The sequence below is a fragment of the Enterococcus sp. C74 genome, assembly GCF_040887125.1.
GTDB lineage: Bacteria > Bacillota > Bacilli > Lactobacillales > Enterococcaceae > Enterococcus_B > Enterococcus_B hirae.
Genome location: NZ_JBFOFA010000010.1, coordinates 1 through 57,671, shown reverse-complemented (window position 1 = coordinate 57,671; position 57,671 = coordinate 1). Strand labels below are relative to the sequence as shown.

Below are 57,671 nucleotides of genomic sequence, written 5' to 3'. Positions count from 1 at the left end.
GGGGATTGATTAAAGGATTATATAATCTCAATACATTGCTAGAAAAAACAATTTATCAGAGTTTTGACTTAAAGGACATATTGAAAGCCGCTGGTGTTAATGAATTGTTTCAGAGCTTAATTAGTAAAGTTTTAGGTCTTTTCTGTGTCGTCACGTTAATCTATTTAGGTTTAAAATTTTTCATGAGTAAGCACCCACCAAAACCAAAAAATATCTTGGTCAATTTATTTATGGCCATGATTTTGATTTTTGGTGGTAGTTCTTTAATCGATGAAGGGTTAAATATCAGTAAAAATTTTTACGAAGATGTGACGGCAGCAAATAAAGCAGATAAAACTGGTTCACCTGCCTTTCAAATTATTCAAAATAATGTGATCGATGTAAGTACATTACTAGCAACTGATCCCAATAAAGTAGAATCCCTACCAACAGACAAAAGAAATGCCTTGACTGCTAAAAATTTTAAAACAGCAAATATTAATTCAGTGATTATTCCTAAGGAAGCCGCTGAGATGGCTGGTAATGATAAAAGTGGGTTATCAGACATACAAAAAGATCGACTAAAGGCATTACAATATCGATTAGAGTTGGATGATAATGGGAAAGAAATCCCTGTGGAGATTAGTGATGAAGGGTTAGCAAAATATGTATACACTTCGGGTTATCGTCGATACATTAGTAAACCAGGAATTATTTTAGCTGGTGAATCTTCTTTGGCGGTGGCCTATTTATTCATATTATTTACGATTGTTACTTGCATTATTGAGCTGGTATTTAAGAAATTCTATTTAGTGATTGCCGCATCAACGGACTTTGAAACAGGACAACGGATGAAAAGTGCGATAGAAGATATTTCTCAGTCCTTCTTATTATTGGCGTTTACGATTTTAGAATTAAGAATCTATACATTGATGCTCTCGGGTATCGGTGATCTGCATGCGGCAGGAAAGATCAACGGATTCTTATATGTTGTTGCTTTAATTGTGTTAACCATTGCATTATTCAAAGGCTCTCAATCTGTTACAAAGATTTTCGGAGTTGATACGAGCCTGAAAAACGGTAGCAATTCTCTTCTTAGCATGTTTGCCTTAGGAAATATTGCGAAAAATGTTGGCAGTGGGGCTAAAAACCTTGCAAGTGCTGGTAAGAGTGGTTTAAGCAATTTAAATGATATTCGTAAAAATGGATTTGGCAATCGAAAAGATGGTACTCCTGATAACGGGGAAGAACAACCAGACGATAAAGCTACAACAGTACCTAATAGTAAAAAGACAGTTTCCGAAATGTTCGGGAAAGCGAAGAATGGTGTTTCTAAAGCCGCAGAAGGTCTTGATTACGTCAATGAACGTGGGTTAAAAGGAACGGCTGAAGATCTTACAGAAAAAGCAAAAGACGCCTTAGAAGAAAAATTAGACGGCACGAGAGCCAAAGAATTGGTTGAAGCTGTGAAGAATCCATCCGAAGCACTAGAAAAACAAAAAGAAAAAGCTTCAGAAGTCAAAGAAGGACTAAAAGATGCGTATGGTGAAGGACAAGTCAATGCAGCAGTGAAGGCAAATACAACAAGTGAAAAAGAAAATCAAGAAGGTGCAGCGATTCCTTCAGCCAAAGATCACCAAGATGAGTTACATTCTAACGAAAATTCGATCGGAGAAAAAGATTCAGAAGAAGGACAACATGGTCAGTTACCAAAAACCGATCCAGAACAATATCGTTATAAATCTAACATTAATTCTGAAAACGAAAAACGCATTTCAGATTTACCAAAACGAAATCAAGAAGTACAAACGGATGATGATTCCATCGATCTGCCAAATGATAATGGAGTCGAAGTTGGAACTGAAAAATCAACGAAAATTGGTTTACCTAAGGCACAAAATTTACCAATGAAAGATAGTCGTTTGAATCAATTCAAAGAGAATGATCAAAGCTTTGTTCACCAATCACCTGCAGGTACTGTTCAAATGAAACCAAGTCGTTTGCCTGAAAATGGAAATCTGACAACTGTTTCTTACAATTTAGCTGAAAGTGGTGAGACAGGGAATGCGTCCGTTCAAAATATTGTGACAAGAGAAGCTGCACCAGAACCTATTCAAAAAGTTCACACAGGTTACAAGCCAGCAAATGTGGCATTTACTACACCAACAAAAATAAATGTAACAAGAGAAACTAAAAACAGGAACAATGAATTGAAAGAACAATTATTGAAGGATATCAAACCATAAAAGGCCTACGAGTTAGGCCTTTTTTCTATGTATGAAAAGGAGAAATCATTTATGGATAAATATATAAACATGAAAAATCCTCCAAGATTTAGTGGGGAATGGAAGTTTTTCGCCTTTTTCTTTTTAGATCTATTAACGCTGGGTGGTTGCTTTTTTTGGGCGAAAATAGTCAATAATCTTGTCCACTTACCACTCTTTTTTGCACTCTTGAATTATGGTTTATGGATTGTGATAGCTTTAGTGATTGTTTGGCGTCCCTATAATAACCCTGGTCAACGACAAATTTTTGCGATTATCGAGTCTATTTTTTTTACGGACAAGAACCATTATCATGCGTTAGATCCTAACCGAAATTATCATGGTACGTATATGGAGGATGAATAAATGCGAGTCAAAGGACAAAATTCAGTGGATAAGAAATCCATTTTTCAGTTTGGAAAACCAGAAGAACGATCGATCTTGGATTTATTTCCTTATAAATCCTGTACAGAAGAAGGAGTCTTAATTACTAGAGAAGATCATTTTCAACGTTATTATCGTGTAGTTTCTACAGACGTGGAGGGATTAAATGAACAAGAGAAACTAGAACGAATGAATCAGTTGACCACCGTCATGCGTACGTATGTGCCAACAATTAAGTTAGTTAGTTTGACCACAGAGACGGATCTAACGGAGCAAATCGTGCAAAAGCGTCAGTTATTAGATAAAAATCGTATGGAACAGTCCTTAGGAAGAAATCTGCAGCGATTAAGAAAATATGAAAAGAAATTAGTAGAGGAAATCCAGGAATTGAAACGAGCAGAACAGGAACGTCCTGATTTAAGCTTCTTTTTCATCATTGAAGGAAAGACAATCAAGGATTTACAAACCAGAAACCGTCAGTTAATGCGATCTAGTGGCATTTTAGGGTTAAAACCACTCTACAAAAAAGAATTGATCAAGATTCTTTATCGAATGAACAATATGAATGATGAGTAGGAATGGAGAAGAGAGAATGAAATATCCGTTGATATGGTTAGAAAAAGATGTTCCGAAGGAAGAGATCACTAGAAAATTTCCTCACACTTTAAGCCTGGATAAGTTGGGAAAAGGGCAATTTTTTAACCAAGTAAAGAATCAAACAAGAAGAGGTGACTGTACATGTTAGAAGCGATTAAAACAGCTTTTTCACCACAAAATGATCAAAAAGTACTTGATCCATTAAAGCAACTAGGAAATCGGGAAATAGAAATTTTAAAATCCAAAGGGTATGATTTAGATTTTTTAAAACAAGTGATGCCACAAGGTGGATTAAATTTCGATGAAGAGTATGTGACCTATGGAAATGGTTATTCCCGATGTGTGACAGTTTATCACTACACAAAAAATCCTACGCTTTTTTGGTTGGCCAATCTCATGAACAATCCTCATACAGTGGCCACACTCGATGTTAGCACAGATGAAAAGCAAAAAGTGATTGATCAAATCAACCGCGCGTTAGATGAATTAAATGATCGATCGGATAATGAACGAAAAGCGACTGACCGAAATAAAAGTGCGGAAGAATACCTGGAACTAGCGGAATATGCCAGAAAATTGACTTCTAATGGGGAAATTTCTAAACAAGTCAAAGTGAGAGTACACGTTTATGGAAATACGATTCAAGAAGTAGACGAACGATCCCAGGAACTGATTGAAAATCTCAAAGGAATGGGTTACCGTGCGGTGACCTATCTGCACAAAACGAAAAGAGACTGGCAATCGATGTTCACTATGTTCGATGAACAAGCTGAATGGTTTGGAAATATCAAAGGGCAATCACTGCCATCGTTAAATATTGGTGGAGGATTCCCGTTCCACCACCAAACGCTAAAAGATCCAGGAGGGACACAATATGGGGAAACCATGACAGGCGGCCCATTTGTCTGGAATGCGACGTATAAAAATAGTGTACGGTTGTCTACTAATACCTTGCTTCTAGGAATGATGGGAGCTGGTAAATCGACCGTTCTTAAAATGATCGCGGAAGCCCATTTAGCTGCAGGAGACTTTATTTGGGGCTTTGAAAAGGGAAAAGACTTTATTCCTTTCTTAAAGGAATATAACGGTATTATGGTGCGTTTAGACGGATCTGACGGAATGATCAATCCTTTAGAAATATTTGCGACACGGACGTATGATGAAGCTTCCAGTTTATATGAAGATGAATCAGTCAAAGATTTAAAGATCAATGAAGCAGCGTCCTATCAAACACATTTAGACAAAGTGGTCTATCAGGTACAGTTAGTGAGCCCTCAGCTAAAAGGAACGATGAAAGCAGAATTTAAGACTTACTTGAATCGTTTTTATGAAGAGTATGGAACAGTGCCACGTGGCTTTACTTCCTCGAATGCACGGTCAAATACTGAGACGCAAGTCACAGGGAAAGATCCAGAAGATTATCCGACGTTCAACGAATTTTTAGCCTTTTTGGGACAATTGGAACTTCCAGGTGCTTCCCAAGAGAAAAAGAATCGAAAAGAAGAAATGGAATCCATTGTGGAATCCTTATGTGAGACGTATGGCATGATCTTTGATGGTCATAGTACGATTCGACATCTTGACCGACAACAGTTGGTCTTTTTTGACATTGACTCCATCACTGGATTGGATCGTGGGGTACAGCAATGTCAAATGTACATGGCTATGACGTTGATTTGGAACCAGGCATTGATTCAAGGAAGAAGACAACGACGTTTAATTAAAGAAAAACAAATGGAAGAACAAGACTTCAAACGCTTCTTGGCAATGATTGATGAGTGCCATAATGCGATTAATCCAGATTTTATTGAAACGGTCAATTATGTCACAAATTTCCAACGAGAAATGCGTAAAGTAGAAGCAATGACTGTTTTAGCGACACAATCCCCACAAGAAATGGTGCCAGAAAATATGTCTTCTGATAACTTCTCGAAACTGAAGAAAGTCTTTGAATTTTCTTCTACGAAGATCTTTATGCGTATGGACGAATCTATTTTACATCATATAGAGGGATTAGTTGGTAAATCAATGACGAACTCAGAACTAGAATCCATTCCTCAACAAAATCAAGGAGATGCTGTGATCAACTTTGGATCAAAAGAAACCATTCGTGTTCATTTTAGTCCGAACAAACGTCAATTAAAATTGTTTGATGGAGGAAAATAATGGAAAACCAAAATGAAAGTTTAATTAAGCAGTATGTTAAGCGTCGTGTAAAGCGGCGCTTATTTTTATGGCTGTTTGGTACTTCTGCAGGTTTGATTACTATTTTGATCACTGTGTTTGTGACCCTATTTCTAATACTTGCCGCGGGTTCTATTGATAATTCTGATTCAAGTAGTGGTGGCGAAGCTTTTACAGGAGAATATTCGGAAGGATTACCCATTTATAAAGAAATCAAAGGAAGAGGACAATTTTCAGATGAAATCGCACAATACGCTGTAGGTGCAGCCGTGAAATATAAATTATTACCAAGTGTAATTCTTTCGCAATACGGTTATGAATCAGCGTTTGGTACATCGGCATCCGCAAGAAATGATCTCAATTATTTTGGGATTACGTGGTTCGATGGCTGTTTATTTCCAAAAGGAACTGCACGAGGAATTGGTGGTATTGAAGGTGGTTGGTACATGAAGTTTCCTAACTCTAAAGCAGCCTTCTCATATTACGGCTTTATGGTAGCCACACAATCAAATTTCAATGCTTGTGTAGGAAATAAAAGCCCTGGCGCAAGCTTGTTGATCTTAGGACGAGGTGGTTACGCCGCTGCAGGAATTACTGAAGATAGTGCGTATTATAAAAATTGTATGTCTATTATTAATAAAAATAAATTAACAGAATATGATGAATTTGCGATCAAACATTGGGGTGAAGGTGGTAATAATAACGGAATAATAACTGGTGAGTGGACGAACCCATTCCCTGGCAGCAGTTTAGATAAAAATTCCTTTAGCGGTGGGCAATTGTTTGGAACGAATCCAGGAGGAGAGTTCCGACCAAATGGTTTCCATGATGGATTAGATTTTGGTTCAGTCGATCATCCAGGAAGTGAAATTCACGCGGTGCATGGAGGAAAAGTCGTGTACGTTGGCAATCCTGGTATTTCAGGGTTAGGGGCATGTGTGATTGTGATTAATTACGACGGGTTGAATATGGTGTATCAAGAATTTGCGAATAGTACAGGAAATTCTCGTGTGAAGGTTGGTGATCAAGTGAAAGTTGGTCAAGTAATCGGGATACGAGATACCGCACACTTGCATTTAGGATTTACGCGAATGGATTGGCGTCAAGCACAAGATCACGCATTCATTGATGATGGTACATGGATCGATCCATTACCATTTTTAAACAGCAGTAAAAAATAATTTAGGAGAAAAAATATGGAAAATAAAACGTTAAAAATCGTCTTAACAGCTGCAATTAGCATTAGTTTAATCGGCAATATCGCGTTGTTTTGGCAGCTGAAAGAGGAACAAGAGATAAATACCTATAAAATTGAAGAAGTGGCTAAAAACGCGTCTGAGAAGCTCAAAAAAAATTCCTCTGAGGCACAGGTGAAGATCGACAAGTTAAATCAAATCATCAATGAGAAAAACCAAGAAATCGATCAGCTGAAGCAACAAGATGGCACAAAAGCGAAAGAGGAAGTAACTGAAGCACAAAGAAAAACGGCAGAAGAGTTCGGTCAATTGGCCATTGATAAATCATTAAGCAGAAATGAATTAACGGAAAAACTAAAAGATGTAGCAACCCAAGAAGTGATCGACAAATTAAGTCCTGCAGCCGATGATCACCAACAGGATGATTACGGAAGTTACTCCTTTACATTAGGTGAAGTACAAACTTACGCTCAAACAAGCAACGAAAACGGTGAACAAAATTTTGTGGTATTTGTTGATTATACAATCGGAAATCCCCAATTCAAAGATGTCAAGCCACAAAAAATAAAAGGTGGGCTGACTGTCACTGAAAAACAAGTCGATGGGCAATGGAAAGTCACAGACTTTAGTTATTTCACTCGATAGGAGGAGAAAAATGAGTAAGAAGAAAAAGCCAAGAGAACGTTTTAGAAGACGAAAAAGTTATCTTCAATGGCTGGGAATCTTTATGATTCTCGGCTTTTTAATCCTTGCTAGTCCGATTTATACGCATCAAAAGGTAGACATACCAGATGAAGTAAGCACGAACGCATTTTTAAACACGAAGGAACTGACGATGGTTTCAAAAGAAAAAGGAGCGAACCAGCAATTAGTTTTTGAATTTGCGATCGACGATGAAGATCAGAGCTTATTAAAAGAACTCGCTAATCTTAATTATCGTGTAGAAGTAAAGACAGCTAAAGGGGATTATCAAGCAATAAAGGCCAAAGTGATCAAAGTTTCTGATGATTATTTTGTAGTGAAGCTATCGCATGTACCAGAAGAATATATCGCCATGCGTTTAACCATTATTCCTGAAAAAATTGATCCAAAGTTGGATATGCAAGAACCTCAAGATCTGATTTTTTATGTTCACGAAGATAAGATCAAAGATCACGTGAAAGATGAAGATTATCAACAACATGCGATCAATTACAAAGTGAAAGGATACAAGAAAGAACAAAAAGCGGCACAAAAACAAATTGAATCCTTCCAAGCAACCATTGATTTGAATGAAGAATTAGTAGAGAAACTAAAAGATCAATTGCCATATCAAGTCGCAGACGATCAGGAAAATACTGAAAATAAGATTAATGGTTACCAGCAAGAAATTGAAACATCGAAAACGCAAATGAAAGATCAAGAAGAGATCATTCAAAAACTTCAAGAAAAAATTGATCGTATGACAAAAGAAAATATTTAGAAGAATAGGTGGAGTAAAAGAAATGAAGCGAGCGAACTTGGTCGGCAAAGGTACTTTCGCTGAGCAGAAAGTATTGATTAAAGCCTATCTCAAAGTTGTAAAAGCTAAAGACATTTGTCAAGAAGTGAATTTATCTAACACAACAATATCTGAGTTGAAGAATGGTAGAAAGAGTTTAGATACCTTAAAATTCAGATCATTTGAAGCTCTATATGTAGCTGCAAAAAAATATTTTACGGCTGACAGAAAATAAAAACAGGAGGATTTTATGTTTTATGAAGTCGAAGCAAGTCTAAGATATTGTATTGGAAAATTGTCGTTAGATGGAAGAAATATCCCACAAAACAAACCATACATTGGATGGAAAAGTGATGCTTTAGAAGTATCTAAGAAGCTTTCTATGGAAGAAGATGAGCTTCAATGAGTTCGATCAATTTGAACCATTTATTTGAAGATATTAGTAATCATTTTCAACAATTTTCAATTGAAGATAATGATGAATTGATGGGATTATTTCAAATAGAAAAAGAATACGACTATTTGACATTTATTTGTTGTGAAGGAAGAATCATTGATCCAAAAGAATCAAAAATCATTTCCCATTTAAAACGATTCAAAAATTATATCAGTAAAAATAAAGAAACTATTTCAGAAATAAAATTTGATGGAACAACAAACTTAGAATATTTAGTAAGAGTCACATATCAAAGAAACCGTCGACTGATTGAAGATGATCAGGGAGTTTTAATATGTGCTGGTGAAGAATACGATAGTCTCAAATTTACTCAGCTAAAATTTGAAAGTATTGGTCGTTCTATTTATTTTGAGTCACGACCATTTTATATCCGATATAATGATTTTCAACATTTGTTTTTACAAGATGAATCAAATGGATTCACCATTTTAGAACAAAGAAAGACGAAACAAATTGCATTATCTTACGAGAGTTCCCTCACGTTCATGGATTGTTCCTGTGAATCAATATTAAAAAAAAATCAATCCGTTTATTAAAGAAATGATGGGAGAAAAGGATTCATTGCCTTTCGCTTGGGCTGAAATTATAAAAGCAAAAAATAAATATGAGTTATTGTGTAAGAAGTACCCAACAAAAAGATTTACTAAAAAAGTAAATAAATATCCTTTACGTTATACGTATGCGTTGATGAAGATAAGAACAAGGGTAACCAGCAAACAGTTTAGAAAAATAGAGGCTGCGATGGAACAAAAAAACAATGATGTTTTTCCCTCAGAAGTATTTAGATTTGTAAAGAAGAACAGCCGTGAATTTGTAAAAGTATTATTAATTAGCTATGTTCAAACGTGTATTTTACCAAGTTTTGCAACAATTATTTTATCTGATTTAATTGACATGAGTTTTTCTTTAAATAAGAAACTCGAATTCAATTTTAAAACAGAACTCGGATTATCAAGACAACATAATCAAATTGTTGAAGAATATAATTTGAAACAAGCTAAAAGATTAAAAACATTCAAATTAAAACAACATGGTAAATATAGGTTGCTTGTCAAACATTTACAAAGTCATCCTCACTTTAAATTGATTAAAACAAGTAAGGAACTCTTTCTAGAAGGATCAACTATGCACCACTGTGTGTATAGCTATTTAGAAAAAATACAAAGAGGTGGTTCAATTATTTGGAAGTACGAACGTCAGAATCATCGTTATACAGTTGAAATAGAGAAAAGAAAATATGGAAATTATGAAGTGGTACAATGCTATGGAAAATACGATTCATTACCAGATGAACAAGAACTTCAGGTAATCAGAAAAATTGTAGAAGCTATTCCTTACAAATGATTTAACAGCAAGTTTTTCTTATTTTTTAAAGAGCATAAGGAAACGTGGGAACACTTTTTAAAAAAAGTGTTCCAATAGGCTGTGCCTATTACGTTTCTCAAAAATAATTGTGGGAACAAAATATTTAAAAATAGGATAGTGAAAGGATAGTGAAGGATAGTAAAAGGATAGAAGTAGGATAGCGAAAAGGATAGGCTCCTTTTCGCTATCCTTTTTAAATTGGAGGAATTAATATGGAAGTAAGAATAAGAAATGTAGATGAGAAAATCGTAAGAGAAATTGATCGAAGATGTGACGAACTAAGTAACCGTACAGGAAATAAATGGAGTCGTAATGATTATTTAAAATTACTAATAGAAAATGATTTTGATCGTCCTTTGATGGAATATAAAAAAGAAAAGTTTGATCAGTTATTAGAAAAGTTTTCAGAAATTCAAAGCTATAACACAAAGATATTAGAAGAATATGTTAGCCAAAATAATCGTATTTTAGAAATCTTGATCGAGCAAAATAGAGGAAGTGAACTTTGATATGACAAAGGTTATAGACAAACACATTTACTTTCACCAAACACATATCGATGTGTTGGATGAAATTATTTTTACTCATGCAGAGGTTAAAAACTATAGTGAAGCTGTTCGCTTTTTATGTATGAACTATGATCCAGAAGTGGAGAAAAAAGTAAATTCCAATCAAGCAAAGTTGAATGGAATGAGTAAAGAAATTTCTATTTTAACCGAAATGGTTTCAGAGTTTGCAGATCTTCATTTGAAAGATACAGGAATACTAATTGGTACAAATTCAACGGTTTACCAAGAAGCAAAAGAACGTGTGGAAGGAAAAATTAAATCCAATCAAACCAAAAAATATTCCCCTCAGTTGAAGAAACCTGTGAATGAATCTGTTCATGCCAGAGTAGATACATTTGATCCAACGAAGATTCTAAAAAGATAAAAGTAGAAGGGGAACATGATGAATAAATCGCCTGCAGTTATTCTCACTTGTCAATTTACTTTGCCCAATAAAAAATCTTTTTCAACATACATTGATTATATGACAAGAGAAAAAGCGCTGGAAGAAAAGGAACGACGTACGTCCGAGGAAGAAAAGGAACTGCGTCTAATCAAGAATGCTTTAGAGGATTTTTATATTCCTGAAGGAGAAACTTTTTCGGAGAGTAAGACGGATAAAGAATTTAGTGAAACGTCGAATGAAGCGCAATCGTTGATGGAACATGGAATCAATTTTGACAAGTTAGAGGAACAAGATTTTACCAAATATCTTTCTTATATGACCCGTCACTATGCGTTAGAACAAAAGAAAGAATTGACGCAAAGTGAACAAAAAGAATACCAATGCTTGAACCAAGCAATAAAAAAATATCAAACAGAGCCACATAAAAAAGCTTCAGGAAACCTTCCTGGAGTTTTTTCTATAGCTTCAGACGAAGTAAAAGGAAGTGATCTGAAGGAAATCAAGAAAATCTTTCAGAGAGGGCAACAAAAAGGCTCAATTATTTATCAAGATGTTGTTTCTCATGATCATTCGTATCTTGAAAAAATAGGATTGTACGATCCCAAAACAGATACTTTAGATGAAGAAGGATTAAAAGCAGCTGGAAGAAAAATGATGGAGACATTATTCGAGAAAGAGCAACTGAATGAAACTGGCTACTGGATGGCAACGATTCACCGTAACACTAAACATATCCATATACATTTTGCAGTTGTTGAAAAAGAAAATACGCGTAAACCTTACACTGAGATTGAAAATGGTGTGAGTTATGTTGTACCGAAAGGAAAGAGAAGACAAGCAACATTAGACGCAATGAAAACCAATTACGTACATGAGTTAGAACGTTTCTCTTATGAAAAGGATCGAATGATTGGTATGGAGAAACGAAATTTATTAACAAGAAAAAGTGATTTGCGTAACACCTTAACAAAAGTGGTAAAAGAGCCAGCACGGTACGATCAACACGCAATGAAATTATTAACTGAAGTATATAAAACCTTACCTGACAAACGTATGGAATGGAATTATGGGGATGAAAATCGAACCAAACTTTCACCATACACAAGAGAGAAACTCGACGAGTTAACCAAATATGTTCTAACAAAAGAACCTGAATATCAAGAATATATACAGATTTCAAAAGCATTGAAAGAAGAAGCAAAAAGTCTTTATGGGGAAAGCAAAAGAGAATCAAAGGATGCAGAGAAAAACGCCCTCTTTGATTTAAAAAAGCGCACAGGAAATGCCATCCTAACAGAGCTGAAGAGACAGGATAGTCAAATAAAACCATTAATAGAAGGTGTCGATCAGATGCAATCTATTTACAATGAACGATCCTTTCGAACGCTTAAACAATTGCCAACGAATGAATACAAATATAGTTACGAAGAATTCATGAAGCGCAGGAAACAATTCCAACAAAGAGTTGTCACGCAGCGGAGTTTACGTCAATTAAATCGAACAATTAATGCCCATGAAGAAAAATACCACGCAAATAAAGCATACGAAGAGCAACAACGAAGAATACAAATGGAACAAGAAAGACAATAGGAGGAATGGAAATGAAACGATATTTAGATCAATGGAAAGTCATAGAAGGCTCACTAAAAGAAGAACGAATCGATCAACTTTCCGATTGTTTAGAAAAAGAGCATTTGTTTCAGATAAGAGAAATGTTGAAAAATGAACAGTTTGATCCAGATCAATTTTTAGTCGTTGAGTACCCAGCTACTGGCGTGTACTGTTGTAATCATGTGAACGGTGAAAAATATTTTATTATTCAAGAATATGACGGGAATTTAGTTCCTTATTATACTACTTGGGAAATGAATGAAGAGGGAATCAACAACTTCCCATGTAAAAGCATTGAAGAGTCTATTTCACTAACAGAGTGTTAGTTGTTAATTGAATAAAAGAAGTAAAGAGTCCTGGACAAATGATGTTTAGGACTCTTTTTTCAGTGAACTGTTTTCCGCCAGTTCACTGAGTGATGCGGTTTCCAAATTTATTATATCAAAAGAAAGTGAGATTCCAAAGGGAAGGGAGGAAGAAGAAATGGTTCATTCAACGATTGGTGTCATTGTTGAAAAAAGCAGAGACAATCTCGTTTTTGTAACAGAAATTCAAACAGGTAGAGCTTTTGTAGTCACAGACAAAGCTGCAAAAGCTTATCAAAATGGCAATATTTTAACGTTAAATCTGACTACGAAGACGTTCGTCGATGCGGCAGAAGATTATCCATTTGTTTAGTCTAATGGTGATAAGTCAAGATGAAATTTAAGATTTTCTTTATTGAGTAATATGTTTTGAAGCGCACGAAACTAGACCCGATCAAAATCAAATTTTTTTCGGGTTGATTCAAGGATTTGCGTCAATAACGGATTGTTATTTCTCTATCACACTCCTTGGTGGCGTATAGAGTTGGTGTTTACGTAGTAGCGTATCCACCAGACGCGTAAATTTTCTTGCGGTTAGGACGAGTGCACGTTTGTGTTGATGCTTTGGAACCTCCTTATATTTACTTTGATAAAAAGCTTTGTATTCAGGAAGATAATTTTTTACAGAGTTGGCAGCTTCAACTAAGTAGTATCTAAAATATCGATTTCCTTGTTTTGTCAGAGGTGTATTTTGCGACTGATAGTTTCCAGATTGGTTCACTTTCCAACTTAATCCAGCGTATTTTGCCAATTTTGTCTGATCTTCAAATCTTTCGATTTGACCAATTTCAGCGATTAAACCGGCAGCATAGACTTTACCAACGCCTGGAATACTGGTTAAGCATTGATATTCTGGAATGACAACAATTACTTGTTCGATGGCTTTATCTAATTCTTTGATATTTTTTTCAAGTGCTCGTATTTCTCGTACGAGAACACTTAAAACAACATTAATTGATTCTTGTGCAAGAGCACCTAGGCGGTAACTCATGGTAATTGCACGTTGAATTGCTTTAGCGATTTTTTCTGGTTGCTTGAAACGGCCTTTTCCTTTTTCTTGAAGTAAATCACAGAAAGCTTCTAAAGGAAGCTCAGCAAGTTCATCCAATGTGAAATCTTCCGTCATGAGTGAAATGAGGGTTGCACTAAAAAGACTCGTCGATTCGTCTCGCATTTCTCGAGCAAGCGTATTACATTTGTACGTTAGATTTTCAAGAAAATGTTGCTTTGTACGAATCAATTGCTTAATAAGTTGATAGCGAGTACGTGTTAAACGCTGTAAGGCCATGTATTTCTCTTCTTTGATAGGGGAAGTTGTGAATCGTTGAATACGCAAGAAATCAGCGATTCTTAATGCATCGTTTCGATCAGTTTTATTCTCATCAAACATGCGACTAAATTGTTTCACCCGAAAAGGATTTTCAATCGTTACAAGTGTGTTGAGCTTCTTTAGTTTCTCATCTTCATGAAAAAACATGGAAGGATGGAAGCTGTACATGGACGTTGACTCCATGCCAATCACAATTTGATCAAAGTGGTAGCTGTCATTGAATTCAAGAATTGTTTCTCGTATGAATGAAGCACCTTCGATGTCATTGGCAACAGAGATTTCAGATAAGATAGACAATTGATTGTCGTCTGTTAAAAAACAAACATCTAGTTTTTCAGAGCTAACGTCAATACCGACAAATAATTTCATGGAAGAAGGACCTCCTTTCGATATAAATTTTGGAAAATGCTTCGATACTGTGGGATTTCCCAGAAACTCACTGTATAGCCACAACCTCGCCTAATAGAATACGGTGATAAAAGAGCTAGAAGCTGCCTTCCAAACTACTATTTGAAAGTCTAGTCCATTATCGAAACAGCTAATGAGTTGGTAGTGATAACAGTGGTTCGGGTAACAGACTAAACAGGGTAGACAAACGCTACAGGAGGAAATAGCAAATTCCCGTTGGATCCTTTCCATACATCCATTGTACTCTGAGAAATCACACAATATCGAAACAAATTCCGTTAGGAATGTGTTATTCAATAAATTTTATAATCTAGAAACATTTTGAATAAAAACTATTAGACAAATGATATTTTACGAGGAGGAAACGAACATGGCAGAAGAAAAAGAACCACTAGACAATAGTCGTTTGGGAAAATCCAAAAGAAAATTAGTACGGCTACAAAATGAATTAAACGAACAAATTGAAAAGATGTTTGAACACCAAAGAAAGACTAATGGTCAACCAATGAACGACAAGAGGAATGGCCGTTCATGGTTTAACCAGCAAGAACGAATCGAAAATAAAATCCAAAGTCTGAGAGAAGAAATCGAGCAACAAGAAAAACAGGTAGCGAAACTTGAAAGACAAGAAGAGCTAAAGGAAATGGGCTATAACAAGTACGGCGGACTGGATATGACGATCGAGAATATTCCAAGAATCAAAGAAGAAATCGAACGCTTTGAAAAAGGTGAATCGACTTTTTCAGCCGCTACGATCCGAAAATACCAACGGAAGTTGGAAACATTAGAACAGCTGAAAGAAAGATCAGAAAAAGGAAAAGAAAATATTCTTCCTGAAGTACAAGCAATCATTGACAGCGGACGAGTGACGCAATGGAAAAAAAATCCGACCATTTATTTTCTAAATGGCTATCGAAAAGTCGCTTTAGAACTGAATGAAAACGGGGGATTTGAGGAATCTAAAAAATACCAAGCCACGTCTGAAGAGGAAAAAGCAGCTGTTCGTGAATTACTTGAAAGGGCTGTACCAACTGATTCTTTGAAGGAGAAAGAAAACGATCATTTCTATCGAGTAGAATTCAACGAAAATGATCCAGAAAAAGGATTGAAAAGTTATGGTGGGGAGATCGTTACATTAGAATTGATCGATCAACTCAAAACATTGGATAACCAATACGCCGCAGAAGCAGGTTATTATAAATTCTATTTTGAAGAAGTGAAGAACGGAGCAGTAGTAGATCAGATCCGAATGGATCTAGGGGATGGCGTCAATAGTAATCAACCCATCTATTTAGAATTAGCAAAATTGTGCGAACAAGTACCTGAGAAGGAACAAAACCAATCGGTCAAAAATGAACCTGTTTCGAAAGAACAAATGCAGTCGAAAGAAACAAAAACAAAACAAAAGGGCTATCAAAAACGAACGGCAGAAGAAATTAAGCAAGAAATCAAATCACTTTCACAACAGGCGCTGGATGCAGTGAAAAAGCATACCCATTCTCCCGAAGACGTTAAAGAACTTTTGAACTTTATGTCTCGCTTCCCAGAGAGATCCTTTAGGAATCAATTATTGATCGAGGAACAATTTCCAGGGGCAACGGCTTGTTTAGGTCGTGCCGCGTTGAAAAAAGAAGGGATCTATATCAAAAAAGGAGAACAAGGAAACAAGATCTTTGTCAGAAAAACGGTCAAAGGATTTTATGACAAAGGACGTGGCTTTGTTCGAGAAACAGAGGCTACACCAGAAGACAAAAAACGAATCGAAAGTGGTCAAATCGAAGTGATCAAAAAACCTTATTATACGATTGAAAAAGTGTTTGATATCACACAGACACAGTTGAAACCTGAAGACTATCCAAAAATCTTCCCGAACCGTGTCTTTGATTTTCAATTGGATAAAAAAGGGCAAACAGAACTTCAAGCTGGAATTCAAGCGGTAGCAAACAATATTGGGATACAAATTCGAGATATGACAGATAGTGAAGTCTATCAAAGAGAATTAGGGCAAGCGCATGGGGCGTATGTTTATAACAAATTTACTGGCCAAGAAGAAATTGTCATGAATACTAGAAATACTCCTACGCAGCATTTAGCTACAAGTATTCACGAATTAGCGCATGCCAGAATGCACAAATTTTCAGAATTAGATACCGCAACAAAAGAACTGCAGGCGGAAATGACCTCTTATATTGTGTGCAAGCACTTTGGAATGGATACGTCTGAGAAAGCTATTCCTTATATTGCGACATGGACGAAAAATGGCCAGACTTTGGATGATAAGGAAGCTGCGGAACGTGGGAAAATCATGAATGATGTCAGCCGTGTCGCAAATGAATTCATTCGAACCATTTCTACGGAAATCAATCTATATAGAGAAAACAATTTAGAAATCAATTCAAAAGAAATAGCTAATGAATCATCAAACAATAAAGTTGAGGTTCCAAGTGAAACGTTTTGGATCAACACAAAAACAGGAAAAGTGTTAGACGAAGATAGCGGCCGAGTAATGGATAAACTCATTGCTGCAGATAATAAAGTTGAAGTTCATGTTGGTTCACTTTGGATCGATAAGAAAGACGGGAAAGTCATGGAAGAAGATACGGGGCGAACGTTACACTTGAAGGACGCAGTGTTTATTGAAGATCCGCAGCATAATCAAGTGATTTTAAAAGGAAAAAGTTATGGGAAAGAGATACAAACCGCATTACCTTCAGAAGAATTTGCATTAGGTACGCAATTTTGTTTCTCACAAGCAACTTTAGCAGATGTCGAACAAAGAAAAAAAGAAATGTACCACGTCCAAGAATTGAAAAGTGTAGAAAGGGTTTAATGTTGTACGTATCAACAAATACAAGAATAGTTTAAATGATAGGAAGGAATTGAATAAAATGGAATTGAATGAAACAGATTTAATAAAAGTTACACCAGCACAAGCAAAAGAATTAGAAGGCTGGGAATGGCACAGTAATGAAGAAAATGGAGATGGCTATTTAAAATCTCCAACAGGAGAACATTTCTATCAATATTCTCTAAATCCATTTGGATTAGAGTATAAAGATCCCGTTGATCAAGAGTGGAAACCATTAGATGATAATGATCAATCAATGTCAGAGTTAAAAGCAGACTGGGAAAAAGAAGTAATAGAAATAAATAAAGAGCAACAATTAGATTTAAAACCATTTATCACTTCTGATAAATTATGGATTGATGTTAATAATGGGGAAGTGAACGAAGTAAAAAACAGTAACTCTCTATGCTTAAAAGAAGCAGCATTTATGGAAGACACCAGAAATAATCAAGTGATTTTAAAAGGAAAAAGTTATGGGAAAGAGATACAAACCGCATTACCTTCAGAAGAATTTGCTTTAGGAACTCAATTTCGTTTTCCAATCGAAACGGTGTTAGAAGTAGCTCAACGAAAAAATGCCATTTATCATGAACAACAATTGTCACAAAAAGAACGCGTATAAAACAAACAAGAAAGACTATCTGAAAAATCGGATAGTCTTTTTTCTTTTAGGAGGTTTGAAAATGACCAAGAAAAAAATGAGTCTCATTGATCGATGTAAACAAATCGATATCGTAGATTTTGCTCGGAACAATGGAATGGCTGTGGTCAATAAAGGACGAGACTATCGTTTAGAAGACCATGATTCTTTTGTTTTTGATCGAAGAAAACAACGTTTTTATTGGAACAGTCAAAATATTAATGGTGATATCATTGAATTAGCTAAACTTTTTTTCATAGAAAAAGAGATTCAAGATCCCAAGCAACAATTTAAAGCAGCAACTGATTTTATTCTAAAGAGTGAAAATAAAGTAGAACGAGTCGATAATCTACATTTTGAAACAGAACAATATAAAGATCACCCTAAAGATTACCAACTACTCACAGAAAAAGGTAGAAGCTATCTAAAGGAAGAACGTAAATTACCAGGTTGGTTGATTGATTATGCGGAAAACGAAGGGTTGCTGGCCGAATTAAAGCCAAGAAATGAACGGCAAAATTTCTTAGTTCGAGACGATCGTTTAGATCATGCGGTCGCTTTTTTATGGAAAGACCCACAGACAAAAGAAACGGTTGGAGCAAGTTATCAAGGAACGAAGATAGACTTTGAGCGGTTCGGTGAAAGAGGAACGTATAAACATATTGATAAGAACTCAACAGCGAATCATGGATTCAATTTAAAAATTGGTGATCCGAAAAACTTAAAATTCTTTGAAAGTAGTATTGATCTACTTAGCTATGCAGCGTTGAATCGGGATAAACTTCAAGATGCCTGGTTAGTTTCGATGGAAGGCTTAAAACACCATGTGATTAGTCATTATGTTCAAGAGTCAATAGCCGAATTAAGTCAGAAACAAACATTTCCTCAATCGATTGAGATTTGTGTAGATAATGACCGTGCAGGCCATATTTTTTATGAGAAGGAACAACTGATGGGAATTGTTGATCCGTTTACGAATAAGAAAATACGGTGTGAACGAGGAATACCAAATGATTGGCAAGTACCAAAAGAGTACAAACCTATTTATGAACAAATAGGGAAAGAGCTGAATGTTGCACCTGAAGCAATTATGGCGATACACAAAACAGAAAACAATTTAAAACAAACCAACCAATTGGTTTCTGCACACGAAGTAAAAGCGACGTTTGGAAAGAAATTAGCAGTCAATGAACAAGTAGAAACGATTGATTTAAAAGCTGCTTGTATAAGCGTTGCAAAAGATTTGAAAGCATGTGAACGCGCTGATGGCACGTATAATTTTGATCGATTCTACAGTAAAAAAACCGATTTAAAAGATGTAAACGCAAGCATTCTCTTTTCTTATAAGGCAGAGCAATACTATAAAGGCTATAAAAATCATGAACATGAATTCGTATCTGAAGTGAAAAAGGATTGGAACGATCAATTGAAGCATGAGATCCAGCAACAAGAAATCAGAAAACAAAAACGTGCCATGTTGTTTCAACAAAGCAGACAACAAGAAAGGGAGTGAAGTTATTATTATGAAAACCGTTATTTTAGCAGAAAAGCCGTCACAAGCGAAGGCTTACGCAGAAAGCTTTTCTAAAGCCACTCGAAAAGACGGTTATTTTGAAATTCAAGATCAATTATTTTCAGGAGAAATTGTAATCACTTATGGCTTTGGTCATTTAGTCGAGTTAGATTCTCCTGATATGTACGATGAGAAATGGAAACAATGGTCACTAGAACATTTGCCTATTTTCCCTACAAATTATCGCTATCATGTTCCTAAAGATAAGAAAAAGCAATTTAACGTAGTGAAGCAGCAACTTCAATCGGCTGATACCATTATTATTGCGACAGATAGCGATCGTGAAGGAGAATTGATTGCTTGGTCGATCATTAAGCAAGCAGGCGCAGATCAGGGAAAAACATTTAAAAGACTTTGGATCAATTCATTAGAAAAAGAAGCGATTTATCAAGGATTCCAGCAGTTACGAGACGCAGAAGAAACTTATCCGAAATTCGAAGAAGCTCAAGCACGTCAGATCGCTGATTGGTTAATTGGGATGAACGGCAGCCCATTATACAGTCTCTTACTACAAAAAAAAGGCATACCAGGAAGTTTTTCCTTAGGTAGAGTCCAAACCCCAACGCTCTACATGATTTATCAATTGCAGGAAAAGATTAGAAATTTTAAGAAAAAACCTTATTTTGAAGTAAAAGCCCAAGTAATCGCTCAAAATGGCTCATTTGATGCGAAGCTTAATCCGAATGAAACCCAAGAGACGCAAGAAGCATTTGAAGCCTATTTAAAAGAAAAAGGGGTTCAATTAGGAAAGCAACCAGGTACGATCCTTCAAGTTGAAACAGAGAAAAAAAGTGCGGCTAGCCCACGTCTTTTTTCTTTATCGAGCCTTCAGTCTAAAATGAATCAACTCATGAAAGTTAGTGCCAAAGATACTTTGGAAGCCATGCAAGGGTTGTATGAAGGAAAATATCTAAGCTATCCGCGAACGGATACCCCTTATATTACAGAAGGAGAATATGCGTATCTGTTGGATCACTTAGATGAATACAAGCATTTTTTAAAAGCCGAAGCGATTCCTACTCCTATTCATACACCGAATAGTCGGTATGTGAACAACAAGAAAGTCCAGGAACATTACGCGATCATTCCTACAAAAACGGTCATGACGGCAGCGGCATTTGAACAACTAAGTCCACTGCAGCAGGCCATTTATGAACAAGTGTTAAAAACAACGGTGGCCATGTTTGCGGAAAAATATACCTATGAAGAAACAACGATCTTGACGCAGGTTCAGCAGCTTCAGTTAAAAGCAATCGGAAAAGTGCCGGTAGATCTAGGTTGGAAGAAGTTATTTGGAAAAGAGAGCGACGGAAAAGAGAAGGAAGAAGAGCCGCTACTTCCTAAAGTGATAAAAGGAGAAATGGTGACGGTAGATCTACAAGTCCTTGAAAAAGAAACCAAGCCACCAAAACCTTATACCGAAGGTACGTTGATCACGGTGATGAAAACAGCTGGGAAAACCGTGGATAGTGAAGAAGCGCAATCCATATTGAAAGAAGTGGAAGGAATCGGTACAGAAGCGACACGGGCGAATATTATTGAAACCTTGAAACAAAAGGAATATATCAAGGTAGAGAAAAATAAGCTCGTGGTGACGAATAAAGGGATTTTGCTTTGCCAAGCCGTGGAAAAAGAGCCGCTGCTTACGAGCGCCGAAATGACCGCCAAATGGGAAAGCTACTTGTTAAAGATTGGAGAACGAAAAGGAACACAAACCACTTTTCTAGCCAATATCCAAAAATTTGTCTCTCACTTATTGGAAGTCGTCCCAGGGCAAATCCAATCCACTGATTTTGGATCGACGTTACAAGAAGTGAAAGCAGCCAGTGAAAAGCAAGAAGCCGCGCGTCATTTAGGAATTTGTCCAAAATGCCAGGAACAAGAAGTCTTACTCTATCAAAAGGTGGCAGCATGTACGTCTGAAGTCTGTGATTTTAAATTATGGACAACGATTGCCAAAAAGAAACTCACAGCGACACAGCTGAAGGAGATTATTCAAAATAGCCGAACAAGCCAACCAGTGAAAGGGTTAAAAGGTCAGAAGGGTTCGTTTGAAGCAACGATTGTTTTAAAAGAAGACTTCACTACAGGCTTTGAATTTTCTGAAAAGAAAAAAACGAGCTTCAAGAAAAGAACACGACGCACTACAAAATAATGGAGGGTTAATCTTATGCGTAATACAACACACAAACAACAAGAAATCGAAAATCAAAAAGCCAAAATTCGTTCAGAACAGGAGAAAATGCGTGCCAGTAAACGAAGACTGCAGCAATTAAAGAACCAGCAACGGATTCAAAAAGAAATTGAATTAGATCGATAAATATCTTTCTTGTTAATATAAAACTAACGTGATATAGTCATGTTAGTTTTATATTAACTTTAGGGGAAAAGCAATGAAAGACAAAATCCAGTGCATTTTTGATAAACATAATGGGAATCTATCCTTGAAGGATGCTAGAAGTGAAGGTTTATCGCCTATGACGTTAGATCGATTAGCCGAGAAGGACAAAATAGAAAAGGTAGCACCAGGTTTCTATATCTTAAAAGAAGCGTTCGTGGATGAATTGTATCTCGCTCAAAGTATCTATTCCAGAGGTATTTTTTCTCATGAGACTGCGCTCGATCTTTTTCAAGTCGGAACGTATATCCCTAAAAAGATCAATATGATGTTTCCTAAAGGATACAATGTTTCAAAGGAGAAATTAGACGAGTATGCTATTCAACCGCATTACACGAATAAAGAAAATTTTGACCTGGGAATCACAGAAACAGAAAGCTTTTACGGCAATAAAATTTTAGTCTATGATTTAGAGCGAACGTTATGTGATATGTGGAATCCAAGATACAAAGCAAGCGTAGAGGTAAAACAAGAAGCATTAAAAGAATATATGACAAGTACCAGTAGAAATACAAATAAGCTAAGAAGATACATGGATATTTTAAAATCACCAAAAGAAATGACTTTGTATATGTTGCCACTTTATTGAGAGGAGTAAAGGTGAATGACACCGACACAATTTAAAGCAAAAACGAGAAATTTCGCAACAGAGAAACATTTAAATCCACAAATTGTCCAAAGATATTATATGATGGAAAAATTATTAGAACGTATTGTTGAATCTCCTTATCATGATGATTTTGTATTAAAAGGGGGATTTCTGATCGGATCAAAATACGGGTTAGAAAACCGTTCAACTGTTGATATTGATACGACTTATCGAAATTCGAAACTAACAAAAGAAAAGTTAGAAACTGTTTTTTCTGAGTTAACAGCTGATCCCACAAAAGACGGAATTCGATTTGAATTAAAGGGATTAACAGAGACGAGGGAAGCCGATTATTACCCAGGTTTTCAAGCAAAGTTTATTGCTTATCTTGAGAATGCACGTGTACCATTTAAATTAGATATTACTTCAGGTGATTCTATTATTCCAGCGGCATTGATGTATGAACACAAATTAATGTTTGAAGATAAAACGATTCATATTCCAGCTTATCCTACGGAACAAATTCTAGCTGAAAAATTACATGCTACGTTTAGTTTCGGAAAAGATAATTCGCGCATGAAAGACTTTTATGACCTGTATATGATTCCAAAACTAGAACGTATCGATGAGAAAAACTTGTATAAGAGTGTTCAAGGAACGTTCAAGGAAAGAAATAATCAATCTGTGTTTAAAAAATTGTATAATCAGGAAATGCCTCAATTGATGAAGGATGAGGGGTTGAGGGAAAAGTGGAAAAGATACCAACAAGAAAATTATTTTGCCAAAGACATTTCTTTCAAATCGACACTAACTTCCGTCGATTCTTTGATGCAATCAATTGTAGAGCAAGAGAAAGTAGAACGAAAACAAAATTTTAAGAGATCACAACAAATGAATCAAGAAATGGAGAGATAAAAATGATTAATAATGTAACTTTAGTAGGACGATTAACCAAAGATCCAGATTTACGTTATACTGCAAGTGGTACTGCAGTAGCGACTTTTACCCTAGCCGTTAACCGAAATTTCACGAATCAAAACGGCAATCGAGAAGCCGATTTTATTAACTGCGTGATTTGGCGCAAACCAGCAGAAACAATGGCGACATTAGCTAAAAAAGGTAGCTTGATTGGTGTAGTTGGGCGGATTCAAACGCGGACTTATGACAACCAGCAAGGACAACGTGTGTATGTGACTGAAGTTGTAGCAGATAACTTTCAACTATTAGAAAGTAAAGCAGCGACAGAGAGCCGTGCGCACGCTGATCAATCGTCCACCAGTCCAAGCACCGCCACCTTTGAACAACGGGATACAGCGACGCCTAACAACAATGGATTGAACGCTTCACAGAATCCATTTGGTGGACAATCAATCGATATTAGCGATGATGATCTACCGTTTTAGTTCGAGAAAGAAGGAGTAAGCATGGCAAAAAACATTAGTCTGACGATGGATCTATTGATACCCGTTATTGCATTTATAGACGGGATTTCTTTGGGTGTCACTGAAAATCCTTTGGTAAATAGAATTGCGAAAGGATCACTATTTCTTGTATTCGTGTATCTTGTCTGTTTTTATCTTTTAAAAAGAGTAGGAAAGGATAATTCCTTTTGGCGATTGACTAAAGTCACAATAGCAGCGACAGCTGTTATACTTACGGCTATTCTACCGCTTTATATGTAGGTTTAACGGGAAATCGTTGAACTTCTTGCGAAATATTGCTATAATGAACATGAAAAAGAGGAGTTGCGCTAACAACCCCTCATTAACAGCACCGATTAAAGAACGGTGGCAGAATATTAGTTATTTGGAAATAACCGCTGACCTGCTAAAGTAGACGGTTATTTCTTTTTGTCATTTTTAAGCATATTTACAATCAAACTAATCAAAGCAATGGTAAACATACCAAAACCAAGAATGGTTTGAATTGTCTCATATGCGGACAAAAGGCTTACTCCTTTCATAGATTTTAGCACTTACATTCATAAGCACCACCACCTTTCCAGAAGTCGCCACCGTCTTCAAACTTTACTGTCTTGACTATTATAGCATATCTAAAATCGAATAAAAATTCTCAATTTTAGCTGTTTTTGCTATAATTTTAGCGAGGTGATCGCGATGGAACATTATACTGGTTTACTTGATAAAATTCGGGTGATCAAGACACAGCCATTGCTTGTGCGATTTACATTATGCACGAGTCATGACCCAATTAATTGTGTAGTGGCCATATAGAAATAGCGGATAAATTGCTGATTTTGGAAGACGGCAAGTATACTATTTCAGTGACAGGTCACTTCAATAAGCGAAATCAACTAGTCATTGAATCAATGCAAATTAGAAACCCCGATCATTTTACGCGATCGATGGGCATATAAAAGAAGAGCTGCAATCCTAATGTAGGACTGCAGCTCTTTTTATTTTACATAGAAACAGGAAAAGGCCTGTTTAGGAAGGTACAAGCGCCTTCTCAATTGAAAAATCTTTCTCTCACTCCAACCGCCACCGCCGTTCGAGAAGAAAGGAAGTGAACGTTGCACGTTCACTAAGATAAAGGGGCTTGCAAAGCAAGACAAAATAGAAAAAACTTCCTCTCACCAAGAGGTTCGTTCCTGTTCGTTAGATCTTTATTGATTTGCCAGACCGGCAACAAGTTGCCTTTTATCACCAAAAAGCGACAAGGACAAGGGTAAATGGCACGCTGCGCGCCCTTGTCCTTGTCGCTTTTAGTCGATTCATTCTGGCCAACAAATCAATAAAGAAAGAACTAACGAAAGGAAATAAAACCTTTCCTCAGAGGAGGCAAAATCAATCATGCGAAAGAAATTTGATTATTGGGGTGTTCCCTTCAGCGAATTATTCCCAAACTACCATGCACCACATACTATTGAATGTGATTGTGGAGAAAGAGCGAAATGTATCAAAAGCTATTATTTGTATCAATGTCAAACATGTGGGAAAAAATATACCTTATCTTACGGCGATTACATTTTAATTAAAGAGAAAGGAAGATAAACTTATGGCTCAAAATTATTATGATGAATTTGTCAAATTACCTTTGGATAAAATGGCACAAAAAATGGAGGATATGACATTTCTATACAACGAAACACGTGTACCCAAAAAGCATTACAAAGAGAAATTGTCAGTCGCAGTGGAAGAAATGATTGAATCAGGTGTCGAAATGAACCTCATTGCGACGTACTATCGAACACTAGAAGAACTGAAAAAGCAAAATAACAAATGGTTTTTCCAAGCCTTACTATGCTTGGAAGTAGGCGTCAAACCAAGCACAATCAAACCTTCTGAATACCAAGCTTTAGAACTAACGTATGCAAAATTTGTCGAAACGAAAAAAGCCAAGACTGTTTCAAGTGAATGGATGGACTACTTTGAAAATGTCAACAAGTATGGCGCATGTTACATCATGAAAAAGGAGGATAACGAAAATGAGTAATGTAGTTTATCAACTAACAATGGAAGATATTTGTCAATTCTTGACAAATAGGGAGCATCTAAATGAGGTAACAAGAAGAGTGAAACATTCATTTAGTTGTATGGAAGAGCTAAAAGAATTTGTAAATAGCGTGGAACAAGAGCTATATAAGGAAAAACATACAAGTGTTTTAAAAGTAGAAGCTGAGGTTAATTATTTTACACTTTCACCAACGATGGAAAATGATGCCACTCTATTACGATTTGAGACCGACCATTATATCATGGAAGTATTTTTAGAGACCGATAAATGGGTAAAGAATTATCTTAATTGCATAATTCTTAGGAAAGAATACTATTCAGAAAATGAATATGTAACATTTGTAGAAAGTGGCATGGACATGGAAGAAATAATGGAAGAGCTAAATCAAAAACAATATAATCACTTTGACTATTATTTGCTTTTTGCTCAATTTCTAACAGATGAGACCGAACTAGCATTGGTTTTTGGAAATGGGTACATGCTAACAGTACCTCAATCGTTTCTTGATGAGTACAAAAAAGAAATTGCAAATCCAAAGGGAGATAATTTTGAAATGCGAAAAGAATTGTATGAAACATTTCATTTAGATGAGACCGAGCAAATGTTAGTAGAGTTAGAACGAAAGCAAATAGCTTATCAAATGTTTGTATTAAAAATAGCATAAAAATCTAGTTATCCGCATAAAAACTGGACTTATCACACTTTATCAAGGTCAAAACCACTCAATTTACTACTAATTTACTACTTATGAATGAGCTTTGATACGACGATTTATCCTTGAAAAGTGAAGATATAAAGATACTTCCAATAAAATTTGAATATTTAATAGGTAGACACTTCAAAAAATGAGGTGTCTATTTTTTTACCCGATTTTGAAAGGAAGTGAACTTATGAAAACAAAAAATCAAGAATCAAAAGGTCGTTCCCCACTCTTTAAGACCATCAAACATTCATTCAGCCAATAAAAAAGAAAGGATAGGTAAAAATATGGAACTTAAATTTGTGATTCCCAACATGGAAAAAACATTCGGCAATTTAGAATTTGCTGGCGAGGATAAAGTCGTTCAGCGAAGAATCAACGGACGGCTAACTGTCTTATCAAGAAGCTATAATCTCTATTCTGATGTTCAAAGAGCAGATGATATTGTGGTGGTGCTTCCTGCTGAAGCTGGCGAAAAACATTTCGGCTTTGAGGAACGTGTGAAGTTAGTCAATCCACGTATTACCGCAGAGGGCTACAAAATCGGCACTCGTGGTTTTACAAATTACCTTTTACATGCTGACGACATGATAAAAGAATAAAGAAAGAGAGGAAAAATGATGAGATTAGCAAATGGCATTGTATTAGATAAAGACACGACTTTTGGAGAATTGAAATTCTCTGCTCTACGTCGTGAAGTGAGAATCCAAAATGAAGACGGGTCGGTTTCAGATGAAATCAAGGAACGTACCTATGACTTAAAATCCAAAGGACAAGGACGCATGATTCAAGTAAGTATTCCTGCCAGCGTGCCTTTGAAAGAGTTTGATTATAACGCACGGGTGGAACTTATCAATCCCATTGCGGACACCGTTGCTACTGCCACCTATCAAGGAGCAGATGTTGACTGGTATATCAAGGCAGACGATATTGTGCTGACAAAGGATTCTAGTTCATTCAAAGCTCAACCACAAGCAAAGAAAGAACCGACACAAGACAAATAGTCGCTAGGTAGAAAGGAGACTTTTTCGCATGAAACAGCGTGGTAAAAGGATTCGCCCATCTGGTAAAGATTTAGTCTTTCATTTTACGATAGCGTCACTCCTGCCTGTTTTCCTGCTGGTTGTCGGACTGTTTCATGTGAAGACAATCCAGCAGATCAACTGGCAGGATTTTAACCTATCACAAGCAGATAAGATTGACATTCCCTATTTAATTATCAGTTTCAGTGTCGCAATTCTTATCTGCTTGCTGGTAGCGTTTGTATTCAAACGGGTTCGCTATGATACGGTTAAACAACTTTACCACCGTCAAAAACTGGCAAAGATGATACTTGAAAACAAGTGGTATGAATCTGAACAGGTCAAAACAGAGGGTTTCTTTAAAGATAGTGCTGGTCGTACAAAGGAAAAGATAACCTACTTCCCTAAAATGTATTATCGACTTAAAAATGGCTTGATACAGATACGGGTGGAAATCACGCTGGGAAAATATCAAGACCAACTCTTACACTTGGAAAAGAAATTAGAGAGTGGCTTGTACTGTGAGCTGACGGATAAAGAGTTAAAGGATTCCTATGTGGAATATACTTTGCTCTATGACACCATAGCCAGTCGTATTTCTATTGATGAAGTAGAAGCTAAAGATGGTAAACTTCGCTTAATGAAAAACGTATGGTGGGAATATGATAAGCTCCCTCATATGTTGATTGCTGGTGGTACAGGTGGCGGTAAAACTTACTTTATACTGACACTGATTGAAGCCTTGCTTCATACAGATTCAAAACTGTATATTCTTGACCCGAAAAATGCTGATCTTGCGGACTTAGGTTCTGTGATGGCAAATGTCTACTATAGAAAAGAAGACTTGCTTTCTTGCATTGAAACATTCTATGAAGAAATGATGAAACGTAGTGAGGAAATGAAGCAGATGAAGAACTATAAGACTGGCAAAAATTATGCTTACTTAGGTCTCCCGGCACACTTCTTAATCTTTGATGAATACGTCGCTTTCATGGAAATGCTGGGAACAAAAGAAAACACCGCAGTTATGAATAAGCTGAAACAGATTGTCATGTTAGGTCGTCAAGCTGGCTTCTTTCTAATACTGGCTTGTCAACGTCCAGACGCAAAATATTTAGGCGACGGAATCCGTGATCAGTTTAATTTCAGAGTGGCTTTAGGTCGTATGTCTGAAATGGGCTATGGCATGATGTTTGGCAGTGACGTACAAAAGGATTTCTTCTTAAAGCGAATCAAAGGTCGTGGCTATGTTGATGTAGGAACAAGTGTCATATCAGAGTTTTATACTCCCCTTGTACCAAAAGGATATGATTTCTTGGAGGAAATTAAAAAGTTATCCAACAGCAGACAGTCCACGCAGGCGACGTGCGAAGCGGAAGTCGCAGGTGTGGACTGATCTTGCTGGCTGGTGTGGCAATAGCCACGCCAGCACTTAACCCCCCGTATCTAACAGGGGGGTACAAATCGACAGGAAACAGTCAAAAAAACATTAGAAAATCCTTTGGTTACAAGGGATTTACAAAATTTCAGCGTATGTCAAATGGGCTTTAAAAGTTGACATACGCCTTTTTGATTGGAGGGATTTTTACTGAATGAACAAACTTGGTTACAGCATTTAAAAGAAAAACGCTTGGCTTATGGACTATCTCAAAACCGTTTAGCTGTTGCGACTGGTATTACAAGGCAGTATCTAAGCGATATTGAAACAGGAAAAGTCAAGCCATCAGAGGATTTACAGCAGTCCCTTTGGGAAGCTCTGGAACGCTTCAATCCCGACGCTCCCCTTGAAATGCTGTTTGATTATGTAAGAATTCGCTTTCCGACAACAGACGTACAGCAGGTGGTCGAAAACATCTTACAACTGAAACTGTCCTATTTTCTTCATGAGGACTATGGTTTCTATTCTTATTCAGAGCATTATGCTTTAGGCGACATATTCGTCCTTTGCTCCCATGAACTGGACAAAGGAGTTCTGGTGGAATTGAAAGGTCGTGGGTGCAGACAATTTGAAAGCTATCTTCTGGCACAACAAAGAAGCTGGTATGAGTTCTTTATGGACGTTTTGGTGGCTGGCGGTGTGATGAAACGCCTTGACCTTGCCATTAACGATAAGACAGGGATTTTAAATATCCCTGTACTCACTGAAAAGTGCCAACAGGAAGAATGTATCTCCGTCTTCCGCAGTTTTAAAAGCTATCGCAGTGGCGAACTGGTACGCAAAGAGGAAAAGGAATGTATGGGAAACACCCTCTATATCGGTTCATTACAAAGTGAAGTTTATTTCTGTATCTATGAAAAGGACTACGAGCAGTACAAGAAAAATGATATTCCCATTGAAGACGCAGAAGTAAAAAACCGTTTTGAGATTCGATTGAAAAATGAGCGTGCCTATTATGCAGTCCGTGATTTACTCGTCTATGACAATCCAGAGCATACCGCCTTTAAAATTATCAATCGGTATATCCGTTTTGTAGATAAAGACGATTCCAAACCTCGTTCTGATTGGAAACTGAATGAAGAATGGGCTTGGTTTATTGGGAACAATCGTGAACGATTAAAACTAACCACAAAACCAGAGCCTTACTCCTTCCAAAGGACGCTGAACTGGCTATCTCATCAAGTTGCCCCGACCTTAAAGGTTGCGATTAAACTTGATGAAATCAACCAGACGCAGGTTGTAAAAGACATTCTCGACCATGCGAAACTGACAGACCGACACAAGAAGATTTTGAAGCAACAGTCAGTAAAAGAACAGGACGTGATAACAACAAAAAAATAACTCAAATACAAATTCATTGAATATAGAGAGGAGAACATTTTTATGAATTTTGGACAAAACCTTTATAACTGGTTTCTATCAAACGCTCAATCACTGGTGCTTTTAGCAATCGTTGTGATTGGCTTGTATCTTGGCTTCAAGCGTGAGTTTAGCAAACTGATTGGCTTTTTAATTATTGCGATTATTGCGGTTGGCTTAGTCTTCAACGCTGCTGGAGTAAAAGACATTTTACTAGAGCTATTCAATCGCATTATTGGTGCTTAAATAAAACCGTTCTTTTGTGGAATATAAGTGGTTTTCTTATGTTCCGCAAAGGAATGGTACACCAAACGAAGTGCGGTAGGGATTTTTGAATCTCTACAAAGAAAGGACGTGAATATATGGACGATATGCAAGTCTATATTGCGAATTTAGGCAAATACAATGAGGGCGAATTGGTCGGTGCGTGGTTTACCTTTCCCATTGACTTTGAGGAAGTCAAAGAGAAAATCGGCTTGAATGATGAATATGAGGAATACGCCATTCATGACTACGAGTTACCCTTTACGGTTGACGAATACACTTCCATTGGCGAACTCAATCGACTATGGGAAATGGTATCGGAATTACCCGAAGAATTACAATCGGAGCTATCTGCTCTGCTCACTCATTTTTCAAGCATTGAAGAACTAAGCGAACATCAAGAGGATATTATCATTCATTCCGATTGTGATGATATGTATGACGTGGCACGCTACTACATTGAAGAAACGGGTGCTTTAGGCGAAGTACCAGCTAGTCTTCAAAACTATATTGATTATCAAGCCTATGGTCGGGATTTAGACCTTTCAGGAACGTTTATCTCAACCAATCATGGGATTTTTGAAATCGTCTATTAAATCTGTCGGTACATTACTACTGGCAGATTTTCTATTTTACGGGGTGGCTCAATCAGCTACCCCTATTTTTTATGAAAGGATTGATTACATGAAGAAAATACGAAGCTATACCAGTATCTGGTCTGTGGAAAAGGTACTGTATTCTATCAATGATTTTAGACTTCCGTTTCCCATAACCTTTACGCAAATGACATGGTTTGTCGTGTCACTCTTTGCAGTGATGATACTTGGCAACTTGCCCCCTCTTTCCATGATAGAGGGAGCATTTCTCAAATACTTTGGGATTCCTGTGGCTTTCACATGGTTTATGTCTACAAAAACTTTTGATGGTAAAAAGCCTTATGGATTTTTGAAGTCTGTCATTGCTTATGCACTGCGACCAAAGCTGACCTATGCAGGAAAAAAAGTAACGCTTGGCAGAAACCAGCCACAAGAAGCCATTACAGCAGTTAGGAGTGAATTTTATGGCATATCCAATTAAATACATTGAAAACAATCTCGTCTGGAATAAAGACGGGGAATGTTATGCTTACTATGAGCTTGTTCCTTACAATTACTCATTTCTAAGTCCAGAACAGAAAATACAAGTGCATGATTCTTTCAGACAGCTTATCGCACAAAATCGTGATGGCAAAATTCATGCTTTACAAATCAGTACAGAATCCAGCATACGTTCTGCACAAGAGCGTTCCAAAAATGAAGTCACTGGCAAGCTCAAAGCGGTTGCCTATGACAAAATCGACCAACAGACAGACGCTTTAATATCCATGATTGGCGAAAATCAAGTGAACTACCGTTTCTTTATCGGCTTTAAGTTGCTTCTCAACGATCAGGAGTTTTCTATGAAAAGTCTTACCGTTGAAGCAAAAAATGCTTTGTCTGATTTTGTCTATGATGTGAACCATAAGCTGATGGGCGATTTTGTTAGTATGAGTAATGATGAAATCCTGCGTTTTCAGAAGATGGAAAAGCTCTTAGAAAATAAAATCTCTCGTCGTTTCAAAATCCGCAGGTTAGATAAGGACGACTTCGGCTATCTGATTGAACACCTTTACGGACAGACAGGCACTGCCTATGAAGAGTATGAGTACCATCTATCAAAGAAAAAGCTGGATAATGAAACGCTGATTAAATACTATGACTTGATTAAGCCTACTCGCTGTTTGGTGGAAGAAAAACAGCGATATTTGAAAATCCAGCAGGAAGATGAAACCGTCTATGTAGCTTACTTTACCATTAACAGCATTGTCGGAGAACTGGACTTCCCGTCCTCTGAAATCTTCTACTACCAGCAACAGCAATTTACATTCCCGATTGATACGTCAATGAATGTGGAAATTGTAGCGAATCGTAAAGCCCTATCTACTGTCCGCAATAAAAAGAAAGAACTGAAAGACTTGGATAACCACGCTTGGCAAAGTGATAATGAAACCAGCTCCAATGTGGCGGAAGCTCTGGAAAGTGTGAATGAGCTGGAAACCAATTTAGACCAAAGCAAGGAATCTATGTACAAGCTGTCTTATGTGGTAAGGGTATCAGCAAATGATCTTGACGAACTCAAACGTCGTTGTAATGAAGTGAAAGATTTTTATGACGATTTAAGCGTAAAACTGGTACGACCATTTGGGGATATGCTCGGCTTACATGAAGAATTTTTACCTGCCAGCAAGCGTTATATGAATGATTATATTCAATACGTGACCTCTGATTTCCTCGCTGGTTTAGGTTTTGGTGCTACTCAAATGCTGGGGGAAAATGAGGGGATTTATGTTGGCTACAGCTTAGATACTGGACGCAATGTCTATCTGAAACCTGCTCTTGCCAGTCAAGGGGTTAAGGGTTCAGTAACCAATGCGTTAGCGTCGGCTTTTGTTGGTTCGCTGGGTGGTGGTAAATCCTTTGCGAATAACCTTATCGTCTATTATGCGGTGCTTTATGGGGCACAAGCAGTGATTGTAGACCCAAAAGCAGAACGTGGCAGATGGAAAGAAACCTTGCCAGAGATTTCCCATGAAATCAATATCGTCACTCTGACTTCTGATGAGAAAAACAAAGGCTTACTTGACCCTTATGTGATTATGAAAAATCCCAAAGATTCTGAATCACTGGCTATTGATATTCTGACATTCCTTACGGGGATTTCCTCTCGTGATGGGGAACGCTTCCCAATCCTTAGAAAAGCCATTCGTGCAGTAACCAATAGTGAAGTACGAGGGTTGATGAAAGTGATTGAGGAATTACGGGTTGAGAATACGCCACTAAGTACCAGTATAGCCGACCATATCGAAAGTTTTACAGACTATGACTTTGCACATTTATTATTCAGTAATGGTTATGTGGAGCAGTCTATCAGCTTAGAAAAACAACTGAACATTATACAGGTTGCGGACTTGGTACTTCCCGACAAGGAAACTTCCTTTGAGGAATATACCACTATGGAGCTTTTATCCGTTGCTATGCTGATTGTCATTAGTACCTTTGCTTTAGACTTTATCCATACAGACCGAAGCATTTTCAAGATTGTAGATTTAGACGAAGCATGGAGCTTTTTACAGGTAGCACAAGGAAAAACACTATCTATGAAGCTGGTTCGGGCTGGTCGTGCTATGAACGCTGGGGTATATTTCGTGACCCAAAATACAGACGACCTCTTAGATGAAAAACTGAAAAATAACCTCGGCTTAAAATTTGCATTTCGTTCCACTGACCTTAACGAGATTAAAAAGACCTTAGCCTTTTTTGGTGTAGACCCAGAGGACGAAAACAATCAGAAGCGATTGCGTGATTTGGAAAACGGGCAATGCCTTATCAGTGATTTATATGGTCGTGTCGGTGTGATACAGTTCCACCCTGTATTTGAAGAACTGCTCCATGCCTTTGATACCAGACCACCTGTGCGAAAAGAGGTGTAAATGTGAAACCATCAATAGTAAACAGAATAAAATCAAACTGGACGCTGAAACGTCTAGGTAAAGTGGCAATGACAGTGGCTTTCACACTTGTGATTGCCATTTTTCTTTTAGCCATGCTGGGAACGGTGGTTCAAGCTGCGGGCTTGGTAGATGATACGGTCAATGTGGCAAATGAATACAGCCGATACCCACTTGAAAACTATCAACTGGATTTTTATGTGGATAATAGCTGGGGCTGGCTTCCGTGGAACTGGTCGGACGGGATTGGAAAACAGGTCATGTATGGACTATATGCCATTACCAATTTTATTTGGACAATCAGTTTGTATGTTTCCAATGCGACAGGTTACTTAGTACAGGAAGCCTATTCCTTAGACTTCATTTCCGCTACAGCAGATTCCATTGGTAAGAATATGCAGACCTTAGCTGGTGTGAGTGCAAACGGATTTTCAACAGAGGGTTTCTATGTTGGATTCCTCTTACTCTTGATTTTGGTTCTTGGGGTTTATGTTGCCTATACGGGACTGATAAAGAGAGAAACCACAAAGGCAATTCATGCCATTATGAATTTTGTGCTGGTGTTTATCCTATCGGCTTCCTTTATTGCCTACGCTCCCGACTACATTAAAAAAATCAATGACTTTTCATCAGACATCAGTAATGCCAGTTTATCACTTGGCACGAAGATTGTCATGCCCCATTCCGATAGTCAAGGCAAGGACAGCGTGGACTTAATCAGAGATAGCCTGTTTTCCATACAGGTTCAGCAACCGTGGCTACTGCTTCAATACAACAGTTCAGACATTGAAAGTATTGGTGCTGACCGTGTGGAAAGTCTACTTTCAACCAGTCCAGACAGTAATAATGGAGAAGACAGAGAAAAAATTGTAGCAGAAGAAATCGAAGACAGAAACAATGTGAACATGACGATTACAAAAACTATTAACCGTTTGGGTACAGTCTTCTTTCTCTTTGTATTCAATATCGGGATTTCTATATTCGTATTCCTACTAACAGGAATCATGATTTTCTCGCAGGTACTTTTTATCATCTATGCCATGTTTCTGCCTGTGAGCTTTATTTTAAGCATGATTCCGTCCTTTGATGGTATGTCAAAACGAGCCATTATCAAACTCTTTAATACCATTTTGACACGAGCTGGAATCACGCTGATTATTACGACAGCCTTTAGTATTTCAACCATGCTCTATACCTTATCGGCTGGTTATCCGTTCTTTTTGATTGCCTTTTTACAGATTGTGACCTTTGCAGGAATCTACTTCAAACTGAGCGATTTAATGAGTATGTTTTCGCTTCAAAGCAACGATTCTCAAAGTGTGGGAAGTCGTGTGATGAGAAAACCTCGTATGCTTATGCACGCTCATATGCACCGCCTACAGCGTAAACTTGGACGCTCCATGACAGCTTTAGGTGCTGGCTCTGCCATTGCCAGTGCTACAGGAAAACAAGGACAGTCGGGTAGTTCTGGTAGGACACAAGCAGATCACACCCGTCCAGACGGACAGGAAAAATCAACACTTGGAAAACGTATCGGACAAACAATCGGAGCAGTTGCTGATACCAAAGATAAAATCGTTGATTCTGCTGGTAATCTCAAAGAACAGGTTAAGGATATTCCGACCAATGCAAGATATGCAGTGTATCAAGGAAAATCCAAAGCAAAAGAAAATGTTCGTGACCTAACTTCCAGTATTTCTCAAACCAGAGCAGACAGAGCCAGCGGACGCAAGGAACAGCAGGAACAAAGACGCAAAACCATTGCAGAGCGTCGCTCTGAAATGGAACAGGTCAAACAGAAAAAACAGCCAGCTTCTTCCGTTCATGAAAGACCAGCTACTAAGCAAGAACAATCTCATGATGGACAGACCGCAAAACAATCTTCTATTCAGACTTCACGCATGGAATCTCAACAAGCCAAACAGGAGCGTCCAGCAGTTAAGTCCGATTCTTTAAGTTTAAAAGCGGAACGACAAAACCGTACTACACAAGAAAGAACAGTTCAAAAGCCAGCAACTTCAACTACACCAGCAGACAGAGCTTCACAACGTCCAGTCACAAAAGAGCGTCCGTCTACTGTTCAAAGAGTTCAAAGCCAAAACCTTAGAAATAGACCACCAATAAAATCCGCCACTATCAAGAAAGGCAGTAAGAAACCATGAAACTGAAAGCTTTAGTGATTGGTGGTTCTGGGCTATTCTTGATGGTCTTCTCACTGCTTCTGTTTGTTGCCATTTTATTTTCAGATGAACAGGACAGCGGAATTTCCAATATTCATTATGGAGGTGTGAATGTTTCCGCAGAAGTGCTGGCTCATAAGCCTATGGTAGAAAAATATGCCAAAGAATATGGCGTTGAAGAATATGTCAACATACTTCTTGCGATTATACAGGTGGAATCGGGCGGTACTGCGGAAGATGTTATGCAGTCCTCGGAATCCCTCGGTCTTCCACCTAATTCATTGAGTACAGAAGAATCCATTAAGCAAGGTGTGAAGTATTTCAGTGAATTATTAGCCAGTAGCGAAAGGCTCAGTGTAGATTTAGAATCGGTTATCCAGTCCTACAATTATGGTGGTGGTTTCTTAGGGTATGTGGCTAATCGTGGAAATAAATATACCTTTGAACTGGCTCAAAGTTTCTCAAAAGAGTATTCAGGTGGCGAAAAAGTGTCTTACCCCAATCCCATAGCCATACCTATCAATGGGGGCTGGCGATACAACTATGGCAATATGTTTTATGTGCAACTGGTAACGCAGTATCTTGTCACAACAGAGTTTGATGATGATACGGTACAAGCCATCATGGACGAAGCACTGAAATATGAGGGCTGGCGATACGTTTACGGTGGAGCTTCCCCGACTACTTCTTTTGATTGTAGCGGACTGACACAATGGACGTATGGAAAAGCTGGAATTAACTTACCACGAACCGCACAACAGCAATATGATGTGACCCAGCATATCCCACTATCGGAAGCACAAGCTGGCGATTTGGTTTTCTTTCATTCTACCTATAACGCTGGCTCTTATATTACTCATGTTGGGATATACCTTGGCAATAACCGTATGTTTCATGCAGGCGACCCAATCGGTTATGCCGACTTAACAAGCCCCTACTGGCAACAGCATTTAGTGGGAGCAGGACGAATCAAACAATGAGAAAGGAAGATTTAATGATGAAATTTAGAAAAAATCAGAATAAAGAAAAACAGATACCAAAGGAAAAGAAACCTCGTGTCTATAAGGTCAATCCTCATAAAAAGGTTGTGATTGCCTTGTGGGTACTTTTAGGGCTTAGTTTCAGCTTTGCGATATTCAAGCACTTTACAGCTATAGATACTCATACTATTCACGAAACAACTATCATAGAAAAGGAATACGTTGATACTCATCATGTAGAAAATTTTGTAGAGAACTTTGCGAAAGTCTACTATTCATGGGAGCAATCCGATAAGTCCATTGATAATCGAATGGAAAGTCTAAAAGGCTATCTGACAGATGAACTTCAAGCTCTCAATGTTGATACAGTACGCAAAGATATTCCTGTATCGTCTTCTGTAAGAGGATTTCAGATATGGACGGTAGAGCCAACTGGCGACAATGAGTTTAATGTAACCTACAGTGTAGACCAGCTCATTACAGAGGGAGAAAATACAAAGACCGTCCACTCTGCTTATATAGTGAGTGTCTATGTAGATGGTTCTGGAAATATGGTACTGGTTAAGAATCCGACCATTACCAACATACCTAAGAAATCAAGTTATAAACCAAAAGCCATTGAAAGTGAGGGGACGGTTGATTCCATTACAACCAATGAAATCAATGAGTTTTTAACGACGTTCTTCAAGCTCTATCCTACAGCGACAGCCAGTGAACTTTCCTACTATGTGAATGACGGGATATTAAAACCAATCGGAAAAGAGTACATCTTTCAAGAACTGGTAAATCCTATTCACAATCGTAAGGATAATCAAGTCACGGTATCGCTGACAGTGGAGTATATCGACCAGCAGACCAAAGCAACGCAGGTATCTCAATTTGATTTGGTACTTGAAAAGAACGGGAGTAATTGGAAGATTGTAAAATAACAAATATTGGTACATGATTACAGATACTTTGTAATCATGTACTCTTTTTGATAAAAAATTGGAGATTCCTTTACAAATATGCTCTTACGTGCTATTATTTAAGTGACTATTTAAAAGGAGTTAATAAATATGCGGCAAGGTATTCTTAAATAAACTGTCAATTTGATAGCAGGAACAAATAATTAGATGTCCTTTTTTAGGAGGGCTTAGTTTTTTGTACCCAGTTTAAGAATACCTTTATCATGTGATTCTAAAGTATCCAGAGAATATCTGTATGCTTTGTATACCTATGGTTATGCATAAAAATCCCAGTGATAAAAGTATTTATCACTGGGATTTTTATGCCCTTTTGGGTTTTTGAATGGAGGAAAATCACATGAAAATTATTAATATTGGAGTTTTAGCTCATGTTGATGCAGGAAAAACTACCTTAACAGAAAGCTTATTATATAACAGTGGAGCGATTACAGAATTAGGAAGCGTGGACAAAGGTACAACGAGGACGGATAATACGCTTTTAGAACGTCAGAGAGGAATTACAATTCAGACAGGAATAACCTCTTTTCAGTGGGAAAATACGAAGGTGAACATCATAGACACGCCAGGACATATGGATTTCTTAGCAGAAGTATATCGTTCATTATCAGTTTTAGATGGGGCAATTCTACTGATTTCTGCAAAAGATGGCGTACAAGCACAAACTCGTATATTATTTCATGCACTTAGGAAAATGGGGATTCCCACAATCTTTTTTATCAATAAGATTGACCAAAATGGAATTGATTTATCAACGGTTTATCAGGATATTAAAGAGAAACTTTCTATGGAAATTATAATCAAACAGAAAGTAGAGCTGCACCCTAATATGTGTGTGATGAGCTGTACGGAACCTGAGCAATGGGATGTGGTAATAGAAGGAAATGATGACCTTTTAGAGAAATATATGTCCGGTAAATCATTAGAAGCATTAGAACTCGAACAAGAGGAAATCAGAAGATTTCAGAATTGCTCCTTGTACCCTGTTTATCATGGAAGCGCAAAAAGCAACATAGGGATTGAGCAGCTTATAGAAGTGATAACGAATAAATTTTATTCATCAACATACAGAAAGAAGTCTGAACTTTGCGGAAATGTCTTCAAAATTGAATATTCGGAAGAAAGACAACGTCTTGCATATGTACGCCTTTATGGCGGAATCCTGCATTTGCGGGATTCGGTTAGAATATCGGAAAAGGAAAAAATAAAAATTACAGAAATGTATACTTCAATAAATGGTGAATTATGTAAAATTGATAAGGCTTATTCCGGGGAAATTGTTATTTTGCAAAATGAGTTTTTGAAGCTAAATAGTGTTCTTGGAGATACAAAGCTATTGCCACAGAGAGAGAGAATTGAAAATCCGCTCCCTCTGCTGCAAACAACTGTTGAACCGAGCAAACCTCAACAAAGGGAAATGTTACTTGATGCACTTTTAGAAATCTCCGACAGTGACCCGCTTCTACAATATTATGTGGATTCTACGACACATGAAATTATACTTTCTTTCTTAGGGAAAGTACAAATGGAAGTGATTAGTGCACTGTTGCAAGAAAAGTATCATGTGGAGATAGAACTAAAAGAGCCTACAGTCATTTATATGGAGAGACCGTTAAAAAATGCAGAATATACCATTCACATCGAAGTGCCGCCAAATCCTTTCTGGGCTTCCATTGGTTTATCTGTATCACCGCTTCCGTTGGGAAGTGGAATGCAGTATGAGAGCTCGGTTTCTCTTGGATACTTAAATCAATCATTTCAAAATGCAGTTATGGAAGGGATACGCTATGGTTGCGAACAAGGATTATATGGTTGGAATGTGACGGATTGTAAAATCTGTTTTAAGTATGGCTTATACTATAGCCCTGTTAGTACCCCAGCAGATTTTCGGATGCTTGCTCCTATTGTATTGGAACAAGTCTTAAAAAAAGCTGGAACAGAATTGTTAGAGCCATATCTTAGTTTTAAAATTTATGCGCCACAGGAATATCTTTCACGAGCATACAACGATGCTCCTAAATATTGTGCGAACATCGTAGACACTCAATTGAAAAATAATGAGGTCATTCTTAGTGGAGAAATCCCTGCTCGGTGTATTCAAGAATATCGTAGTGATTTAACTTTCTTTACAAATGGACGTAGTGTTTGTTTAACAGAGTTAAAAGGGTACCATGTTACTACCGGTGAACCTGTTTGCCAGCCCCGTCGTCCAAATAGTCGGATAGATAAAGTACGATATATGTTCAATAAAATAACTTAGTGTATTTTATGTTGTTATATAAATATGGTTTCTTGTTAAATAAGATGAAATATTTTTTAATAAAGATTTGAATTAAAGTGTAAAGGAGGAATTAATTATGAAGTGAAATGAATGTAACAGGGTTCAATTAAAAGAGGGAAGCGTATCATTAACCCTATAAACTACGTCTGCCCTCATTATTGGAGGGTGAAATGTGAATACATCCTATTCACAATCGAATTTACGACACAACCAAATTTTAATTTGGCTTTGCATTTTATCTTTTTTTAGCGTATTAAATGAAATGGTTTTGAACGTCTCATTACCTGATATTGCAAATGATTTTAATAAACCACCTGCGAGTACAAACTGGGTGAACACAGCCTTTATGTTAACCTTTTCCATTGGAACAGCTGTATATGGAAAGCTATCTGATCAATTAGGCATCAAAAGGTTACTCCTATTTGGAATTATAATAAATTGTTTCGGGTCGGTAATTGGGTTTGTTGGCCATTCTTTCTTTTCCTTACTTATTATGGCTCGTTTTATTCAAGGGGCTGGTGCAGCTGCATTTCCAGCACTCGTAATGGTTGTAGTTGCGCGCTATATTCCAAAGGAAAATAGGGGTAAAGCATTTGGTCTTATTGGATCGATAGTAGCCATGGGAGAAGGAGTCGGTCCAGCGATTGGTGGAATGATAGCCCATTATATTCATTGGTCCTATCTTCTACTCATTCCTATGATAACAATTATCACTGTTCCGTTTCTTATGAAATTATTAAAGAAAGAAGTAAGGATAAAAGGTCATTTTGATATCAAAGGAATTATACTAATGTCTGTAGGCATTGTATTTTTTATGTTGTTTACAACATCATATAGCATTTCTTTTCTTATCGTTAGCGTGCTGTCATTCCTGATATTTGTAAAACATATCAGGAAAGTAACAGATCCTTTTGTTGATCCCGGATTAGGGAAAAATATACCTTTTATGATTGGAGTTCTTTGTGGGGGAATTATATTTGGAACAGTAGCAGGGTTTGTCTCTATGGTTCCTTATATGATGAAAGATGTTCACCAGCTAAGTACTGCCGAAATCGGAAGTGTAATTATTTTCCCTGGAACAATGAGTGTCATTATTTTCGGCTACATTGGTGGGATACTTGTTGATAGAAGAGGTCCTTTATACGTGTTAAACATCGGAGTTACATTTCTTTCTGTTAGCTTTTTAACTGCTTCCTTTCTTTTAGAAACAACATCATGGTTCATGACAATTATAATCGTATTTGTTTTAGGTGGGCTTTCGTTCACCAAAACAGTTATATCAACAATTGTTTCAAGTAGCTTGAAACAGCAGGAAGCTGGTGCTGGAATGAGTTTGCTTAACTTTACCAGCTTTTTATCAGAGGGAACAGGTATTGCAATTGTAGGTGGTTTATTATCCATACCCTTACTTGATCAAAGGTTGTTACCTATGGAAGTTGATCAGTCAACTTATCTGTATAGTAATTTGTTATTACTTTTTTCAGGAATCATTGTCATTAGTTGGCTGGTTACCTTGAATGTATATAAACATTCTCAAAGGGATTTCTAAATCGTTAAGGGATCAACTTTGGGAGAGAGTTCAAAATTGATCCTTTTTTTATAACAGGAATTCAAATCTTTTTGTTCCATTAAAGGGCGCGATTGCTGAATAAAAGATACGAGAGACCTCTCTTGTATCTTTTTTATTTTGAGTGGTTTTGTCCGTTACACTAGAAAACCGAAAGACAATAAAAATTTTATTCTTGCTGAGTCTGGCTTTCGGTAAGCTAGACAAAACGGACAAAATAAAAATTGGCAAGGGTTTAAAGGTGGAGATTTTTTGAGTGATCTTCTCAAAAAATACTACCTGTCCCTTGCTGATTTTTAAACGAGCACGAGAGCAAAACCCCCCTTTGCTGAGGTGGCAGAGGGCAGGTTTTTTTGTTTCTTTTTTCTCGTAAAAAAAAGAAAGGTCTTAAAGGTTTTATGGTTTTGGTCGGCACTGCCGACAGCCTCGCAGAGCACACACTTTATGAATATAAAGTATAGTGTGTTATACTTTACTTGGAAGTGGTTGCCGGAAAGAGCGAAAATGCCTCACATTTGTGCCACCTAAAAAGGAGCGATTTACATATGAGTTATGCAGTTTGTAGAATGCAAAAAGTGAAATCAGCTGGACTAAAAGGCATGCAATTTCATAATCAAAGAGAGCGAAAAAGTAGAACGAATGATGATATTGACCATGAGCGAACACGTGAAAATTATGATTTGAAAAATGATAAAAATATTGATTACAACGAACGTGTCAAAGAAATTATTGAATCACAAAAAACAGGTACAAGAAAAACGAGGAAAGATGCTGTTCTTGTAAATGAGTTGCTAGTAACATCTGACCGAGATTTTTTTGAGCAACTGGATCCAGGAGAACAAAAACGATTTTTTGAGGAAAGTTATAAATTATTTTCCGAACGATATGGCAAGCAAAATATTGCTTATGCAACAGTTCATAATGATGAGCAAACCCCTCACATGCATTTAGGTGTTGTGCCTATGCGTGATGGAAAACTGCAAGGAAAAAATGTGTTTAATCGTCAAGAACTGTTATGGCTACAAGATAAATTCCCCGAGCATATGAAAAAACAGGGTTTTGAGTTGAAGCGTGGTGAACGTGGCTCTGACCGTAAACATATTGAGACAGCTAAATTTAAAAAACAAACTTTGGAAAAAGAGATTGATTTTCTAGAAAAAAATTTAGCAGTTAAAAAAGATGAATGGACTGCTTATAGCGATAAAGTTAAATCAGATTTAGAAGTACCAGCGAAACGACACATGAAAAGTGTTGAAGTGCCAACGGGTGAAAAGTCCATGTTTGGTTTGGGAAAAGAAATAATGAAAACAGAAAAGAAACCAACCAAAAATGTTGTTATATCGGAGCGTGATTATAAAAACTTAGTGACTGCTGCGAGAGATAACGATAGGTTAAAACAGCATGTTAGAAATCTCATGAGTACTGATATGGCGAGAGAATATAAAAAATTAAGTAAAGAACATGGGCAAGTTAAAGAAAAATATAGTGGTCTTGTAGAGCGATTTAATGAAAATGTAAATGATTATAATGAGTTGCTTGAAGAAAACAAGTCTTTAAAGTCTAAAATAAGCGATTTAAAGCGTGATGTGAGTTTAATCTATGAAAGCACTAAGGAATTCCTTAAGGAACGTACAGACGGCTTAAAAGCCTTTAAAAACGTTTTTAAGGGGTTTGTAGACAAGGTAAAGGATAAAACAGCACAATTCCAAGAAAAACACGATTTAGAACCTAAAAAGAACGAATTTGAACTAACTCATAACCGAGAGGTAAAAAAAGAACGAAGTCGAGATCAGGGAATGAGTTTATAAAATAAAAAAAGCACCTGAAAAGGTGTCTTTTTTTGATGGTTTTGAACTTGTTCTTTCTTATCTTGATAGAGTTGACAAAGAAAAATATGGGATAATGACTGCTGATTTTGAAGAATTAACTTCCTTTTATGCAAAAAGTTATGAATGGATACTTGAAAACTTAGATTTCGTCATTGGATTAAACAATGTAGCTGTAAGAGGTAATTATAATTCGTTCAAAAAAGAAAACAAAACGTATGAAGATTATCTTAAACTTTTTAAGGGTAACAAATTAGGTTGGATGATTAAAGATGAACCATTTAGTTTACTGATTCAGAGTTTAGATTCAAAGAAAAGAAATGCTATACAGCATTTTGATAGTGAAATTGACTATGTCACGCAGAAAATAGTATTTAGAGATAGAGATAATATTCAAAGTATGTATCTCATTGATTTTGCTTCGCTTTGTATTGATAACTTTGAATTAATGTTTTATATATTAGAATTGGTGTATAACTTGAGAAAAATCCACTACCTAAAGCAACACTTTGTCCCCCATTTTAAGGAATTTTCGTTGCCTGATACTCCACGAACACAAACAAAGCCAGAAAAAGTAGGAAGAAATTCTCCTTGTCCATGTGGTAGTGGGAAAAAATATAAGAAGTGTTGCTTAAAATAATCATTTCACTTTAGCTAATAACTTCCTTCTTTATTCTATAAATAGTTTGTCTAGTCACATTGTAGTCTTTAGCAATCTTTGAAATAGCAACACCATTCTCAAGATCCTCAACGATGCTTTTATAAACAAGGCGACGTTGGGGATCTTTTGTGTCTGCGCTGTATAACTTAGGACGTCCTTTATAAACGCCATTCGCTTTAGCAATCTTGATTCCTTGTGCCTGACGTCGTTTAGATTCTGTACGTTCCTGCTCGGCAATCATGGCCAATATCTGAATAATCAAATCTTTAATAAATTTATCCAGGAGAGGATTTCCAATTGCTTCAGCCATGATTGGTAAACTAGTGATAATTAGTTGCACATTTTTCTTTTTGAGATAATTGACTGAGTCAATGATTTCGTCATAATTTCTGCCTAATCGATCGATTGCCTCGACAATAAAAATATCTTGTTCTCGGACAAAATTTAAAGCTTCCTGGAAAATCGGTCGATGAGTGATCGTTGCTCCAGATTGTTTCTCGATGAAAATTTTTTCTGCACCGAACTTTTTCATTTCTGCAATTTGTCGTTGTTCATTTTGATCAATCGATGATACTCGAATATAAGCAACTTTCAATTTTTTACCTACTTTCTCGATCTATTTAAAATACACCCTAATCATACACTTAGAAACTAGATTTTTCAATGATCGACTAGTGTCTATTTAGGGTACACTACCTTGAAAAAGTAAGAAAACACCTAGGTTTCATTTAGGTGTTTCCACATTTTTTTCTTCTATTTTATTAAGGTAACGATAAATAGTTGTTCGAGAAACATTCCACCGTTCAGCAATTGTTTTGATAGGTGTTCCGCTATCAACTAATGTTTTCAGTAAGTCTAAGTCTTGCTTCGTTAATTTTTCAGGACGACCGCCAAAACGTCCTCTTGCACGAGCAGCTGCTCGTCCTGCTGCAGATCGTTCCAATATTAAGTTGCGTTCAAATTCTGCAAACGCAGCGAAAAGGTGAAACATAAGTTGACCAGTGGAGCTAGATTTATCCATTGTGATATTTTCTTGAAGACTATGGAAACTTACACCACGTTCATTCAATCGATTGACGATCGAAATCAGATCTTCCATATTTCTTCCTAGACGATCTAAACGCCAAACTACGAGAGTATCTCCAGAACGAACAAAATCTATGGCCATTTCTAATCCTGGTCGATTACTTTTTGCTCCACTCATATGATCGGTAAAAATTTTCTCACAACCAAATTTTTTTAAACTATCTTCTTGTAAATCTAAATTTTGTAATCCAGTAGACACTCGAGCGTATCCTATTTTCAAATAATCACTCCTTATTAAAATCTATTGTACCATAACTTTATTTTTATGGTTTAAATGAACATAGATTGATTTATGGGTTTATGAACACTAAAAGTATAGAAAAATTTAAATTTAAGGTGAAAAAATGAAGTGTCCATAAACGGGTGATTTTCTGGACACTTCATCTCGATCACCCTAATGTATCATTTAGGTTTAGAAAGTATCAAAGAGGTAAAATCACGAGGTGGTATCTGTATTGCCAAATTCTTATTATAGAATTTGATAATACTTAATTTATGTTCTAAAAAAGTTCTTCGATTTTTTTACAAAAAGAAAAAGCGAAGAACTTTTTAAGATATAATAGTAGTAAATATATCTACTGTTAGGAAGGAGAAAAACGGTTTGAAAAAAATAGATTTGCATATCCATACGATTAGCACTGTCAGTGATTCTAAAAAATTTTTATTCTCCATAGAAAAATTAAAAGAATATGTATCAACCAGGAACCTTGATGCCATAGCTATTACAAATCATAATATTTTTGATATTGATCAATTTGATCAAATCCAACAAGAATTAACTATTCCTGTTTTCCCTGGTGTTGAGGTTGATCTTGAAAATGGTCATATTTTAGTCATATCAGATAATTGTCTGTTCAATATCCAAGATTTTTCAGAAAAATGTAAAAAACTAGGTTCCTATATTAAAGATCAAAACTCGACCTTAACATTGGAAGAATTTTATAGTGTTTTTCCAAGAAAAGAACTAAAAAAATATCTATTGATTCCTCATTATATGAAATCACCAGAAATCTCTGACTCTGTGATTAAGGATTTGTCTCAACATTCTAAAATTACTACCGGAGAAACAAGTTCTGTTCGAAAATTTGTGGAACTTTTAAACAAAGAAGACGACCTTATACCAGTTTTTTTTAGTGATCAGCGTATGTCTGAAGACCTTGTAAATCATAGTATGCAGCAAACATACATCAATGTCTCTGAAATAAACTTTGCCGCTTTAAAATATACTTTATCTGACAAATCAAAGGTTGCCTTGTCTTTGAAAGAGGGAAAGGATCTTTTTAACTTAACCGAAAAAGTCGTAGCTTCTACGGGATTAAACGTTTTGATAGGTGAACGTTCATCAGGTAAGACCCATTTGTTAAATGAGATAGCTGAATCAACAAGTAATACAAAGTATATCAGACAATTTGAGTTAGTTGAACGAAGTGACGATGAATCAAAAGAGAACTTTAATCGACAACTCTTAAGAGATGAAAGTCTATTTACAGAAAACTTCCTAAAAGAATTTAAGGATATTTTAACACTTGTTCTTCCTATTGATCCGAAACAATCAGAATCTAATGTGAATAAATATTTACGCTCATTGATTAAGAACGCCGAAAGCACTGAAAAAAAGGATTCTTTTGCTAAAGCTAAATTATTCTCAGAGACACCTTATAAACCGAAATCTTTGGACACGCTGGACGAATTGATAAAATCTATCCAAATTCTTATTGATAATCAAGAATATTCGAGTATCATTTTTGAAGAATTACCTCAGGAGTCATTGATAAAACTCCTAAATCGATTAGTCGGTGAATATAGAAAAATCTACCTGAGTAATTTTATTAAGGAGAAGTCAAATTCATTAATTGCAGATATACAAGGGGCTTTACAACTCAAAACTAGGATTCAACGAGTATTTGATATAGATTTTTCCGATATTGCAAAGGAAACTCTAATGATCAATGAGTTCAATAACATAACAAAAGAACTACAAAAAGATAAGATCTTGGACGAAACTGAAATTTACGATTTTACAATCAGAAAATCCAAACGACCTTTTAAAGGTGCCCAAGAAGTGCTGAACATTATTAAAAAGCAAACTTCCTTTATTGAAGTCTTTAAATTTTATGATCACCCATTTGACTACCTACAAGCTTTAAAAAACAAAGATGTTTTAGAACATTCTGATTTTGTAAAATACTTTGTTAAAATACAAATTGAGATATTAAACAAAGATTTGAATCCCGTTTCTGGGGGGCAACGAGCAGAATATAATTTTCTCAGAAAAATAGAAGATTCACTCAAATACGATCTACTCCTTATTGATGAACCTGAGTCTTCTTTTGATAATATGTTTTTAAACAACAAAATAAATACAGTTCTACAAGAAATCTCTAAACATATTCCTGTTTTTGTCTCAACACATAATAATACAATTGGCGCATCTATAAAACCTGATTTTATTTTGCATACTCAAAGAACTTTAGTACTTGACGAGCCCGTATTTAACATATATTACGGCTATCCTACTGATAAAAAATTGTACGCATCTAACGGTCTTTCCGTAAACAATCTGTCTGTACAATTGAATTGCCTGGAAGCAGGCGAACAAACATACAAAACAAGGAGAGATACTTATGAAATACTTGAAAATTGATGACAATAAAGGTTACTTTTTAAGAGAAAATGCTTGGGTGCCAATTGATCAAATCATCAAAGAAGATATCTTCGAATTAATTTCTCTAGCCGTTTTACCCAAAGACGGAACTACATTTGAAATGGATGAATTTTCAGAAGAAAAGCTACAACATGGAGTTCATAAAATTATTTACAAGAGTATTCATGATAAACTATTTGAACTAATTAAAGATAAAGAAAATATCCAAGATAGTGTAAATCAACAATTTGCGTCTGCATTACAAAAGTATTCGACGAACTAATTGATTCATAAAATGATTAAATCTTTGCAGGTACCAGTAAAAAGCTTAATACTCACTAAGCACATAAATAACGAGAACCTAAAAATTAGACTAAAAATCTAGTTTAAAAGTTGGGATTAGTATGGTAACCCAGATAAAAATAAAGGTAAATTAAGTAACCGAATCTTTGAAGCAACAAGAAAAAAATCACTCAAAAATAGTTGAGTGATTTTTTTCTTGTATACAGATTTATAGTTTGTGCCAATTAAAAATTAAATTTTTTGTCATTTAAAAATAAAAATGACAACTTGGGTTTCTAAGAGGTCAACAGAGTTGGGCAACATGATTTTAAAAATGATCCAAATTTTTGAATTTTAAAGGAGTTTTTTTCTATGGCCAAAATTGGATATGCTCGAGTAAGCAGTATTGATCAAAATTTAGATCGACAATTAGAATTGTTATCAAAGTGTGATAAAATTTTTACTGACAAGGCAAGTGGGAAAGATACTAATCGTGAAGGATTTCAAGAAATGATGAAATTCATACGTGAAGGTGATATTGTAGTTGTGACAGAATTAAAACGTCTTGGTCGAAATAATAAAGAGCTAACAGAAACAATGAATTTAATTCAGCTGAAGAAAGCGACACTGGAAGTTTTGAATTTACCAGCTTTAACAGGAATTATGGATGATAACTTGCGTCGATTACTTAATAATTTAATTATTGAGTTATATAAGTACCAGGCTGAAGAGGAAAGAAAGTATATCAGAGAAACACAGAAGCAAGGAATTGCGCTTGCTAAAGCAAAAGGGAAATATAAAGGAGGAAAACCAAAGTATCGAGAAAATGATCCTCGTCTTCAGCTGGCTTTTAAATTATTTTTGGATGGTTGTACAGATAAAGAGGTTGAGCAACAAACTGGAATTAACAGAAGGACGTTTAGAAGATACCGTATGAAGTATGGTATTACAAGAAAAAAAGAGAAAGATGAATCACAAAACTATCCGAAGTTTGACCAAAAAGAGTTTTGAATGAGCGATATAACATTCATTAGAATTGATTAATACAGTAGACTTAGTAGAAAAAAGGAGAAGAAAGCTCATGAATGAATTAGTAGTTGAGATAAAGGATTTAATTTCTTCAAAAACAGAAGGTGGTTATTGGGATTTTAAACGTAGTTGGCACAAAGACGATGTATCATTATTGCATGATATAATTTGTTTTTCTAACAATTTAGAAAATCGCGATTGTTATATAATAATTGGAGTAGATGAAAATGATGATTTCTCCTACTATCCTTTGGATAATGATACACACAGAAAAAATAATAATGAATTAGTAACTTTTTTAAGAGATAAAAAGTTTACCGGGGGAATAAGACCAACTGTAATTTTAAAGCATTTGGAAGTTAATGGTAATAATTTAGATGTAATAATAGTAAAAAACACTTTAAATACTCCATATACTTTAGATGAAGATTTTCCTTCTAATAAAAATAATAAAAAATTAAGAGCAAGATATGTTTATACTAGAATCAATGATGCTAATACACCAAAAGATAAAAATGCTGATTTAGACAAAGTAGAATATCTATGGCGTAAGAGGTTTGGAGTATATTTAGATATAAGTGAGAAGTTAAATATATATTTGTCTGAAATTGACAATTGGATATATGATGATAGCTTAGCGAAGTGTTACTATAAGTTTGATCCATTATTTACAATAAAAATAAATGATACCGATGAAGGAGAAGGAAGACAATTATTTTGGAATAAGCTATTTACAGATGATCGAAATTTCCGGTGGGAACAATTTACTATTTATTATGCCAACGTTGAATTGTATCAAAATTTTGTTTCATATCTTGACGGTTCCCGCCATTTAATTGCAATTCCTAAATCTAAATTAGTTTACAGAAACCATTATGCTGATAAAAAGAAGGTATATTTTTATGAACAAGACTCTATTCAATATAAAGTAAATAATATCTTAATAAAAAATTATGCTGATGGTACAGAGAGTAATTATCTATTATCTGTTCTCGATGAATTTGTGATCACGTTTAGTGACAGTAATATTAGTAGTGATTTCTTTAATTATTTAAATACTAATATGGAAATATTTGATTCATGTTCTTATCCTGAAGAAATTCTAAGGAATCATTATCAATTAGATTCTTATGAAAACAAGGAATTTGTTAATGCAAAAAAAATAAAATGGATATTTGAAAATAAATATTCAAAAAATTGATTGATTACTAGAGTAGAGGGAAAAAGAATGAATTGTAAAAATATAAAGTGGATTATTTATGGATCTTTTGTCGGGATAATAATTGTATTTATCATATTGCTAGGTGTATATAATATAGGGGATGGTTGGCTAGGTTTTTGGGGTGGTATTTTAGGATCTGGCTTAGGAGTAGTAGGGGCAGTCTTTATATTAAATAAACAAATTAAGCAGGATAAGAAATCTAAAATAGATAATACTTTTTTTAACCTTTTAGATATGTTTAATCAGTTAAAAGAAAGAACCGTTAATGAGGAATTGTTTATTAATTATTATGCTGACTTACAGAAATATGCAGTATTGCAGATAAAAGAAATAGGTACTAAAAAAGTTTTGAATAATCAAGATGTAGTAAGGAATTTAAAAGAACTTTATTTATTATATATTGAAGAAATAAAAATGAGATTAGAAAGTAAAAATATTGATGTAAGCGAAATTCCTGATAATTTGGATTGGAAAATAGGATATCTAATAAATCAATTGAGTCTATTCTTTCCAAACAAAACAAATGATGAGTTGAAAGAATTTCATTTTATTAGTGTAGATTTAACTAACGCAGCAGTTCAATTACCGCCTTTAATTGAGCGGATCAAAAGTGAACACTATAACAGTAATTATTCATATTCATTAATATCAGAGTTAAAAAGCATATATACGACGGCTGAAAATCTTAACATTGGAGACGAAATTAGAAAGCAGTTGCAACCAGTAATAATAGAAATATCAAAGTATGAAAATACAAATGATTTTTCTCTGATCTCGTCGAATGAAGATAGAGAAATAATAGTTACGAAAGTTTCTGATATTTACTATTCTAGATTAGTCTCTTATTTCAAATTAACGCATAGAATAATAAAATATATAAACGATAATGTGGACGATCCAACTGAAAAGAATGAATATATTGGTTTTTTTAGATCAACAATGGATGAAACAGAAATGTTAGTTATTTTTTATAATTCATTTTTTAGTGAAAAAGGAGAAGGGTTAAGCCATCAATTATCCAAAATTCCTTTTTTCGGTAAACCTGGAGAACTTGGAGAAAATGATGGATTTGTGCAACATTTCAATAGACAAAAATTATTGTGGCCGGAAGAAGATTTAGAGATCATGAGAAGTTATGAATAAGCAAAAACAACTTTCTTATTGAAAGTTGTTTTTGCTTATTTAGGGTACACTCTAAAGTTACAATTTTATGAGAATTTCAAAATTTTCGTATATTTATATTTACGTATATTTAAATATGCTATATAATTTAAATATAGAAGAAAAAGGAAGTGTATATCAGTATGAATATTATAGATATAAATAAAATAAAAGAACTGATTGAATCAGATATATCTTCTTATGAAATTGAAAAAATTACTGGGGTTAGTAGAGTAACTTTGTCGAAATATCGAAGTGGCTCCGCAGATATAATGAATATGTCTTTACAAAAAGCTTTAGAACTAAATAAATTTTGGGAGGAATATCAAATGACTACAAAAAAAGAAAAAATCGAGGATTATTTAGAAAATTATTCGAAAACAATGAGTACATCGATGGATGAAATGTTTGATTTATTTAAAACGGATGTTCGTGAATTGTCACAAGAATATAAAAAAGGTGAAGCTTATGTCTACACTGTCAAAGAATTAAGAGAAGAATGCGAAGAAAATGACGATCAAGAAAGATTATTACAATTAAAAGGCCATAAAGATGACGAAATTGTGATAGATACAATAAACGGATATATGTATTTTTGTTAGGGATGACAAATATAGGTAGAGATCTTATTTCTTTGGAAAATAAGCGAAATAAAGAATGGACAATCATTGCCTTGAATCATTTTTCAAAAGAGCTAGTTGGTTTTTTATCTGAAGAAGCTTCAGAGGATAATCTACAATTTACTCAAAGAAGAGATGAGCTAGGATTATTTACAGAGATTGAAGTAAATAGAATCATTAAAGAAATTAATCGGTTAAATAAAAAAGAGAATATGATCCATAAAACTTTTGAAAAAAATGGTAATGAAGATTGGTTATCCGGAAAGTACTTTGATTTTAAAAAGTCTAAAGTCGAATTTGAGTAACCAAAGCTAAATTAAGGTGAAATCTCAATTTCGTGTGTCCATATGAAGATTCTAAGACATTTTACAAGTTTGTTGACCTACAATTGGTTTACTAGTTCTCTGAGATCAAATAAGTAGAATACCTATTAGTCAGACAATTAGTCTGACTTTTTTGCTATTTTAGATTGTTCCCCTTTACAAACGGGAACATATGTTTGTATAATCGTTTTGAAATGGGGGAGAACGTTATGCTTGATTACTCGAAAGAGCCAGTAAATGATTACTTTTTGATTGATATGAAAAGCTTTTACTCAAGCGTTGAGTGTATCGAGAGAAATTTAGATCCATTGACAACTGAATTAGTCGTCATGAGTCGTGCTGACAACACTGGATCAGGGTTGATTTTAGCTTCTTCACCAGCTGCGAAGAAGAAGTATGGTATTTCTAATGTCAGTAGACCAAGAGATTTACCACAACCATTTCCTAAAAGCCTGTATGTTGTTCCGCCACGTATGAATCTTTATATTAGGAGAAACATGCAGGTAAACAATATCTTTAGAAAATATGTAGCAGACGAAGATTTATTGATCTATTCGATCGATGAATCGATTTTAAAAGTGACCAGATCACTGAATCTTTTTACAACTGAAGGAACACGAAGTCAACGTAGAAAGAAGTTAGCTCAAATGATCCAGGAGAATATTAAAGAAGAGCTAGGATTGATTGCTACGGTAGGAATTGGCGATAATCCAGTTTTGGCTAAACTTGCGTTAGATAATGAAGCAAAGCACAATAAAGGGTTTGTTGCAGAATGGACGTACCAGAATGTACCAGAAAAGATTTGGTCAATTCCTAAAATGACTGATTTTTGGGGCATTGGATCACGAATGGAAAAAAGACTGAAGAAAATGGGAATTATGAGTATTAGAGACCTGGCTAACTGGAATCCATATATTATCAAGAGCCGTTTAGGTGTAATCGGTTTACAGCTATACTTCCATGCTAATGGGATCGATCGAACAGATATAGCAATCCCACCAGAACCGACAAAGGAAAAATCATATGGAAATTCACAAGTGTTACCACGAGATTATACTAGAAGAAATGAAATCGAGCTGGTGGTAAAAGAAATGGCGGAACAAGTAGCGATACGCATTAGGCAGCATAACTGTAAAACAGGTTGTGTCCATTTACACATTGGCACGTCGATCTTAGAAACGAGACCAGGGTTTTCACACCAGATGAAGATCCCTATAACAGATAATACAAAGGAATTGCAGAATTATTGTCTTTTCTTGTTTGATAAGTATTATGAAGGACAAGAAGTAAGGCACGTTGGAATAACCTATAGCAAGCTTGTGTACACCGATTCGCTTCAGCTGGATTTATTTAGTGATCCACAAAAGCAAATTGACGAAGAAAAATTAGATAAAATTATTGACAAGATTCGGCAAAAATATGGTTTTACGTCAATTGTACACGCTTCTTCAATATTAGAAGGCGCTAGAAGCATTACTAGAAGCACACTTGTTGGTGGGCATGCAGGAGGGAATGGGGGGCTAAAAAATGATAGAGTATAATGATCGTGGAAGACTTAAATGGGCAGGATTCTATTTGTCCGACCACACGGAAGTGATCGATGCGGAAAATGCGGAACGTTCCAATCATAATTTAGCAAAAGAACAAATGACGACTGAAGAGATTTCGGAAGTATTGAACGCTGCTGTCATTAAGAGAAAAATTGTTTGTATCCAGAAAGAAGAAAGAGACTCTGAAGGATATTATCCAGACGATATTATCGGGCAAATAAGAGGATATGATGAATTAGGAATATTTGTGGGAAATCATAAAGTTCACTATGGTGAAGTACGCCATGTTGAAATCCAGGAGTTAGATAAATGGAGTCAGCTATAAATATCATTCAACAGTACGAATGGCACTATATTTGCTATGAAGAATTATTAGAAGAAATTTGGGGATATGGGCAACAACTAATTAACCAAGTGGGACTTGATTGCTTTACTTTTTATGTGGAAGCTAGTGCAGAGTATCATAGTTTACAATACTATATTGCACCTTATGAAAAGAGTTAGAAGAGGACTTAGAGAGAAATCATACATTGCTAACGAACATTACAACAAATTAAAGTAGAAATAAAGTTAAGAAGTATGATAACATATTATTGCGTTTGCAATAATATAAGAAAGTAGGCTTACACACGATGTCTATCAATACTTTTGTTTACTCGCATCCAATTAATGTTTACATTATCAAGTATCTAGGAATAACTGTAGAGCAGTTTTGTGAGTTATATGACTACCCTCAAGGTACGGTTGCAAGCTGGGTTACTCGACAACGTAGAATCAAATCACTACCTGCTTCATTCATTTATGATTTAAGCCTTGCAGCAAGCTTAAACATGTCTGATATCTATGAAAAATTATTGATACTAGAAAATGAATACGATCAATTTAATTTCAAACAGCAACAGAAAAAGAAGAAACACATAGATTAATACTGAAATGAAAAATATCATATATGGTTAAAAAGGAGATTTTTCTCCTTTTTAACCATATATCTCTTTAAATACTTAATAAAAATCTATTTTAATAAATAAAATACGAAAGGGGAAAAAGAGAAAAATCTCTTTTTCTCTTTTTAATTAATGAATTTCTCTTTTTGAATATTGGTAATTATTCTTTGAGCACGTTCGTCATAATTATTTTTTAGATAGAATTCTGCCATTTGCCTTACTGTTTCATATTCTTTAGTACCGTCAAAATCACTAAATATTTCGATTAGACTTTTTATATCAGGATCTATCTTAATTGTTCTTCTATCTTTAGCAGTCCACTCTTTTTTGTTTTTCTCAGTAGATCCTGCATTATCTTCATTATTAATTCTGGGAGTTTCTACAATCCTTTCTACTTTAGGACGTTCTTTTTTTTCACGCTTAGTGAGTGCCATTTCTTTTCCTCCTTACGCTAATTCGAATTGTGCTAAATCTAATTCTCTTGATAGCTTAGTCAACTTGTTTCCGTTCAAATATTTTGGAGAATAAATGTAGTCTTCAGGTATATCTCCATATTGTTCGAATAATTGAATTCTCTCTTCAATTTCGGTAAATATATCAGCAAAAAGTGCAAATACCTTCCTATCATGATAATCGACAACTGAAACACCGTATTCTGGATATTCTTCTAAACGTTTTTGATTATTGACTATTGCATTAAATGTGAAATTCTCGCCAAATGCTTCCTTTGTATTTTTGATAATTGACTCATGTAATTCTCTTTTTGGTTGAAGTAAAAATGGCAGCAAGCCTAATACTTCACCTTTAAAATCATTACCGAAATCGTCAATCAACGTTTGTAAATATTCATTGATAATATCTAGTGAACCTTCGAAAGAGTAAGTCTTAGTTTCCTGAGTAATAACAAAATAATCTGCACATACCATCGCATTATCTACTTTGATATCAGTACTAGGACCAACGTCTATCCAAATATAGTCATAATCATATTTAATCGTTTCTAATATATTGGAAAAATGAAATGTTCTTTTTTTCTTATACATTGGGTCATTTTCTTTTGGATAAAGATCTTCTAATAAATCACCAAAATCAGCCATATCACGCCCCCCAGCAATCATATAAAGATTGTCTGTAAGCTTAACTGTTGCTTTAGTTAAAGCTTCTTTATCCCCATTCGAATAATCCTTAATAGATTGATAAATGGTTGCTGGAAAATTTTTATTAAATGTCTTCCCAATTAAACTTGTTGCATTTGCTTGTATATCCCAATCAATTATAAGAACTTTTCTATTAAATTGAGGATTTGGAAGTGTTGCAACTAATGCTTCTTCTGTTGTAGATGTAGTTTTACCAACCCCGCCTTTTTGATTGGCATTAATTATTGTAGTTCCTTTTCTTTTCATACTTAGCCTCCTATAAAATGTATTTTTTCTCCTAAAATCATTTTATCATGGTTAAAGATTTAAATCTATAGTAAAATGTAATTAGGAGAAATTTTCCAATTTATTATTATTGTTAAGCAAAATAATTAAAAAGGGGTTTTTTCTCTTTTTCTCTTTTTCTCCTTTTTCAGAAGTACGTCAATACATTAGGAGAAAAATCTCTTTTTCTCTTTTTCTCTTTTATCTAAACAGCTATTATATAGCAATCCTATAAAGAGAAAAGTCTCTTTTTCTCTTTTTCTCTTAAGAGATTTTTCTCCTAATTATTATTACTAGATAGCACCTATAACCAAGGAGTAATTTCTCTTTTTCTCTTTTTCCCCCAAAATCTTTTTTGCTTTATACCGTTTACAATTAATAGATTAACCAAGTATAGTTAATATGATTAACGCGAAAAGAAAGAAATATATATAGAACCGAGGAGATTTAAATGCAAGAATTTAATTTTATCACTGCTCAAGAAACATATCGTGCGCTATATTATCAACTACCAAAAGTCC

At 35.6% G+C, this 57,671-nt stretch carries 60 protein-coding genes and 4 pseudogenes (1 of these 64 running past the window's edge); 58 read left to right on the top strand and 6 right to left on the bottom strand.

Annotation, left to right across the window (positions count from 1 at the left end; genetic code table 11):
* From AB3H93_RS12245 to AB3H93_RS12170, 16 genes are all read left to right on the top strand, one after another.
* A protein-coding gene (locus AB3H93_RS12245) for a pLS20_p028 family conjugation system transmembrane protein (RefSeq protein ID WP_081115407.1) crosses the window boundary here: on the top strand, positions 1-2,225 show its 3' portion. The gene continues 160 nt to the left of window position 1, outside the view; 2,225 of the gene's 2,385 nt are visible here — the last part of the coding sequence; its start codon lies off the left edge, out of view; its stop codon occupies positions 2,223-2,225.
* Between the two features lie 51 nt (positions 2,226-2,276).
* Complete coding sequence (locus AB3H93_RS12240; protein ID WP_081115406.1) at positions 2,277-2,609, top strand: DUF5592 family protein; 333 nt, start codon at positions 2,277-2,279, stop codon at positions 2,607-2,609.
* On the top strand, positions 2,610-3,203 hold the full coding sequence (locus AB3H93_RS12235) for a hypothetical protein (protein WP_081115405.1): 594 nt from the start codon (positions 2,610-2,612) through the stop codon (positions 3,201-3,203).
* 162 nt (positions 3,204-3,365) lie between these two features.
* A complete protein-coding gene (locus tag AB3H93_RS12230) occupies positions 3,366-5,390 on the top strand; it encodes a VirB4 family type IV secretion system protein (protein WP_081115404.1) in 2,025 nt (674 codons plus the stop codon).
* Complete coding sequence (locus tag AB3H93_RS12225) at positions 5,390-6,589, top strand: glucosaminidase domain-containing protein (protein ID WP_081115403.1); 1,200 nt, start codon at positions 5,390-5,392, stop codon at positions 6,587-6,589. The genes AB3H93_RS12230 and AB3H93_RS12225 overlap by 1 nt, the downstream gene beginning before the upstream one ends.
* Before the next feature lie 15 nt (positions 6,590-6,604).
* Positions 6,605-7,249 carry a hypothetical protein gene (locus AB3H93_RS12220; RefSeq protein ID WP_081115402.1) on the top strand — a complete coding sequence of 215 codons (645 nt, stop codon included), beginning with the start codon at positions 6,605-6,607 and terminating at the stop codon, positions 7,247-7,249.
* A 10-nt stretch (positions 7,250-7,259) separates the two neighbouring features.
* Positions 7,260-8,066: a hypothetical protein gene (locus AB3H93_RS12215; protein WP_081115401.1), complete on the top strand. Its 807-nt coding sequence runs from the start codon at positions 7,260-7,262 to the stop codon at positions 8,064-8,066.
* Positions 8,067-8,088: 22 nt separating this feature from the next.
* Positions 8,089-8,319, top strand: a complete 231-nt coding sequence (locus AB3H93_RS12210) for a hypothetical protein (protein ID WP_081115400.1) — start codon at positions 8,089-8,091, stop codon at positions 8,317-8,319.
* Positions 8,320-8,334: 15 nt separating this feature from the next.
* The gene (locus tag AB3H93_RS12205; RefSeq protein ID WP_179130730.1) at positions 8,335-8,490 is read left to right on the top strand and encodes a hypothetical protein; all 156 of its coding nucleotides are present in this window, start codon (positions 8,335-8,337) and stop codon (positions 8,488-8,490) included.
* On the top strand, positions 8,487-9,077 hold the full coding sequence (locus AB3H93_RS12200) for a hypothetical protein (RefSeq protein WP_225478997.1): 591 nt from the start codon (positions 8,487-8,489) through the stop codon (positions 9,075-9,077). The genes AB3H93_RS12205 and AB3H93_RS12200 overlap by 4 nt, the downstream gene beginning before the upstream one ends.
* Positions 9,078-9,102: 25 nt before the next feature.
* Positions 9,103-9,885 (top strand): PcfJ domain-containing protein, encoded by a 783-nt coding sequence (locus AB3H93_RS12195; protein WP_229065678.1) that lies wholly within the window; start codon positions 9,103-9,105, stop codon positions 9,883-9,885.
* A 233-nt stretch (positions 9,886-10,118) separates the two neighbouring features.
* Positions 10,119-10,415: a hypothetical protein gene (locus AB3H93_RS12190; protein ID WP_002293513.1), complete on the top strand. Its 297-nt coding sequence runs from the start codon at positions 10,119-10,121 to the stop codon at positions 10,413-10,415.
* 1 nt (position 10,416) lies between these two features.
* Entirely contained in the window at positions 10,417-10,839 is a 423-nt protein-coding gene (locus AB3H93_RS12185; protein ID WP_081115399.1) for a hypothetical protein, read from the top strand.
* 18 nt (positions 10,840-10,857) lie between these two features.
* Positions 10,858-12,450 carry a MobP2 family relaxase gene (gene mobP2, locus AB3H93_RS12180; RefSeq protein WP_104875238.1) on the top strand — a complete coding sequence of 531 codons (1,593 nt, stop codon included), beginning with the start codon at positions 10,858-10,860 and terminating at the stop codon, positions 12,448-12,450.
* A gap of 11 nt (positions 12,451-12,461) precedes the next feature.
* On the top strand, positions 12,462-12,797 hold the full coding sequence (locus AB3H93_RS12175; protein WP_081115397.1) for a hypothetical protein: 336 nt from the start codon (positions 12,462-12,464) through the stop codon (positions 12,795-12,797).
* 157 nt (positions 12,798-12,954) lie between these two features.
* The gene (locus AB3H93_RS12170; protein WP_081115396.1) at positions 12,955-13,149 is read left to right on the top strand and encodes a hypothetical protein; all 195 of its coding nucleotides are present in this window, start codon (positions 12,955-12,957) and stop codon (positions 13,147-13,149) included.
* A 135-nt stretch (positions 13,150-13,284) separates the two neighbouring features.
* Here AB3H93_RS12170 and AB3H93_RS12165 read toward each other — a convergent pair whose 3' ends face one another.
* Entirely contained in the window at positions 13,285-14,535 is a 1,251-nt protein-coding gene (locus AB3H93_RS12165) for an IS110 family transposase (protein WP_002297404.1), read from the bottom strand.
* A 409-nt stretch (positions 14,536-14,944) separates the two neighbouring features.
* On the opposite strand from AB3H93_RS12165, the gene AB3H93_RS12160 reads away from it, so the two are divergent.
* The 9 genes and pseudogenes from AB3H93_RS12160 (at position 14,945) to AB3H93_RS12120 (ending at position 24,304) form a co-directional block, all read left to right on the top strand.
* Positions 14,945-17,404 (top strand): ArdC-like ssDNA-binding domain-containing protein, encoded by a 2,460-nt coding sequence (locus AB3H93_RS12160; protein ID WP_081115445.1) that lies wholly within the window; start codon positions 14,945-14,947, stop codon positions 17,402-17,404.
* 367 nt (positions 17,405-17,771) lie between these two features.
* Positions 17,772-18,044, top strand: a pseudogene (locus AB3H93_RS12155) (hypothetical protein); the annotation flags it as partial.
* A 61-nt stretch (positions 18,045-18,105) separates the two neighbouring features.
* Positions 18,106-19,575 (top strand): toprim domain-containing protein, encoded by a 1,470-nt coding sequence (locus AB3H93_RS12150; RefSeq protein WP_081115443.1) that lies wholly within the window; start codon positions 18,106-18,108, stop codon positions 19,573-19,575.
* A 10-nt stretch (positions 19,576-19,585) separates the two neighbouring features.
* Positions 19,586-21,790: a type IA DNA topoisomerase gene (locus AB3H93_RS12145; protein WP_104875237.1), complete on the top strand. Its 2,205-nt coding sequence runs from the start codon at positions 19,586-19,588 to the stop codon at positions 21,788-21,790.
* Between the two features lie 15 nt (positions 21,791-21,805).
* On the top strand, positions 21,806-21,955 hold the full coding sequence (locus tag AB3H93_RS12140) for a hypothetical protein (RefSeq protein WP_002295632.1): 150 nt from the start codon (positions 21,806-21,808) through the stop codon (positions 21,953-21,955).
* Between the two features lie 73 nt (positions 21,956-22,028).
* On the top strand, positions 22,029-22,622 hold the full coding sequence (locus AB3H93_RS12135; protein ID WP_081115441.1) for a type IV toxin-antitoxin system AbiEi family antitoxin domain-containing protein: 594 nt from the start codon (positions 22,029-22,031) through the stop codon (positions 22,620-22,622).
* A gap of 15 nt (positions 22,623-22,637) precedes the next feature.
* A complete protein-coding gene (locus tag AB3H93_RS12130) occupies positions 22,638-23,537 on the top strand; it encodes a nucleotidyl transferase AbiEii/AbiGii toxin family protein (protein WP_081115440.1) in 900 nt (299 codons plus the stop codon).
* 2 nt (positions 23,538-23,539) lie between these two features.
* A complete protein-coding gene (gene ssb, locus AB3H93_RS12125) occupies positions 23,540-24,025 on the top strand; it encodes a single-stranded DNA-binding protein (protein ID WP_002295626.1) in 486 nt (161 codons plus the stop codon).
* A gap of 21 nt (positions 24,026-24,046) precedes the next feature.
* Complete coding sequence (locus tag AB3H93_RS12120) at positions 24,047-24,304, top strand: hypothetical protein (RefSeq protein WP_081115439.1); 258 nt, start codon at positions 24,047-24,049, stop codon at positions 24,302-24,304.
* Between the two features lie 158 nt (positions 24,305-24,462).
* Here AB3H93_RS12120 and AB3H93_RS12115 read toward each other — a convergent pair whose 3' ends face one another.
* Positions 24,463-24,585 carry a putative holin-like toxin gene (locus AB3H93_RS12115; RefSeq protein WP_002295624.1) on the bottom strand — a complete coding sequence of 41 codons (123 nt, stop codon included), beginning with the start codon at positions 24,583-24,585 and terminating at the stop codon, positions 24,463-24,465.
* A 154-nt stretch (positions 24,586-24,739) separates the two neighbouring features.
* On the opposite strand from AB3H93_RS12115, the pseudogene AB3H93_RS12110 reads away from it, so the two are divergent.
* The 22 genes and pseudogenes from AB3H93_RS12110 (at position 24,740) to AB3H93_RS12005 (ending at position 44,847) form a co-directional block, all read left to right on the top strand.
* Positions 24,740-24,999, top strand: a pseudogene (locus tag AB3H93_RS12110) (hypothetical protein).
* A 436-nt stretch (positions 25,000-25,435) separates the two neighbouring features.
* The gene (locus tag AB3H93_RS12105) at positions 25,436-25,636 is read left to right on the top strand and encodes a DNA helicase UvrA (RefSeq protein ID WP_081115438.1); all 201 of its coding nucleotides are present in this window, start codon (positions 25,436-25,438) and stop codon (positions 25,634-25,636) included.
* A gap of 4 nt (positions 25,637-25,640) precedes the next feature.
* Complete coding sequence (locus AB3H93_RS12100; RefSeq protein WP_081115437.1) at positions 25,641-26,078, top strand: hypothetical protein; 438 nt, start codon at positions 25,641-25,643, stop codon at positions 26,076-26,078.
* Positions 26,071-26,763: a hypothetical protein gene (locus tag AB3H93_RS12095; protein WP_081115436.1), complete on the top strand. Its 693-nt coding sequence runs from the start codon at positions 26,071-26,073 to the stop codon at positions 26,761-26,763. The genes AB3H93_RS12100 and AB3H93_RS12095 overlap by 8 nt, the downstream gene beginning before the upstream one ends.
* A 323-nt stretch (positions 26,764-27,086) precedes the next feature.
* The gene (locus AB3H93_RS12090) at positions 27,087-27,401 is read left to right on the top strand and encodes a YdcP family protein (RefSeq protein ID WP_000420682.1); all 315 of its coding nucleotides are present in this window, start codon (positions 27,087-27,089) and stop codon (positions 27,399-27,401) included.
* Between the two features lie 15 nt (positions 27,402-27,416).
* The gene (locus tag AB3H93_RS12085; protein WP_000985015.1) at positions 27,417-27,803 is read left to right on the top strand and encodes a YdcP family protein; all 387 of its coding nucleotides are present in this window, start codon (positions 27,417-27,419) and stop codon (positions 27,801-27,803) included.
* A gap of 28 nt (positions 27,804-27,831) precedes the next feature.
* Positions 27,832-29,217, top strand: a complete 1,386-nt coding sequence (locus AB3H93_RS12080; protein WP_000813488.1) for an FtsK/SpoIIIE domain-containing protein — start codon at positions 27,832-27,834, stop codon at positions 29,215-29,217.
* Between the two features lie 2 nt (positions 29,218-29,219).
* The gene (locus tag AB3H93_RS12075) at positions 29,220-29,372 is read left to right on the top strand and encodes a hypothetical protein (RefSeq protein ID WP_000879507.1); all 153 of its coding nucleotides are present in this window, start codon (positions 29,220-29,222) and stop codon (positions 29,370-29,372) included.
* Between the two features lie 22 nt (positions 29,373-29,394).
* The gene (gene mobT, locus AB3H93_RS12070) at positions 29,395-30,600 is read left to right on the top strand and encodes a MobT family relaxase (protein ID WP_368020632.1); all 1,206 of its coding nucleotides are present in this window, start codon (positions 29,395-29,397) and stop codon (positions 30,598-30,600) included.
* A 42-nt stretch (positions 30,601-30,642) separates the two neighbouring features.
* Positions 30,643-30,864 carry a hypothetical protein gene (locus AB3H93_RS12065; RefSeq protein ID WP_001009056.1) on the top strand — a complete coding sequence of 74 codons (222 nt, stop codon included), beginning with the start codon at positions 30,643-30,645 and terminating at the stop codon, positions 30,862-30,864.
* Between the two features lie 116 nt (positions 30,865-30,980).
* Positions 30,981-31,478, top strand: a complete 498-nt coding sequence (locus AB3H93_RS12060) for an antirestriction protein ArdA (protein WP_000342539.1) — start codon at positions 30,981-30,983, stop codon at positions 31,476-31,478.
* Between the two features lie 88 nt (positions 31,479-31,566).
* Entirely contained in the window at positions 31,567-31,959 is a 393-nt protein-coding gene (locus tag AB3H93_RS12055; protein WP_000723888.1) for a conjugal transfer protein, read from the top strand.
* Entirely contained in the window at positions 31,943-34,390 is a 2,448-nt protein-coding gene (locus tag AB3H93_RS12050) for an ATP-binding protein (RefSeq protein ID WP_000331160.1), read from the top strand. The genes AB3H93_RS12055 and AB3H93_RS12050 overlap by 17 nt, the downstream gene beginning before the upstream one ends.
* Before the next feature lie 2 nt (positions 34,391-34,392).
* Positions 34,393-36,570, top strand: a complete 2,178-nt coding sequence (locus AB3H93_RS12045) for a CD3337/EF1877 family mobilome membrane protein (protein WP_001574271.1) — start codon at positions 34,393-34,395, stop codon at positions 36,568-36,570.
* Positions 36,567-37,568: a lysozyme family protein gene (locus tag AB3H93_RS12040; protein ID WP_001574272.1), complete on the top strand. Its 1,002-nt coding sequence runs from the start codon at positions 36,567-36,569 to the stop codon at positions 37,566-37,568. Before AB3H93_RS12045 ends, AB3H93_RS12040 begins: the two co-directional genes overlap by 4 nt.
* Positions 37,565-38,497, top strand: coding sequence for a conjugal transfer protein (locus AB3H93_RS12035; RefSeq protein ID WP_001224319.1), 933 nt, complete (start codon positions 37,565-37,567; stop codon positions 38,495-38,497). The genes AB3H93_RS12040 and AB3H93_RS12035 overlap by 4 nt, the downstream gene beginning before the upstream one ends.
* A gap of 313 nt (positions 38,498-38,810) precedes the next feature.
* A pseudogene (locus AB3H93_RS12030) lies at positions 38,811-38,858 on the top strand (hypothetical protein); the annotation flags it as partial.
* Between the two features lie 15 nt (positions 38,859-38,873).
* A complete protein-coding gene (gene tet(M), locus AB3H93_RS12025; protein ID WP_001574275.1) occupies positions 38,874-40,793 on the top strand; it encodes a tetracycline resistance ribosomal protection protein Tet(M) in 1,920 nt (639 codons plus the stop codon).
* A gap of 106 nt (positions 40,794-40,899) precedes the next feature.
* A pseudogene (locus AB3H93_RS12020) lies at positions 40,900-40,953 on the top strand (tetracycline resistance efflux system leader peptide); the annotation flags it as partial.
* Positions 40,954-40,986: 33 nt separating this feature from the next.
* Positions 40,987-42,363, top strand: coding sequence for a tetracycline efflux MFS transporter Tet(L) (gene tet(L) / locus AB3H93_RS12015; protein ID WP_001574277.1), 1,377 nt, complete (start codon positions 40,987-40,989; stop codon positions 42,361-42,363).
* 563 nt (positions 42,364-42,926) lie between these two features.
* Positions 42,927-44,189, top strand: coding sequence for a MobV family relaxase (mobV, locus tag AB3H93_RS12010; protein ID WP_000119405.1), 1,263 nt, complete (start codon positions 42,927-42,929; stop codon positions 44,187-44,189).
* Positions 44,190-44,211: 22 nt separating this feature from the next.
* On the top strand, positions 44,212-44,847 hold the full coding sequence (locus AB3H93_RS12005) for a YecA family protein (protein ID WP_225479000.1): 636 nt from the start codon (positions 44,212-44,214) through the stop codon (positions 44,845-44,847).
* A gap of 10 nt (positions 44,848-44,857) precedes the next feature.
* Here AB3H93_RS12005 and AB3H93_RS12000 read toward each other — a convergent pair whose 3' ends face one another.
* On the bottom strand, positions 44,858-45,463 hold the full coding sequence (locus tag AB3H93_RS12000; RefSeq protein WP_104875308.1) for a recombinase family protein: 606 nt from the start codon (positions 45,461-45,463) through the stop codon (positions 44,858-44,860).
* Between the two features lie 129 nt (positions 45,464-45,592).
* Complete coding sequence (locus AB3H93_RS11995; protein ID WP_081115433.1) at positions 45,593-46,174, bottom strand: recombinase family protein; 582 nt, start codon at positions 46,172-46,174, stop codon at positions 45,593-45,595.
* A 381-nt stretch (positions 46,175-46,555) separates the two neighbouring features.
* On the opposite strand from AB3H93_RS11995, the gene AB3H93_RS11990 reads away from it, so the two are divergent.
* The 11 genes from AB3H93_RS11990 to AB3H93_RS11940 all read left to right on the top strand — a co-directional run bounded on the left by AB3H93_RS11990 (position 46,556) and on the right by AB3H93_RS11940 (position 55,711).
* The gene (locus tag AB3H93_RS11990) at positions 46,556-48,598 is read left to right on the top strand and encodes a histidinol-phosphatase (RefSeq protein WP_081115432.1); all 2,043 of its coding nucleotides are present in this window, start codon (positions 46,556-46,558) and stop codon (positions 48,596-48,598) included.
* Positions 48,579-48,881: a hypothetical protein gene (locus AB3H93_RS11985; RefSeq protein ID WP_002367825.1), complete on the top strand. Its 303-nt coding sequence runs from the start codon at positions 48,579-48,581 to the stop codon at positions 48,879-48,881. Before AB3H93_RS11990 ends, AB3H93_RS11985 begins: the two co-directional genes overlap by 20 nt.
* A 371-nt stretch (positions 48,882-49,252) precedes the next feature.
* Positions 49,253-49,891 carry a recombinase family protein gene (locus AB3H93_RS11980; RefSeq protein ID WP_081115431.1) on the top strand — a complete coding sequence of 213 codons (639 nt, stop codon included), beginning with the start codon at positions 49,253-49,255 and terminating at the stop codon, positions 49,889-49,891.
* Between the two features lie 70 nt (positions 49,892-49,961).
* Complete coding sequence (locus AB3H93_RS11975; protein ID WP_081115430.1) at positions 49,962-51,110, top strand: helix-turn-helix domain-containing protein; 1,149 nt, start codon at positions 49,962-49,964, stop codon at positions 51,108-51,110.
* A 27-nt stretch (positions 51,111-51,137) separates the two neighbouring features.
* Positions 51,138-52,274, top strand: a complete 1,137-nt coding sequence (locus AB3H93_RS11970) for a putative phage abortive infection protein (protein WP_225479001.1) — start codon at positions 51,138-51,140, stop codon at positions 52,272-52,274.
* 161 nt (positions 52,275-52,435) lie between these two features.
* A complete protein-coding gene (locus AB3H93_RS11965) occupies positions 52,436-52,894 on the top strand; it encodes a hypothetical protein (protein ID WP_081115429.1) in 459 nt (152 codons plus the stop codon).
* A gap of 2 nt (positions 52,895-52,896) precedes the next feature.
* Complete coding sequence (locus AB3H93_RS11960) at positions 52,897-53,217, top strand: hypothetical protein (protein WP_081115447.1); 321 nt, start codon at positions 52,897-52,899, stop codon at positions 53,215-53,217.
* 227 nt (positions 53,218-53,444) lie between these two features.
* The gene (locus AB3H93_RS11955; RefSeq protein WP_172896485.1) at positions 53,445-54,776 is read left to right on the top strand and encodes a Y-family DNA polymerase; all 1,332 of its coding nucleotides are present in this window, start codon (positions 53,445-53,447) and stop codon (positions 54,774-54,776) included.
* The gene (locus tag AB3H93_RS11950; protein WP_081115427.1) at positions 54,763-55,110 is read left to right on the top strand and encodes a hypothetical protein; all 348 of its coding nucleotides are present in this window, start codon (positions 54,763-54,765) and stop codon (positions 55,108-55,110) included. The genes AB3H93_RS11955 and AB3H93_RS11950 overlap by 14 nt, the downstream gene beginning before the upstream one ends.
* Positions 55,107-55,289: a hypothetical protein gene (locus AB3H93_RS11945; protein ID WP_081115446.1), complete on the top strand. Its 183-nt coding sequence runs from the start codon at positions 55,107-55,109 to the stop codon at positions 55,287-55,289. Before AB3H93_RS11950 ends, AB3H93_RS11945 begins: the two co-directional genes overlap by 4 nt.
* A 128-nt stretch (positions 55,290-55,417) precedes the next feature.
* A complete protein-coding gene (locus AB3H93_RS11940) occupies positions 55,418-55,711 on the top strand; it encodes a type III secretion system protein PrgN (RefSeq protein WP_081115426.1) in 294 nt (97 codons plus the stop codon).
* Between the two features lie 143 nt (positions 55,712-55,854).
* Here the strand turns inward: AB3H93_RS11940 and AB3H93_RS11935 are convergent, their stop codons facing one another.
* Together AB3H93_RS11935 and AB3H93_RS11930 are read right to left on the bottom strand one after the other, a co-directional pair.
* Complete coding sequence (locus AB3H93_RS11935) at positions 55,855-56,163, bottom strand: hypothetical protein (protein WP_081115425.1); 309 nt, start codon at positions 56,161-56,163, stop codon at positions 55,855-55,857.
* 12 nt (positions 56,164-56,175) lie between these two features.
* Positions 56,176-57,132, bottom strand: a complete 957-nt coding sequence (locus AB3H93_RS11930; protein WP_081115424.1) for a ParA family protein — start codon at positions 57,130-57,132, stop codon at positions 56,176-56,178.
* Positions 57,133-57,671: the final 539 nt, after the last annotated feature.

Excerpts from the sequence above, each read along its gene's own strand:
- AB3H93_RS12215 (WP_081115401.1), top strand. The coding sequence starts at position 7,260 with ATGAGTAAGAAGAAAAAGCCAAGAGAACGTTTTAGAAGACGAAAAAGT.
- AB3H93_RS12090 (WP_000420682.1), top strand. The coding sequence starts at position 27,087 with ATGGAACTTAAATTTGTGATTCCCAACATGGAAAAAACATTCGGCAAT.
- AB3H93_RS12170 (WP_081115396.1), top strand. The coding sequence starts at position 12,955 with ATGGTTCATTCAACGATTGGTGTCATTGTTGAAAAAAGCAGAGACAAT.
- AB3H93_RS12145 (WP_104875237.1), top strand. The coding sequence starts at position 19,586 with ATGAAAACCGTTATTTTAGCAGAAAAGCCGTCACAAGCGAAGGCTTAC.
- AB3H93_RS12095 (WP_081115436.1), top strand. The coding sequence starts at position 26,071 with ATGAGTAATGTAGTTTATCAACTAACAATGGAAGATATTTGTCAATTC.
- AB3H93_RS11970 (WP_225479001.1), top strand. The coding sequence starts at position 51,138 with ATGAATTGTAAAAATATAAAGTGGATTATTTATGGATCTTTTGTCGGG.
- AB3H93_RS12100 (WP_081115437.1), top strand. The coding sequence starts at position 25,641 with ATGGCTCAAAATTATTATGATGAATTTGTCAAATTACCTTTGGATAAA.
- AB3H93_RS12080 (WP_000813488.1), top strand. The coding sequence starts at position 27,832 with ATGAAACAGCGTGGTAAAAGGATTCGCCCATCTGGTAAAGATTTAGTC.
- AB3H93_RS12060 (WP_000342539.1), top strand. The coding sequence starts at position 30,981 with ATGGACGATATGCAAGTCTATATTGCGAATTTAGGCAAATACAATGAG.
- AB3H93_RS12105 (WP_081115438.1), top strand. The coding sequence starts at position 25,436 with ATGCGAAAGAAATTTGATTATTGGGGTGTTCCCTTCAGCGAATTATTC.
- AB3H93_RS12065 (WP_001009056.1), top strand. The coding sequence starts at position 30,643 with ATGAATTTTGGACAAAACCTTTATAACTGGTTTCTATCAAACGCTCAA.
- AB3H93_RS12185 (WP_081115399.1), top strand. The coding sequence starts at position 10,417 with ATGACAAAGGTTATAGACAAACACATTTACTTTCACCAAACACATATC.
- AB3H93_RS12225 (WP_081115403.1), top strand. The coding sequence starts at position 5,390 with ATGGAAAACCAAAATGAAAGTTTAATTAAGCAGTATGTTAAGCGTCGT.
- AB3H93_RS12135 (WP_081115441.1), top strand. The coding sequence starts at position 22,029 with ATGAAAGACAAAATCCAGTGCATTTTTGATAAACATAATGGGAATCTA.
- AB3H93_RS12035 (WP_001224319.1), top strand. The coding sequence starts at position 37,565 with ATGAGAAAGGAAGATTTAATGATGAAATTTAGAAAAAATCAGAATAAA.
- AB3H93_RS11930 (WP_081115424.1), bottom strand. The coding sequence starts at position 57,132 with ATGAAAAGAAAAGGAACTACAATAATTAATGCCAATCAAAAAGGCGGG.
- AB3H93_RS11975 (WP_081115430.1), top strand. The coding sequence starts at position 49,962 with ATGAATGAATTAGTAGTTGAGATAAAGGATTTAATTTCTTCAAAAACA.
- AB3H93_RS11935 (WP_081115425.1), bottom strand. The coding sequence starts at position 56,163 with ATGGCACTCACTAAGCGTGAAAAAAAAGAACGTCCTAAAGTAGAAAGG.
- AB3H93_RS12115 (WP_002295624.1), bottom strand. The coding sequence starts at position 24,585 with ATGAAAGGAGTAAGCCTTTTGTCCGCATATGAGACAATTCAAACCATT.
- AB3H93_RS12210 (WP_081115400.1), top strand. The coding sequence starts at position 8,089 with ATGAAGCGAGCGAACTTGGTCGGCAAAGGTACTTTCGCTGAGCAGAAA.
- AB3H93_RS11985 (WP_002367825.1), top strand. The coding sequence starts at position 48,579 with ATGAAATACTTGAAAATTGATGACAATAAAGGTTACTTTTTAAGAGAA.
- AB3H93_RS12150 (WP_081115443.1), top strand. The coding sequence starts at position 18,106 with ATGACCAAGAAAAAAATGAGTCTCATTGATCGATGTAAACAAATCGAT.
- AB3H93_RS12220 (WP_081115402.1), top strand. The coding sequence starts at position 6,605 with ATGGAAAATAAAACGTTAAAAATCGTCTTAACAGCTGCAATTAGCATT.
- AB3H93_RS12130 (WP_081115440.1), top strand. The coding sequence starts at position 22,638 with ATGACACCGACACAATTTAAAGCAAAAACGAGAAATTTCGCAACAGAG.
- AB3H93_RS11980 (WP_081115431.1), top strand. The coding sequence starts at position 49,253 with ATGGCCAAAATTGGATATGCTCGAGTAAGCAGTATTGATCAAAATTTA.
- AB3H93_RS12240 (WP_081115406.1), top strand. The coding sequence starts at position 2,277 with ATGGATAAATATATAAACATGAAAAATCCTCCAAGATTTAGTGGGGAA.
- AB3H93_RS12120 (WP_081115439.1), top strand. The coding sequence starts at position 24,047 with ATGGCAAAAAACATTAGTCTGACGATGGATCTATTGATACCCGTTATT.
- AB3H93_RS12085 (WP_000985015.1), top strand. The coding sequence starts at position 27,417 with ATGATGAGATTAGCAAATGGCATTGTATTAGATAAAGACACGACTTTT.
- AB3H93_RS12160 (WP_081115445.1), top strand. The coding sequence starts at position 14,945 with ATGGCAGAAGAAAAAGAACCACTAGACAATAGTCGTTTGGGAAAATCC.
- AB3H93_RS12230 (WP_081115404.1), top strand. The coding sequence starts at position 3,366 with ATGTTAGAAGCGATTAAAACAGCTTTTTCACCACAAAATGATCAAAAA.
- AB3H93_RS11955 (WP_172896485.1), top strand. The coding sequence starts at position 53,445 with ATGCTTGATTACTCGAAAGAGCCAGTAAATGATTACTTTTTGATTGAT.
- AB3H93_RS11965 (WP_081115429.1), top strand. The coding sequence starts at position 52,436 with ATGAATATTATAGATATAAATAAAATAAAAGAACTGATTGAATCAGAT.
- ssb (WP_002295626.1), top strand. The coding sequence starts at position 23,540 with ATGATTAATAATGTAACTTTAGTAGGACGATTAACCAAAGATCCAGAT.
- AB3H93_RS11960 (WP_081115447.1), top strand. The coding sequence starts at position 52,897 with ATGACAAATATAGGTAGAGATCTTATTTCTTTGGAAAATAAGCGAAAT.
- mobV (WP_000119405.1), top strand. The coding sequence starts at position 42,927 with ATGAGTTATGCAGTTTGTAGAATGCAAAAAGTGAAATCAGCTGGACTA.
- AB3H93_RS12140 (WP_002295632.1), top strand. The coding sequence starts at position 21,806 with ATGCGTAATACAACACACAAACAACAAGAAATCGAAAATCAAAAAGCC.
- AB3H93_RS12165 (WP_002297404.1), bottom strand. The coding sequence starts at position 14,535 with ATGAAATTATTTGTCGGTATTGACGTTAGCTCTGAAAAACTAGATGTT.
- AB3H93_RS12190 (WP_002293513.1), top strand. The coding sequence starts at position 10,119 with ATGGAAGTAAGAATAAGAAATGTAGATGAGAAAATCGTAAGAGAAATT.
- AB3H93_RS12040 (WP_001574272.1), top strand. The coding sequence starts at position 36,567 with ATGAAACTGAAAGCTTTAGTGATTGGTGGTTCTGGGCTATTCTTGATG.
- AB3H93_RS12175 (WP_081115397.1), top strand. The coding sequence starts at position 12,462 with ATGAAACGATATTTAGATCAATGGAAAGTCATAGAAGGCTCACTAAAA.
- AB3H93_RS11940 (WP_081115426.1), top strand. The coding sequence starts at position 55,418 with ATGTCTATCAATACTTTTGTTTACTCGCATCCAATTAATGTTTACATT.
- AB3H93_RS12050 (WP_000331160.1), top strand. The coding sequence starts at position 31,943 with ATGGCATATCCAATTAAATACATTGAAAACAATCTCGTCTGGAATAAA.
- AB3H93_RS11950 (WP_081115427.1), top strand. The coding sequence starts at position 54,763 with ATGATAGAGTATAATGATCGTGGAAGACTTAAATGGGCAGGATTCTAT.
- AB3H93_RS12205 (WP_179130730.1), top strand. The coding sequence starts at position 8,335 with ATGTTTTATGAAGTCGAAGCAAGTCTAAGATATTGTATTGGAAAATTG.
- AB3H93_RS12235 (WP_081115405.1), top strand. The coding sequence starts at position 2,610 with ATGCGAGTCAAAGGACAAAATTCAGTGGATAAGAAATCCATTTTTCAG.
- AB3H93_RS12055 (WP_000723888.1), top strand. The coding sequence starts at position 31,567 with ATGAAGAAAATACGAAGCTATACCAGTATCTGGTCTGTGGAAAAGGTA.
- AB3H93_RS12200 (WP_225478997.1), top strand. The coding sequence starts at position 8,487 with ATGAGTTCGATCAATTTGAACCATTTATTTGAAGATATTAGTAATCAT.
- mobP2 (WP_104875238.1), top strand. The coding sequence starts at position 10,858 with ATGAATAAATCGCCTGCAGTTATTCTCACTTGTCAATTTACTTTGCCC.